General features: G+C 66.1%; 41 protein-coding genes and 1 tRNA gene (1 of these 42 only partly in view). 17 read left to right on the top strand and 25 right to left on the bottom strand.

Annotated elements, in window-relative coordinates:
- Together grxD and rlmN are read left to right on the top strand one after the other, a co-directional pair.
- Positions 1 to 207: the 3' portion of a Grx4 family monothiol glutaredoxin gene (gene grxD, locus J4O73_RS19395; RefSeq protein ID WP_378973214.1), read on the top strand. The gene continues 132 nt to the left of window position 1, outside the view; 207 of the gene's 339 nt are visible here — the last part of the coding sequence; its start codon lies off the left edge, out of view; the stop codon is at positions 205 to 207.
- Between the two features lie 227 nt (positions 208 to 434).
- Positions 435 to 1,709 carry a 23S rRNA (adenine(2503)-C(2))-methyltransferase RlmN gene (gene rlmN / locus J4O73_RS19390; RefSeq protein WP_426220015.1) on the top strand — a complete coding sequence of 425 codons (1,275 nt, stop codon included), beginning with the start codon at positions 435 to 437 and terminating at the stop codon, positions 1,707 to 1,709.
- Position 1,710: 1 nt separating this feature from the next.
- On the opposite strand, the gene J4O73_RS19385 is transcribed toward rlmN, so the two are convergent.
- On the bottom strand, positions 1,711 to 2,055 hold the full coding sequence (locus J4O73_RS19385; RefSeq protein ID WP_426220013.1) for a hypothetical protein: 345 nt from the start codon (positions 2,053 to 2,055) through the stop codon (positions 1,711 to 1,713).
- 72 nt (positions 2,056 to 2,127) lie between these two features.
- Positions 2,128 to 4,602 (bottom strand): glycogen/starch/alpha-glucan phosphorylase, encoded by a 2,475-nt coding sequence (locus J4O73_RS19380; RefSeq protein ID WP_426220011.1) that lies wholly within the window; start codon positions 4,600 to 4,602, stop codon positions 2,128 to 2,130.
- A 524-nt stretch (positions 4,603 to 5,126) separates the two neighbouring features.
- On the opposite strand from J4O73_RS19380, the gene glgA reads away from it, so the two are divergent.
- Positions 5,127 to 6,650, top strand: coding sequence for a glycogen synthase GlgA (glgA, locus tag J4O73_RS19375; RefSeq protein WP_426220009.1), 1,524 nt, complete (start codon positions 5,127 to 5,129; stop codon positions 6,648 to 6,650).
- Between the two features lie 65 nt (positions 6,651 to 6,715).
- On the opposite strand, the gene glgB is transcribed toward glgA, so the two are convergent.
- The 7 genes from glgB to J4O73_RS19340 form a co-directional block, all read right to left on the bottom strand.
- Complete coding sequence (glgB, locus tag J4O73_RS19370) at positions 6,716 to 8,992, bottom strand: 1,4-alpha-glucan branching protein GlgB (protein WP_426220007.1); 2,277 nt, start codon at positions 8,990 to 8,992, stop codon at positions 6,716 to 6,718.
- Positions 8,989 to 12,261 (bottom strand): maltose alpha-D-glucosyltransferase, encoded by a 3,273-nt coding sequence (treS, locus tag J4O73_RS19365; protein ID WP_426220005.1) that lies wholly within the window; start codon positions 12,259 to 12,261, stop codon positions 8,989 to 8,991. The genes glgB and treS overlap by 4 nt, the downstream gene beginning before the upstream one ends.
- Before the next feature lie 98 nt (positions 12,262 to 12,359).
- Positions 12,360 to 15,740, bottom strand: coding sequence for a maltotransferase domain-containing protein (locus tag J4O73_RS19360; RefSeq protein WP_426220003.1), 3,381 nt, complete (start codon positions 15,738 to 15,740; stop codon positions 12,360 to 12,362).
- Between the two features lie 257 nt (positions 15,741 to 15,997).
- Positions 15,998 to 20,896 (bottom strand): malto-oligosyltrehalose synthase, encoded by a 4,899-nt coding sequence (locus tag J4O73_RS19355; RefSeq protein ID WP_426220001.1) that lies wholly within the window; start codon positions 20,894 to 20,896, stop codon positions 15,998 to 16,000.
- On the bottom strand, positions 20,893 to 22,698 hold the full coding sequence (gene treZ / locus J4O73_RS19350; protein ID WP_426219999.1) for a malto-oligosyltrehalose trehalohydrolase: 1,806 nt from the start codon (positions 22,696 to 22,698) through the stop codon (positions 20,893 to 20,895). Before treZ ends, J4O73_RS19355 begins: the two co-directional genes overlap by 4 nt.
- A 292-nt stretch (positions 22,699 to 22,990) precedes the next feature.
- A complete protein-coding gene (gene glgX / locus J4O73_RS19345; protein ID WP_426219997.1) occupies positions 22,991 to 25,081 on the bottom strand; it encodes a glycogen debranching protein GlgX in 2,091 nt (696 codons plus the stop codon).
- A gap of 25 nt (positions 25,082 to 25,106) precedes the next feature.
- Positions 25,107 to 26,528 (bottom strand): alpha,alpha-trehalose-phosphate synthase (UDP-forming), encoded by a 1,422-nt coding sequence (locus J4O73_RS19340; RefSeq protein ID WP_426219995.1) that lies wholly within the window; start codon positions 26,526 to 26,528, stop codon positions 25,107 to 25,109.
- Between the two features lie 284 nt (positions 26,529 to 26,812).
- Here J4O73_RS19340 and J4O73_RS19335 point away from each other — a divergent pair, with 284 nt between their 5' ends.
- From J4O73_RS19335 to J4O73_RS19320, 4 genes are read left to right on the top strand one after another with little or no spacing between them, the layout of a single operon-like run.
- On the top strand, positions 26,813 to 27,328 hold the full coding sequence (locus J4O73_RS19335) for a hypothetical protein (protein WP_426219993.1): 516 nt from the start codon (positions 26,813 to 26,815) through the stop codon (positions 27,326 to 27,328).
- Between the two features lie 2 nt (positions 27,329 to 27,330).
- Positions 27,331 to 27,741 carry a phage holin family protein gene (locus tag J4O73_RS19330; RefSeq protein WP_426219991.1) on the top strand — a complete coding sequence of 137 codons (411 nt, stop codon included), beginning with the start codon at positions 27,331 to 27,333 and terminating at the stop codon, positions 27,739 to 27,741.
- A 19-nt stretch (positions 27,742 to 27,760) separates the two neighbouring features.
- Positions 27,761 to 28,132, top strand: a complete 372-nt coding sequence (locus J4O73_RS19325) for a DUF3618 domain-containing protein (protein WP_426220135.1) — start codon at positions 27,761 to 27,763, stop codon at positions 28,130 to 28,132.
- A 52-nt stretch (positions 28,133 to 28,184) separates the two neighbouring features.
- Positions 28,185 to 28,874: a hypothetical protein gene (locus J4O73_RS19320; protein WP_426219989.1), complete on the top strand. Its 690-nt coding sequence runs from the start codon at positions 28,185 to 28,187 to the stop codon at positions 28,872 to 28,874.
- Positions 28,875 to 28,990: 116 nt separating this feature from the next.
- On the opposite strand, the gene J4O73_RS19315 is transcribed toward J4O73_RS19320, so the two are convergent.
- From J4O73_RS19315 to J4O73_RS19305, 3 genes are all read right to left on the bottom strand, one after another.
- Positions 28,991 to 30,505, bottom strand: coding sequence for a malonate--CoA ligase (locus J4O73_RS19315; protein ID WP_426219987.1), 1,515 nt, complete (start codon positions 30,503 to 30,505; stop codon positions 28,991 to 28,993).
- 72 nt (positions 30,506 to 30,577) lie between these two features.
- Positions 30,578 to 32,014: a malonyl-CoA decarboxylase gene (locus J4O73_RS19310; protein ID WP_426219985.1), complete on the bottom strand. Its 1,437-nt coding sequence runs from the start codon at positions 32,012 to 32,014 to the stop codon at positions 30,578 to 30,580.
- A gap of 112 nt (positions 32,015 to 32,126) precedes the next feature.
- Entirely contained in the window at positions 32,127 to 32,318 is a 192-nt protein-coding gene (locus J4O73_RS19305) for a hypothetical protein (RefSeq protein ID WP_378973184.1), read from the bottom strand.
- A gap of 297 nt (positions 32,319 to 32,615) precedes the next feature.
- Here J4O73_RS19305 and J4O73_RS19300 point away from each other — a divergent pair, with 297 nt between their 5' ends.
- Complete coding sequence (locus J4O73_RS19300) at positions 32,616 to 33,767, top strand: MFS transporter (RefSeq protein WP_426219983.1); 1,152 nt, start codon at positions 32,616 to 32,618, stop codon at positions 33,765 to 33,767.
- Between the two features lie 58 nt (positions 33,768 to 33,825).
- Here the strand turns inward: J4O73_RS19300 and cobD are convergent, their stop codons facing one another.
- Entirely contained in the window at positions 33,826 to 34,845 is a 1,020-nt protein-coding gene (cobD, locus tag J4O73_RS19295) for a threonine-phosphate decarboxylase CobD (protein WP_426219981.1), read from the bottom strand.
- Between cobD and cbiB the strand changes: the two genes are divergently transcribed.
- On the top strand, positions 34,837 to 35,820 hold the full coding sequence (cbiB, locus tag J4O73_RS19290; protein ID WP_426219979.1) for an adenosylcobinamide-phosphate synthase CbiB: 984 nt from the start codon (positions 34,837 to 34,839) through the stop codon (positions 35,818 to 35,820). The two genes, cobD and cbiB, sit on opposite strands and share 9 nt — an antisense overlap.
- Before the next feature lie 37 nt (positions 35,821 to 35,857).
- Positions 35,858 to 36,775, top strand: coding sequence for an NAD(P)-dependent oxidoreductase (locus tag J4O73_RS19285; protein ID WP_426219977.1), 918 nt, complete (start codon positions 35,858 to 35,860; stop codon positions 36,773 to 36,775).
- Position 36,776: 1 nt separating this feature from the next.
- On the opposite strand, the gene J4O73_RS19280 is transcribed toward J4O73_RS19285, so the two are convergent.
- The 5 genes from J4O73_RS19280 to cobU form a co-directional block, all read right to left on the bottom strand.
- Entirely contained in the window at positions 36,777 to 36,953 is a 177-nt protein-coding gene (locus J4O73_RS19280) for a hypothetical protein (protein WP_378973174.1), read from the bottom strand.
- Between the two features lie 172 nt (positions 36,954 to 37,125).
- Positions 37,126 to 38,475 carry an MFS transporter gene (locus tag J4O73_RS19275; RefSeq protein WP_426219975.1) on the bottom strand — a complete coding sequence of 450 codons (1,350 nt, stop codon included), beginning with the start codon at positions 38,473 to 38,475 and terminating at the stop codon, positions 37,126 to 37,128.
- Between the two features lie 56 nt (positions 38,476 to 38,531).
- Positions 38,532 to 39,992, bottom strand: coding sequence for a cobyric acid synthase (locus J4O73_RS19270; protein ID WP_426219973.1), 1,461 nt, complete (start codon positions 39,990 to 39,992; stop codon positions 38,532 to 38,534).
- A 29-nt stretch (positions 39,993 to 40,021) separates the two neighbouring features.
- The gene (gene cobO / locus J4O73_RS19265; protein WP_426219971.1) at positions 40,022 to 40,624 is read right to left on the bottom strand and encodes a cob(I)yrinic acid a,c-diamide adenosyltransferase; all 603 of its coding nucleotides are present in this window, start codon (positions 40,622 to 40,624) and stop codon (positions 40,022 to 40,024) included.
- Complete coding sequence (gene cobU / locus J4O73_RS19260; RefSeq protein WP_426219969.1) at positions 40,621 to 41,148, bottom strand: bifunctional adenosylcobinamide kinase/adenosylcobinamide-phosphate guanylyltransferase; 528 nt, start codon at positions 41,146 to 41,148, stop codon at positions 40,621 to 40,623. Before cobU ends, cobO begins: the two co-directional genes overlap by 4 nt.
- An 89-nt stretch (positions 41,149 to 41,237) precedes the next feature.
- Between cobU and J4O73_RS19255 the strand changes: the two genes are divergently transcribed.
- Both J4O73_RS19255 and J4O73_RS19250 read left to right on the top strand, forming a co-directional pair.
- Positions 41,238 to 41,313: transfer RNA gene (locus J4O73_RS19255), tRNA-Glu, on the top strand.
- Positions 41,314 to 41,417: 104 nt separating this feature from the next.
- Positions 41,418 to 43,199: a DUF6538 domain-containing protein gene (locus tag J4O73_RS19250; protein WP_426219967.1), complete on the top strand. Its 1,782-nt coding sequence runs from the start codon at positions 41,418 to 41,420 to the stop codon at positions 43,197 to 43,199.
- A gap of 447 nt (positions 43,200 to 43,646) precedes the next feature.
- Here J4O73_RS19250 and J4O73_RS19245 read toward each other — a convergent pair whose 3' ends face one another.
- The 4 genes from J4O73_RS19245 to J4O73_RS19230 all read right to left on the bottom strand — a co-directional run bounded on the left by J4O73_RS19245 (position 43,647) and on the right by J4O73_RS19230 (position 48,595).
- Entirely contained in the window at positions 43,647 to 45,167 is a 1,521-nt protein-coding gene (locus J4O73_RS19245) for a DUF927 domain-containing protein (protein WP_426219965.1), read from the bottom strand.
- A gap of 430 nt (positions 45,168 to 45,597) precedes the next feature.
- The gene (locus tag J4O73_RS19240; protein WP_426219963.1) at positions 45,598 to 46,059 is read right to left on the bottom strand and encodes a hypothetical protein; all 462 of its coding nucleotides are present in this window, start codon (positions 46,057 to 46,059) and stop codon (positions 45,598 to 45,600) included.
- A 575-nt stretch (positions 46,060 to 46,634) separates the two neighbouring features.
- The gene (locus J4O73_RS19235) at positions 46,635 to 47,552 is read right to left on the bottom strand and encodes a hypothetical protein (RefSeq protein ID WP_426219961.1); all 918 of its coding nucleotides are present in this window, start codon (positions 47,550 to 47,552) and stop codon (positions 46,635 to 46,637) included.
- A 230-nt stretch (positions 47,553 to 47,782) separates the two neighbouring features.
- Complete coding sequence (locus J4O73_RS19230; RefSeq protein WP_426219959.1) at positions 47,783 to 48,595, bottom strand: hypothetical protein; 813 nt, start codon at positions 48,593 to 48,595, stop codon at positions 47,783 to 47,785.
- Between the two features lie 131 nt (positions 48,596 to 48,726).
- On the opposite strand from J4O73_RS19230, the gene J4O73_RS19225 reads away from it, so the two are divergent.
- Positions 48,727 to 48,990, top strand: a complete 264-nt coding sequence (locus J4O73_RS19225; RefSeq protein WP_426219958.1) for a helix-turn-helix domain-containing protein — start codon at positions 48,727 to 48,729, stop codon at positions 48,988 to 48,990.
- 1 nt (position 48,991) lies between these two features.
- Here J4O73_RS19225 and J4O73_RS19220 read toward each other — a convergent pair whose 3' ends face one another.
- The 3 genes from J4O73_RS19220 to J4O73_RS19210 all read right to left on the bottom strand — a co-directional run bounded on the left by J4O73_RS19220 (position 48,992) and on the right by J4O73_RS19210 (position 50,848).
- Positions 48,992 to 49,591, bottom strand: coding sequence for a hypothetical protein (locus J4O73_RS19220; RefSeq protein WP_426219956.1), 600 nt, complete (start codon positions 49,589 to 49,591; stop codon positions 48,992 to 48,994).
- 73 nt (positions 49,592 to 49,664) lie between these two features.
- On the bottom strand, positions 49,665 to 50,000 hold the full coding sequence (locus tag J4O73_RS19215) for a DUF3768 domain-containing protein (RefSeq protein ID WP_426219954.1): 336 nt from the start codon (positions 49,998 to 50,000) through the stop codon (positions 49,665 to 49,667).
- A gap of 104 nt (positions 50,001 to 50,104) precedes the next feature.
- A complete protein-coding gene (locus J4O73_RS19210; RefSeq protein ID WP_426219952.1) occupies positions 50,105 to 50,848 on the bottom strand; it encodes a hypothetical protein in 744 nt (247 codons plus the stop codon).
- 923 nt (positions 50,849 to 51,771) lie between these two features.
- Between J4O73_RS19210 and glmS the strand changes: the two genes are divergently transcribed.
- Genes glmS through J4O73_RS19190 form a run of 4 tightly spaced genes read left to right on the top strand, consistent with a single transcriptional unit; the run spans position 51,772 to position 57,329 of the window.
- Positions 51,772 to 53,598, top strand: coding sequence for a glutamine--fructose-6-phosphate transaminase (isomerizing) (glmS, locus tag J4O73_RS19205; RefSeq protein ID WP_426219950.1), 1,827 nt, complete (start codon positions 51,772 to 51,774; stop codon positions 53,596 to 53,598).
- 18 nt (positions 53,599 to 53,616) lie between these two features.
- Positions 53,617 to 54,594: a UDP-glucose 4-epimerase GalE gene (gene galE / locus J4O73_RS19200; RefSeq protein WP_426219948.1), complete on the top strand. Its 978-nt coding sequence runs from the start codon at positions 53,617 to 53,619 to the stop codon at positions 54,592 to 54,594.
- Positions 54,595 to 54,647: 53 nt separating this feature from the next.
- Positions 54,648 to 56,576: a glycosyltransferase family 4 protein gene (locus tag J4O73_RS19195; RefSeq protein ID WP_426219946.1), complete on the top strand. Its 1,929-nt coding sequence runs from the start codon at positions 54,648 to 54,650 to the stop codon at positions 56,574 to 56,576.
- A gap of 51 nt (positions 56,577 to 56,627) precedes the next feature.
- Positions 56,628 to 57,329: a glycosyltransferase gene (locus J4O73_RS19190; RefSeq protein WP_426219944.1), complete on the top strand. Its 702-nt coding sequence runs from the start codon at positions 56,628 to 56,630 to the stop codon at positions 57,327 to 57,329.
- Positions 57,330 to 57,671 lie beyond the last annotated feature (342 nt).

Raw genomic sequence — 57,671 nt, 5'->3', positions numbered from 1 at the left:
GTGCCGTTCAAGGGCGTCAACGTCCTGGCTGACCAGGGCATCCGCGAGGGCATCAAGTCCTTCTCGAACTGGCCGACCATTCCCCAGATCTACGTGAAGGGCGAGTTCGTCGGTGGCTGCGACATCACCCGCGAGATGTTCCAGTCGGGCGAGCTGCAGACCTTCCTCGCCGAGAAGGGCGTGCCGGTGAAGACCGCCGCCGCGTAAGGCCGGCTTCCCCCCCCTCCCTCCTCATCCTGAGGTGCGGCGAAGCCGCCTCGAAGGAGGGCTCCAGACACCGCTCTGCGTTCTGGAAGGCTCCTTCGAGGCCCGCCAAGGCGGGCACCTCAGGATGAGGGCGAGGATGGAAAAGCCTGCCATGCGACTGGCAAGGTCGCATCCTGTGTTGGGATCGACTATATGAGACCCCTTCAACCGAAGGGATCCGCATCATCATGGCGACGCCGTCGCTCGACAGCGGCCGTGTGGCTGCTCTCTCTGCAATCGAGAAGACCCCCGAGTTCCGGCCCGAGGCCCTGCCCGGCCGGAAGCTCTCCCTCGTCGGCCTGACCCGCGAGGAACTGAAGGCCCAGCTCATCGGGGCCGGTGTGCCCGAGCGCGAGAGCCGGATGCGCTCCGGCCAGATCTGGCACTGGGTCAACCTGCGCGGGGCGCAGGACTTCTCCGAGATGACGAATGTCGGCAAGGCGCTGAAGGCCGACCTGGCCCAGAAATTTACCCTGGAGCGCCCGGAGGTCGTCAGCCGCCAAGTTTCCCGCGACGGGACCCGCAAGTGGCTCCTGCGCATGGCGCCGACCAACCCGCACGAGCACAATCGCGGCGCCGAGATCGAGTGCGTCTACATTCCCGGCCCGGATCGCGGCACGCTCTGCGTGTCGAGCCAAGTCGGCTGCACCCTCACCTGCTCGTTCTGCCATACCGGCACGCAGCGCCTCGTGCGCAACCTCTCCTCCGCCGAGATCGTGCAGCAACTCGTGGTCGCCCGCGACGAACTCGGGGACTGGACCGGCCAGATGCCGAGCCGCGACGCCAATGGCGGCGAGGTCGGGCGGCTCGTCACCAACATCGTGTTCATGGGGATGGGCGAGCCCCTCTACAATTTCGACGCGGTGGTCGATGCGGTCGGCGTGATGTCCGATCAGGAGGGCCTCGGCCTGTCCCGGCGGCGGATCACCGTCTCGACTTCCGGCGTCGTGCCGCAGATTCCCCGCCTCGGGGCGGAGGCGAACGCGATGCTCGCCATCTCGCTTCATGCCGTGCGCGACGATCTGCGCAACGAGCTGGTGCCGCTGAATCGCAAGTATCCGATCCGCGACCTCCTCGACGCCTGCCGCGCCTATCCGGGCCTGAACAACGCCCGGCGCATCACCTTCGAGTATGTGATGCTGAAAGGGGTCAACGATTCCGATGGGGATGCGCGGGAACTGGTGCGGCTGCTCAAGGGCATCCCGGCCAAGATCAACCTGATCCCGTTCAACCCCTGGCCGGGCAGCCGCTACGAATGCTCCGACTGGGAGCGGATCGAGCAGTTCTCGGAGATCATCTTCAACGCGGGCTATGCCTCGCCGGTGCGCACGCCGCGCGGTCGCGACATCCTCGCCGCCTGCGGCCAGCTCAAGAGCGAGACCGAGAAGCTGCGCGCCCGCGCCCGGATGATGCTGGAGGACGGCATCGCCGAGGGGCTCTACATCGGCTCCGACGAGGACTGACTCAGCCCGCCCTCGGCCGCGCCATGGCGACGACGAGGGCGCTGGCTGCGAGCCAGCCGGCCGCACCGCTCCCGGCCTTGACCAGGAAATCGTTCAGGCGCCCGTGGCGGCTCGCCGCCAACCCCTGCCCGAGTTCGAGGAGCCCGGCGACGGCGACGACCATCAGCAGGATCGCGAGGCGGTGGCGGGGGAAGGCCAGTGCCGCCACGATTCCGAACAGGGCATAGGCGGCGGCCCGCTCCATGTTGGCAGGGCCCATCTCCGGCCGCAGGCCGATGGGCGACAGGGTCACGAAGACCAGAACCGCCAGGATTGCCCAGAAGGCGAGGCGAAAGAGGGTGCTCATACCCATCCCGTTACGCGATCCGGGTGAACGGCGCGACAACGCGCCCGCCGGAGCGGGCGCATCGATGGCCGGTCAGTCGAGGCGGACGCGCCAGATCTCGTCCGCGTATTCCCGCATCGAGCGGTCCGAGGAGAACCACGCCATCCGGGCGGTGTTATGGATCGCCTTGGCCCACCACGTCGTGGAGTCGCGCCACGCGGCGTCGATGGCCCGCTGAGTCCGCCAGTAATCGTCGAAATCAGCGGTCAGCAGATAGGGGTCGCGATGACGAAGATCGTCGGTGAGCGGGCGGAAGCGGCCCGGCTCCTCCGGCGAGAACCGGCCGGACGCGATCATATCGAGGGCCGCCGCGAGGCGCGGAGATGCCTCGATCGCCGCCCGCGCATAGCCCGGCACCGCCTTGCGGGCGATGACGCCCGCCGCGTCGAGGCCGAAGATGAAGATGTTGTCCGCGCCGACGTGATCGCGGATCTCGATATTGGCGCCGTCGAGGGTGCCCACCGTGAGCGCGCCGTTCAGGGCGAACTTCATGTTGCCGGTGCCTGAGGCCTCAAGGCCCGCCGTCGAGATCTGCTCCGAGAGGTCGGCCGCGGGAATGATCGCCTCGGCGAGGCTCACCGAGTAATTCGGCAGGAACACCACCTTGAGGCGGCCCGCCACCTCGGGATCATCGTTCACGGCACGGGCCACGTCGGCGGCGAGCTTAATGATCAGCTTGGCCTGGACGTAGCTCGGCGCCGCCTTGCCGCCGAAGATCTTGACGCGGGGCGTCCAGTTCCGGTGCGGCTCGGCCTTGATCGCTTGATACAGCGCCACCGTCTCGATGACGTTGAGCAGTTGGCGCTTGTACTCGTGGATACGCTTCACCTGCACATCGAAGAGCGCGTCCGGATCGAGGTCGATCCCCGTCCGGTCCGCAACGATGGCGGCCAGCGCCTCCTTACGCTCGCGCCGCACGGCCCGGTAGCGCGCCACGAATCCCGAATCCTGCGCGAACGTGTCGAGGCCCGTGAGCAGTTCGGGATTGTCGAGCACACCCTCGCCCACCGCCTCGACGGCGAGCTTGGTGAGGCCGGGATTGGCCGTGTGCAGCCAGCGGCGGAAGGTGATGCCGTTGGTCTTGTTGACGATCTTGTCGGAATCGAGCGCGTGCAGGTCCGAGAACACGGTCGAGCGCATCAGGTCCGTGTGCAGGGCCGACACGCCGTTCACCCGGCGCGCGCCGTGGAAGGCGAGATGGCCCATGCGCACCCGGCGCCCATGGGATTCATCGATGAGCGAGACCGAGGCGAGGTGGGCGGCATCGCCCTTGCCCGACTTGCCCTGCTCTTCGAGATGCATCCAGTTGATCAGGTAGATGATCTGCATGTGGCGCGGCAGCAGCCGCTCCATCAGCTCCACCGGCCACGTCTCCAGCGCCTCCGGCAGGAGGGTGTGGTTCGTGTAGTGCAGGGTGTTGGTGGTGACGTGCCACGCATCCTCCCAGGAGAGGCCGTGGTCGTCGGTGAGGATGCGCATCAGCTCCGGCACGGCGATGGCCGGGTGCGTGTCGTTGAGCTGGATCGCGGCGTGGTCGGGCAGCGAACGCAGGTCGCCGCGCTCGTTCCGGTGCCGGGCCACGAGGTCCTGCAGCGAGGCCGACGTGAAGAAGTATTCCTGGCGCAGGCGCAGCTCCTGGCCCTCGGCCGAGGCGTCGCTCGGGTAGAGAACGCGGGAGATCGCTTCGGCGCGCATCCGCTCGGACACGGCGCCGACATGGTCGCCGCCGTTGAAGCGGGCGAGATCCACCGGGGCCTCGGACTCCGCCTTCCATAGACGCAGGCGGTTCACCTGCTTTCCACGCCAGCCGACCACCGGCACGTCGTGGGCGACAGCCAGCACCGTCTCGGCGGGGTGCCAGTGCCGGGCGATCCCGTCGCCGGAAGCGGACATGGTCACGCCGCCGCCGAAGCCGATCTTGTAGGTGGCTTCCCGGCGGGCGAACTCCCAGGGGTTACCCTCGGCGAGCCACGTCTCCGGTGCCTCCTGCTGCCAGCCCTCCTTGAAGGACTGGCGGAACAGGCCGTGATCGTAGCGGATGCCGTAACCGATGGCCGGGATCGACAGGCTCGCCATGCTCTCCATGAAGCAGGCGGCGAGACGGCCCAGGCCGCCATTGCCGAGGGCCGCGTCGGGCTCGGCCTCCTGCACGGCGTCGAGGTCGATGCCGAGTTCGTTGAGCGCCTCGCGCACGGTTTCGGTGAGACCGAGGTTGTTGAGCGCGTCCGACATCAGTCGGCCGATCAGGAACTCGAGGGAGAGGTAATAGACACGCTTGTGCGGGATCTGGGCCGCCTTCGACAGGCCGGTTTCCGCGATCCGGTCACGCAGGGCGAGCGCGGTCGCCACGAACCAGTCGCGCGGACGGGCGGTCTCCGGCGTCATCCCGAGCACGATCCCGAGCTTGCCGCGAATCGCCTCGCGCAGGTCGACGACAGGATCGCCGGACACGGTCAGCGGCCGTTGTGCCGGTGCCCTCGCCGGGGCGACGGCCGCTTTCGCATGCACCTGTCCGCTATCGGACGGGGAGGCGGATGAAGCGGCGCGCGTCTGAACTTCGGTAAGCACAGTCGATCCCCCAATAGAGCCGGATGATTATGATTTGTCTCAGATTGCTGCCGAGTGAACGGCCCTGCAGTCTGACCCCGACCACGACAAGTCTGTGGACGCTCTCGGGCAAAGTCGAGGCAACGCCTTGCGGCTACGTTTATTTTGCAGCAGGCAGGCGGGCACTGTGTCATGATAAGCACAGTAGCCTGGAGTTCAACCCCACCCCTCTGGACGGCCCTGCACAAAACCCTAGCGATCGGAAAATCGCTACCGAAGACAGATTTTACGAGCACCGATCAAAATAGACTCGCCGCGGTGCAGCAGCGGATAATCGAAACTTAACAAAAAACATGGCCCCATTTGTGCGTCGCAGCGGAACCGTCGCGCACAAGGGAGCGTTAGGCGTGGTTGAGATCGCGGCAAGTTCGTTCGACCCGGTCTTTGCGCATCCGGGGCATCTCTCCCGGCCTGGGACCTCCAAGATGCTTCACGTGCACCGTTCTGGACTGACTGCACGGAAGTCCGAATCGAGTGCCTACAGGCCGCTTTCGGCCTCAGTCCCGATGGGTCGGCGCATCCTCTACGCCACGCCCGAGATGGCGGATTTCGTGAAGACCGGCGGACTCGGCGAGGTCTCGGCCGCCCTCCCCCGGGCGCTGCGGGCCCATTACGATGTTCGCGTCCTCATTCCCGGCTACCCGCAGGTGCGGGCGGCCTTCCCGGATATGCCGGTGGTGGCGCGGCTCGAAGGGCTCGCTGGCATTCCCGCCTGCGATCTCGGCCTTGCAGAGACAGCGGACGGCCTGCGCGTCTACGTTCTGATCGCGCCCGAGCTCTACGAGCGGAGCGGCACCCCTTACGGCGATTCGTCGGGTGACTTCGCGGACAACGACGTGCGCTTCGCCCGCCTGAGCCTCGCGGCGGCGGATCTGGCGCTCGGCGTCGATCCGGCCTGGTCGGCGGATCTGCTGCATCTGCATGATTGGCAAGCGGCCCTGGCGCCGGCCTATCTCGCATGGCGCGGTGTGCGCCTTCCGAGCGTGCTCACCGTGCACAACCTCGCCTATCAGGGCCTCTTCCCGCGCGACGGGATGCACCGCATCGGCGTGCCGGAATCGGCCTTCCAGGTGGATGGCTGCGAATTCTATGGGCAGCTCTCCTTCCTCAAGGCGGGCCTCTATTACGCGTCGCAGGTCACGACGGTGAGCGAGACCTACGCCCGCGAGATCCAGACCCCCGAAATGGGCTGCGGCCTCGATGGGTTGCTGCGCGTGCGCGCGAGCCAGGGGCGGCTGGCAGGCATCCTCAACGGCATCGATGAATCCTGGGATCCGAGCAGCGATCCCCATCTCGCCCTGACCTTCGAGGCGGATGACTGGAAGGGTAAGCGCGCCAATGCCGATTGCGTGCGCAAGGATTTCGGCATGGCGGTCTCGCGCGGGCCGCTCTTCGCCATCGTCTCGCGGCTGGTGCACCAGAAGGGCATCGATCTGAGCCTGGAGGCGGCCCAGACCATCGTCGCCGAGGGCGGCCAGCTCGTGGTGATCGGCCAGGGAGAAGGCCGGTTCGAGGGGGCGCTCCGCGGCCTCGCCAAGCGGCACCCGGATTCGGTCGGCGTCCATGTCGGGTTCGACGAGGGGCAGGCACGACGGATCTTCGCGGGCAGCGACTTCCTGCTGATGCCCTCGCGCTTCGAGCCCTGCGGCCTCGCGCAGATGTACGCCCAGCGGTACGGCTCGCTACCGATCGTCCGCCAGACCGGCGGCCTCGCCGACACGGTCGAGGATGGGGGGACCGGCTTCTCCTTCGCGGAGCCCTCGCCCACCGGCCTCACGAGCGCGGTGCGCCGGGCGCTCGACGCCTTCGGCCAGAAGAAGCGGTTGAATGCCATGCGCCGCAAGGCCATGGGCACGCGCTTCGGCTGGGATCTGGCGGCCGAGAGCTACGCGGACCTCTACGCCCGCGCGATCGGCAACAACGTCGCCCTGCGCTGGAACGCGGTGTAGCGCGGCGCTCGTCGCATAAAACGCAAGTCCCCCTCTCCCCGCAGGCGGGAAGAGGGGGAATTCACTCATCCCTCCCGCAGGAAGATCACCGTCGAGAGCGGCGGCAGGGTCAGGCTGAGGGAATGCTGCTGAGCGTGGCTCGCCTGAGCCTCCGCATCGCGACCGCCGCCATTGCCGACATTCGAGCCACCGTATTGCGCGGCGTCGGAGTTGAACGCCTCCCGGTAGAAGCCCCCCGCCGGCACGCCGATGCGGTAGCCCTCGCGCGGGATCGGCGTGAAGTTCGACACGACGACGGCGATCTCGCCGCCCGCGCCCTTGCGTGCCCAGGCGATGACGCTGTTGTCGGAATCGTCGGCCACGAGCCACTGGAAGCCCGCCGCCTCGGCGTCGCGGCTATGGAGGGCAGGCGAGGAGACGTAGAGCCGGTTGAGGTCGCGGACCACATCCTTGACGCCCCGGTGCAGGGGATCGTCGAGCAGATGCCAGTCGAGGCTGGCATCGTGGTTCCACTCGCGCTCCTGGCCGAACTCACCGCCCATGAACAGCAGCTTCTTGCCGGGATGCCCCCACATGAAGCCGAAATAGGCGCGCAGGTTCGCGAATTTCTGCCAGCGGTCGCCCGGCATCCGCCCCAGCAACGAGCCCTTCCCGTGCACGACCTCGTCGTGGGACAGAGGCAGGATGAAGTTCTCGGAGAAGGCGTAGAGCAGCCCGAACGTCAGGTTGTGGTGATGGTACCGGCGATGGATCGGGTCTTCCTGCATGTAATGCAGGGTGTCGTGCATCCAGCCCATGTTCCATTTGAAGCCGAAGCCGAGGCCGCCCGTATAGGTCGGGTGCGAGACACCGGGCCACGAGGTCGATTCCTCGGCCACCGTGATCGTGCCCGGGGCGTGGCTGTAGGTCGCCTCGTTCGTCTTGCGCAGGAAGTCGATGGCGTCGAGGTTCTCGTTCCCGCCGTAGCGGTTCGGGATCCACTCGCCCGCCCGGCGCGAATAGTCGAGGTAGAGCATCGACGCGACGGCATCCACGCGCAAACCGTCGAGGTGGTAATGCTCCAGCCAGAACCGGGCGTTGGCGGTGAGGAAGCTCGCGACCTCGGTCCGCCCGAAATTGTAGATGTAGGTGCCCCAATCCTGGTGGAAGCCCTGACGCGGGTCGGCATGCTCGTAGAGATGCGTGCCGTCGAACTGGCCGAGCCCGTGGGCGTCCAGCGGGAAGTGGCCCGGCACCCAGTCCAGCATCACGCCGATGCCCGCCTCGTGAGCGGTATCGACGAAGGCCGCAAACTCGTCGGGCGTGCCGAAGCGGCTGGTCGGGGCGAACAGCGAGACCGGCTGGTAGCCCCATGACCCGTCGAACGGGAACTCGGTGATCGGCAGCATCTCGATATGGGTGAAGCCCATATCCTTGACGTAGGGGATCAGCCGCTCGCCCAGCTCCTTGTAGGTCAGGTAGCGGTTGCCCTCCTCCGGCACCCGCATCCACGAGCCGAGATGGACCTCGTAGACCGAGATCGCGGCGTGGCGCGGATCCTTGGCGCCGCGGCTGCCCATCCAGCCGTCATCGCGCCAATCGAACGAGCCGAGCCCGTGCAGGATCGAGCCCGTGGCGGGCGGATGCTCGGCCGCGAAGGCGACCGGGTCGGCCTTGAGCGGCACGAGGGAGCCGTCCGGCCCCCTGATCTCGAACTTGTAGCGTCCGCCGGGTTCGAGGCCGGGGACGAACAATTCCCAGACTCCCCCATCCTGCCACAGGCGCATCGGGTGGCGGCGGCCGTCCCATTCGTTGAAGTCGCCGACGACGCTGACCTTCTTGGCGTTCGGGGCCCAGACGGCGAAGCGGAACCCATCGATCCCGTCGAGGCGACCGGCCTGGGCACCGAGGATGCGGTAGACGAGGTTGGTGCCGACCTCGCGCAGGCCCGCCACGTCGTATTGCTCGATGGACGAGCCGAAGCCGTAGGGGTCGAAGCGGCGGCGCGTCGAGCCGTCCCACAATTCGGTCTCGATCTCGTAGAGCGGCCGTCCCTCGCCCTCGACGCGGGCGACGAAGAAGCCGTCGGCGTGGCGCTTTTCGAAGGGCACCGTCCGCTCATCGAGGATCAGGTTCGCGGCCCGGGCCTCCGGCAGCACGGCGCGCACCTCCCAGGTGTTCGCGCCGACCTTGTGCGGCCCCAGCACCGAGAAGGGATCGCCGTGGCTCGCGCCCATGATCGCGGCGATCGCATCCTGATGGACCGTGGGAATCGTCGGGGACGCGGCGCGCTGGGTCTCCGCGACGGAGCCTGCAGCTCCCTCCTCGGCCCGGGGCGCGAAGGTCTCGTCGATTACCGTCATTCGGAACGCTCTCCGTCCTCATCCAGAATGGACAGAACCCCACGTGCGGGAATTTCGATCCAGTCGGGGCGGTTGTTGGCCTCGTAGTCCACCTCGTAGAGCGCCTTGGTCAGCAAGCAGAGCTTCAGCAGGCGCTCGCGGGTCTCGGTGTCGGTCACGGCGGCGCGGGAACCGTCGACGGCGCCCTGGTAGCCGGCGAGGAACGCCGCATCGATCATGCCACGCCATGCCGAGGCCGCCGCCCGCGCCCGGTCCTGCGAATCCGCGAAGCGGCTCGCAATCTCGCGGATCACCGTTTCGGCGCCGTAGGCGAAGGAGCGCATCATCCCGGCGACATCGCGCAGCGGCATCGACTTGGCGCGGCGCTCGTCCGCCGGCCGCGAGGGCTCGCCCTCGAAGTCGACAATGATGAGGTCGCTCTCGGCGACCAGCACCTGCCCGAGATGGTAATCGCCGTGGATGCGGATCTTGTGCGCGCCCTTGAGCGTGCCCCCGGCGAGACGTTCGATCAGCGCCTCGACCTCGGCCCGGCGGCCGAGAAGGTCGGCGCAGGCATCCTTGCCCGTGTCGAGGCCACGCTCGGCGAGGCCCTTCAGGCCCCGGAAGGCGCGGTCCGCCTGATGGCGGGCGTCCCTGACCAGGATGGCGAGGTCATCCTCCTCGAAGGCTTCCGCCGCGAAGGCCGGGTCGTCGGTCTCCATGGCGAAGGCGACATGCATCTGCGCCGTGCGCTGGCCGAGCAGGTCGGCCCAGCGCATGTGGTCGCGGAACGCCTCCTCGGGGCTCAGGGCCTCGCTCTCGGGGGCGAGCACCACGGTCTCGAAATCGCGGCGCAGGCCCTCCAGCATCAGGGTCCAGGCATCGCCCTGATTGAGGACGAATTTTTGCAGGACCGCCAGCGCCGTGCGGGTGCCATCCTCCGCGACATGCTCCAGCGTGCCGAGCAGCGCGGGGGTGTGCGGAAAGCCCGCCGTCTCGGTGAGGAAGCGCCCGACCTCGATCTCGGGGTGGGTGCCCGGCTGGAGGCGGCGCAGGAGCTTCAGCATCAGCTTCGAGCCCACCGCGATCGAGGTGTTGCTCTGCTCGGCCTTGAGGCGGCGGATATCGGCCACATCCACCGTGACGCTCGGGTCGAAGGCCGAGGTGGTGGCGAAGACGAGCTTGCCACCCTCGGTCGGGATCTCCCGGTGCTGACGCATGTCCTCGATGAGGCAGGCGGTGAAGTCGTTGGAACCCGCCGCTCCGAAGAGCAGGCCGGTGCGCGGCCCCCGGCGCACCCGCGCCACGGCGAATTCCATCAGGTCCGCATCCTCGCGGCCTTCATCGACCCCCACCGGCACGAAGTACTGGTGGGTCTCGCCGTTGGCGAGCGTCACCGCGAGACGCGGCAGCAGGAAGCGTGGCTCGCCGCCCTCGCGGGGGCCGAAGGCGGCGCAATCCACCACCTTCACGCCTTTGATCCGCGAGCCCTTGGCGCCGAACCAGCGACGGCTCATCAAGAAGGGCGGCACCACGGTGCGCTCGAAGGCGACGCGCTCACGCCCCGCCATCAGGCTCTCGATGCCCCCGGTGAGGACCATCGTGAACAGCTCCGGCGGCTCCTGCTGCGGGCCGACCACGCCCGACTGAGCCGCAGACAGGGAGAACCAGTAGAAGCCGTAGGCCGGCAGGGTCAGCAGATAGGGCAGGTCGCCGATCGGCGGGAACTCGGTGCCGCCGGTCAATTCGATCGGCACTGCCGTACGGAACTCGGACAGGTCGAGCTGCACGGCCTGCGGCGCCCGCGACAGGTTCGCGACGCACAGGATGCGCTCGCTCTCGTGCTCGCGGATCCAGGCCAGGACCTTGCGATTCGACGGGTACAGGAACTGGATCGAACCCCGCCCCAGGGCGACGCTGTTGTTGCGGATGGCGATCATCCGCCGGGTCCAGTTGAGCAGGCTGGTCTGGGCCTGCGTCTGCGCCTCGACGTTGATCGCGTCGAAACCGTAGATCGGGTCCTGGATCGCGGGCAGGAACAGCTTCTGCGGGTTGGCGCGCGAGAAGCCGCCGTTGCGGTCCGGGCTCCACTGCATCGGCGTGCGCACGCCGTCGCGGTCGCCGAGATAGATGTTGTCGCCCATGCCGATCTCGTCGCCGTAGTAGAGCACCGGCGTGCCGGGCATCGACAGGACGAGGGACTTCATCAATTCGATCTTGCGCCGGTCGTTTTCGAGCAGCGGCGCGAGGCGGCGGCGGATGCCGAGGTTGATGCGGGCGCGGCGCTCGGCGGCGTAGAACGACCAAAGGTAGTCACGCTCCTCGGCCGTGACCATTTCCAGCGTCAGCTCGTCGTGGTTGCGCAGGAAGATCGCCCATTGGCAGCCCTCCGGGATCTCCGGGGTCTGGCGCATGATGTCGGTGATCGGGTGCCGGTCCTCGCGGGCGATCGCCATGTACATGCGCGGCATCAGCGGGAAGTGGAATGCCATGTGGCATTCGTCGCCATCGCCGAAATACTGCGCGGTCTCCTCCGGCCACTGGTTGGCCTCGGCCAGCAACATCCGGTCGGGATAGCTCTCATCGAGGGCCGCACGGATCGCCTTGATGACGTCGTGGGTCTCCTTGAGGTTCTCGCAATTCGTGCCGTCGCGCTCGATCAGATAGGGGATCGCGTCGAGGCGCAGGCCGTCGACGCCCATGTCGAGCCAGTAGCGCATGGTCGCGATGACCGCTTCCAGCACCTTCGGGTTGTCGAAGTTCAGGTCGGGCTGGTGGCTGTAGAAGCGGTGCCAGAAATACTGCTTGGCGACCGGGTCCCAGGTCCAGTTCGACGCCTCGGTGTCGAGGAAGATGATGCGCGTGTCCTTGTACGGCTCATCGGTGTCCGACCAGACGTAGAACTCGCGCTCCGGCGAGCCGGGGGGCGCCTCGCGGGCGGCCTGGAACCAGGGGTGCTGGTCCGAGGTGTGGTTGATGACGAGCTCGGTGATGACCCGCAGGCCCCGCTCGTGTGCCGCCTCCACGAAGGCGCGGAACTGCTCCATCGTCCCGTAGGAGGGATTGATGCCCTCGTAATCGGCGATGTCGTAGCCGTCGTCGCGGAGCGGCGAGGGGTAGAACGGCATCAGCCAGATCGCCGTGACGCCGAGGTCGCGGACGTAATCGAGGCGCTGGGTCAGCCCCTCGAAGTCGCCGATCCCGTCATTATTCGAGTCGAAGAACGACTTGACGTGGATCTGGTAGATGATGGCGTCCCGGTACCATTGCGGATCGCTGCGATCGATCATCGCGTCGCTGCCTCATCGAGAAAGTCGAAGGAGCCGGTCGAGAACGCGACCGGCGGCCGGGCGGCCGTCATGGACAGCCGCAGGTGCCACGGGCAGCCTCAGCCCGCAACCCGGCGTGGTGGAGTGAGACGCCAGATGACGCAGGAGCGTTCCGCCGGATCGAGCGCGATCCGGTGTCCCTTGCCCCGGAGCGAGAACGTGTAACCCTGCAACAGGTCCTCGACCTCGACCGCGCCGTCATCGGGCAAGCCGAACAGCCAGAGCGGCACCTCGTAGCTGCATTCCTGGCGGTTCTTGGGATCGAGGTTGACCATCACGAACACGCAATTGTCACCCTCCGGCGAGGTCTTGGCATAGGCGATGATGTTGTCGTTCCAGGCGGGCGTGAAGGTGACGTTGCGGAAGTCCCAAAGCGCCGGGTTGTTCCGCCGGATATGGTTGAGCTTCACGATGTGCTCGCGGATGTTGCCCGGCCGGTCGTAGTCCCAGGCCTTCAGCTCGTACTTCTCCGAGTTCAGGTATTCCTCCTTGCCGGGATAGGGCGCGGCCTCGCACAGTTCGAAACCGTTATAGATCCCGTAGACGGAGGAGAGCGTGGCGGCGAGCGTCGCCCGCACGATGAACCCGGCGCGTCCGCTGGTTTGCAGGTAGTACGGGTTGATATCCGGCGTATTCGCGAAAAAGTTCGGCCGGTAATACTCGCCCATCTCGCCGGCCAGTTCGGTGCTGTACTCGATCAGCTCCGCCTTGGTGTTGCGCCACGTGAAGTAGGTGTAGCTCTGCTGGTAGCCCGCCTTGGCGAGCTTCTTCATCATCTTCGGCCGGGTGAACGCCTCCGCGAGGAAGATCGCATCGGGGAACTGGCCGTTCACCTCGCCGATCACCCATTCCCAGAACGGGATCGGCTTGGTGTGCGGGTTGTCGACCCGGAAGATGCGCACGCCCCTCTGGCACCAGCCGAGCAGGATGTCGCGCAGTTCGATCCAGAGGGAGGGCAGGGCCCCGCCGTAGAAGTGGACGTTCGAGATGTCCTCGTACTTCTTCGGCGGGTTCTCGGCGAATTTCAGCGTCCCGTCCGGGCGCCACTCGAACCATTCCGGGTGGTTCTTGATCCACGGATGGTCGGGCGAGCACTGGATCGCGAAATCGAGCGCGATCTCCATGCCGTAGGCGTGGCTGGCCGCCACCAGCCGCTCGAAATCCTCCAGCGTGCCGAGGTCCGGGTGGACGGCCTCGTGGCCGCCCTCCTCCGCGCCGACCGCGTAGACCGAGCCGACATCGCCGGGCAGGGCCTTGAGCGTGTTGTTCTTGCCCTTGCGGTTGGTGCGCCCGACCGGGTGGATCGGCGTGAAGTAGAGGACGTCGAAGCCGAGTTCTCGGATCTCCGGCAGGCGCGCGATCACATCGTTGAACGTGCCGTGGCGGTTCACGTCCATGGATTGCGAGCGCGGGAAGATCTCATACCAAGCCGAGTACCGGGCCGCGAGACGGTCGGCGATGACGGGAAGCGCCACCGGATAGCGCGAGCGGTTCACCCGCTCGGCATGGGGCCGCACCAGCGCGACGGAATCCGGCTGCAGGATTTTTTCGAGTTGGGCGGCCGACCCGCTCTGTTCGGCGCCGAGCGCCGCGACCAGGGCGGCAAGGCGGTCCTTGTCCCGGCCGGTGGCCAGCGACGCGGCAGTGCCCACGAGGGTGACACCCTCGATGGTCTCCAGACGCACGTCGACGCCCGCATCGCGCTTCTTGATCGTATCGCGCATCCACGAGGCGAAGGGGTCGCGCCACGCCTCGATGGTGAACTCGTAGCGGGCATTGCGCTCCAGGGGGAAGCGGCCCGCCCAGCGGTCGTTGTCCACGAAGACCATCGGGTCCTCGCGCCATTCCGTCGTCCCGACGACGCGCGAGAGGATCGCGGCGGCGATGATCTCGTGCCCGTCGGAGAAGATGTCGGCCTCGACGCGCACATCCTCGCCGACGATGCGCTTCACGGCGGAGCGGCCCCCGTCGAGTTCGGGGCTCACCGCCTCGATGACGACCCGGCCCTCGCCGGCCGGCTCGCCCTGCGTGGGCTGGCGGGCGACATTCGCGCGGCTGGCGGCGAGGATGCGCAACTCACCCGGCGCCAGCGTCACGTGGCTTCCGGCGTGGAAGGCGATGGGCTCGACCTCGGGCGTGCGGTCCACGAAGGGACCGAGCATCCCGCCCGTACGGGCGATCAGGGGCCCGGCCTCGACCGTGACCGGCGCCCCGGTCGGATTGTAAAGCACCAGCACCGCGTGCCCGGCGGAGGCGTGGTGGCCGGTGTCGTAGCGAGCGAGGGCGACGAAGCCCGCATCCGGCGCGGACAGGCGCTGCTGCGCGCCCTCGACATTGGCGGCGGGCAACTCGGCCTTGAGGGCGTTGATGGCGCGGATCGCATCCGAGATGTCGATGCCGGTGTCGTGCTCGCGGTCGCCCGGATGGGTCTCGACCACATGGAGCGCCCGGCGATAGCCCCATTCGTAGCCGATGGGCATCAGCACGCCCGCCGAGAAGAAGGACGCGAGCGCGTAGCGGGTGCGCAGATGCGCGGCGACCGCCCCTTGTCCTCCGCCGATCCCGGCGGCGAGGCGCTTCATGTCGTGGTTCTCAGGGAAGGCGATGGAGGGGGCAAGCACCCGCAGGCGCTCGTACTGATCGAGCGCCCAGGGGGCCTTGAGGTCCCACCACGCGAAGGAGTTGAACAGGTAGTCGAAGCCGGCGCCCGCCGTGGCGCGGGCCTCCTCGAAGGTGCAGCCCAGCGTCTCAGCGGCGAAAAGGCAGGCGGGGTCCTTCTCCTTGGCGGCGGCGATCAGCACGCGCCACACCTCGGGCGGCACCTTGTAGGCGGCATCGCACCGGAAGCCGCCGACGCCGAGATCCTGCATCCGCGCGACGTAGGCGGTGAAGATCTCCGTCAGCGCCTGCCGGGCGGCGGGGCTGTGATAGTCGAGTTCGGCGAGGTCGCCCCAGACCGTGCGGATCGACGGGTCGTCCGGGTCCACGGCGGCGGGGTGCATGATCGAGCCGTCGGGCTCACGCATGAATAGGTCGGGGCGGTCCTGCACGAGGCGGGCATTGTCGGCGGTGTGGTTGATGACGAGGTCGGTCATCACCGCGATTCCTGCCGCGCGGGCGGCGGCGCAGAAGCGGCGGATCTGCTCGTCGTCGGGCGTGCCGTCCTGGTCGCGCAGGCGCTCGTCCAGGCGGTCCATATCGGCCACCGCGTAGAGGCTCTTCGAGCCGCCGGTCTGGTGGAACGGGTTCAGGTAGATCCAGTCGAAGCCGAGATCGGCGATGCGCGGGAGTTCCCGCGTCCAGTCCGCGACGCGCCCCACGAGGAGGGGGAACAGGTTGTAGATCCGCGGCCCCTCCGCCCGGGGTGCGAGGGAAGCCGGCAGCGCGCCAGGGGTTCCGGTCGCCTGCGTCGGCGATGCGGCCTTGGTCGGTGCGTTCATGCGGATCGTGTCTCCTGCCTGCTCGCTAACGCGTCAACACGGCTGCCGTGCCGCGTTCGACACATGGCGTCCTACCCCGGATCCCGTGACGGTCTCGGGTCGGCCGCCCTCTCTCTCCTCCCATCCTCGAACCTCATCCTGAGGTGCGGCGAAAGCCGCCTCAAGGGAGGGGTCCAGGGGCCGCAGCACTGTCTGGAGCCCTCCCTCGCGTCCCGCCAAGGCGGGCACCTCAGGATGAGGTCGGGGAAGGAGGCGTGTTACTCCACTCGCCGCAACACCGCGTAGGGCAGGTCGCGGAACAGGGTGCCGCCGTCGGCGCCCTCCCCGTCGATCTCCCGTCCGGTGGCGATGTCCCGCCAGCGCGTCCCCGCCCCGAGGGCGAGTGTCGTACCGGCGAAGGCCTCGCCCGACCACGTCCTCTCCCCGATCAGCCCGGAGAACAGGCGCGGCACGGCGACGATGAGATCGCCTGCCCCGGCCGGATCGAGATCGGTGCGGCGGAAGGCGAGGATGTGCTCCGCCCGCTCGCCCGTCGCCTCCACCGCCTCATAGCCAGCACGGGCGAAGAATTCCGGCCGGGCGGCCCGTTCGGAGAGCATCCGGTGGAGCGTCGCCTGCTTCACCCGACCGTCCGTCCAATGGGCGAGGAGCGGAGCGACCTCTCCCTCCCCGTCGATCATCCGCGTCAGGGCGGCGTAATCGACCGGGCGGCGGTTGTCCGGATCGACGAAGGAGAAATCCCAGATCTCCGTGCCCTGGTAGGTATCGGGCAGGCCCGGCAGGGTCGATTTCAGCACCGTACGACCGAGGCCGGACAGCATGCCGAGATGGGCGAGACGCTGCGCGAAGGGGCGCAGCTCCCGCAGGAACGCCGAGCCCGGTGCGATGATCGCCTCGAACAGCTTGCGGACGGTGCCCTCGTAGGTCTCGTCCACGTTGACCCAGCTCGACCGGCGCTTACCCTCGCGCATCGCCTTCTCGGCATAGGCGTTGAGACGCTCGCGGAAGGCCGTGACGGCACCCTCCTCCTCGCCGTCGAGGAGTTCGAGCGGCCACGCGCCGAGGATGGCCTGAAAGAACATCCACTGGTCGTTGGCGTCGGGGGCGGGCTCGCCGTCGATGCGGGAGAGATGGGGGCTGGCGGTCTTCTGCCAGAGATCCCAGGCCCCGGCCCAGTTCTCCGGCATTTCGGAGAGGGCCAGAAGCCGCGAGCGGGCATCCTCGCCGCGCTTGGTGTCGTGGGTCGCGGTGGCGATCATGGCGTTCGGCCAGTCGCGGGCGCGGGCGGCCTGCAGGTCGTGGAAATGCTCCACGTCGATGCCGTACTCGCCCGGATCACCGCCGACTTCGTTGAGGCCGAGCAGCGCCGTGTAGCGGTAGAACAGCGTGTCTTCCAGGCTCTTGGCCATGACCGGGCCGGTCAATTGCTGGAACCGGCGGCGGAAGCGCAGCACCACATGCGGATCGGGCCGACCGGGACCGGAGGTCTCGATCCGGCCGAGGAGCACGTCGCGGGCGAAATCGTGGACCGAGCGGTCGGGCAGGCTCGACCAGCGCTTGGCCTTGGCCACCGCGCCCTCGATGAGCCGCACGTCCTCCGGCTCGACCTCGCCCTCCTCCAGATCGGCAGGCAGGTAGCTGCGGTAAGTGGGAAAGCGCGCGATGACCTCGATCAGCGCCCGGCGGAGCGCGTTGACGGTGAAGTCGCGGGTGCGCCGGTCCGCGTCGGCCACCTCCTTGAGGTCGCTCGTCAGCACTTCGAGTTCGCTGGCGAAGCTGATCTCGAGGATCTCGGCCTTGGCGGCGCGCAGTTGCGCGCCGTAGCGCTCGTCCATGCCGCTGGCCCATTCGTAGAGGCGGCGAACCTTGGCCTGCTTGCCCTTGTCGACCAGCACACCGTCGAGCTGGTTCAGCACGTCGTAGCCGGTGGTGCCCGCGACCGGCCAGGGCCGTAGCCGCTCGCCGGGTTCGAGGATCTTTTCGACCACAACGTAGAAGCCGGGCCCTACCGCCGCCTGCAGGGCACGGGCATAGCCCGCCGGGTCGGCGAGGCCGTCGATATGGTCGATGCGCAGCCCGTCGATCCGGCCCTCGCGGATGTGACGGAACACGGTCTCATGCGAGCGGTGGAAGATGTCGGACTTCTCGACCCGCAGGCCCGCCAGCGAGTTCACATCGAAGAACCGACGGTAGTTGATGTCGCTCGACGCCACCCGCCAATGGGCGAGGCGGTAGGCCTGCGCCTCGAGCAGCCGGTGCAGGGTGCCGAAGCTGTCGGGACGTCCCTTGAACCCGTTGAGGAGCGCCAAGGTCCGCTCGGTCGCCTGCTGGATCGAGGGCGACATGGCGTAGACGGCCGCAAGCCTTCGCTTCAGATCCTCCGCCTCCTCGGGGAAGCCCCGGCGGCGGGCCTCGTCGGTGTCAAGCGACATGGCCCGCAGGCGCTCGGAGATGGCGAGCAGTTCGGCGGTCGTGTCGTCATCGACGGCGCCGATGGCGGCGAGCACCCGGCTGAGGATCGTCGGGTAGCTGAAGGGCCGCACCGGAAACTGGTGCTCGTAGTGCCAGATGCTGAAGGCGCCCTTCTCGGGGTCGAACTTCAGTTCGAGGTGGCCGTTCTCCAGCGCCTCGCCGTAGCGCTCGCCGAGGAACGGGATCACGAGGTTGCGCCCCGCGCCGAGGCGCTGCCAATCGATGTCGAAGGCATGGGCGAAGGGCGAGAGCGCCCCCCATTCCAGCACCGAGAGCCACCACGGATTGTCCGACCCGCCGACGCCCATGTGGTTGGGCACGATGTCGAGGAGGAGCTTCAGCCCCTGGCCATGCAGGGCGTCGGCGAGACGCACGAACCCCTCCTCGCCGCCCAGTTCCGGGTTGATCTGCCCGTGGTCCACGATGTCGTAGCCATGGGTCGAGCCGGGCCGCGCCTTCTGCAGGGGCGAGGCGTAGACGTGGCTGATGCCGAGCTTGGCGAGATACGGAACGATCCTCTCGGCGTCCGCAAAGGTGAAGTCCTTGTGGAATTGCAGCCGGTAGGTCGCCCGCGGCGGCGGCGCGGCCAGGCGGGAGGCGCTGCGCGCGCCCCGGTCCTCGGCGGAGAGGGCGGCGGCGAGCTTGGCGAGCGGTCCGCCGGGGGCGGCGATCTCGGACAGGTCGCGGTCGAGTTTCCGCCGCCAGTTCGGATAGCCCTCCGTCGAGCCCGGCACGTTGGCCTGCGCCAGTTCGGACACCACGTCCTCGTATTGCACGGCCGTCAGGATCGACGGGGCGCGGGCGAGGTAACGCGCGGCGCCCTCGAACGGCGCGGCCTCCGGCGGCTCGGATTCGGGCAGCAACTGCTCCCCGGCCAGGGCTTCAGCGAGACGACGGCGCTCCACGACACGCTCGCCACGCTCGGCCTCCGCCCGCTCCTGATCGTAGAGGCCGAGCGACTGGCGGGTGTCGGTATCGACCCCGCGCCACCAGCCGACGAAGGTCGGCAGGTCGTGCGTGGTGATGGCGGTGAGTGCATCGCGCGGGTAGGCGCCCGGCGCCTTGAACCGTCCGTCGCCCTCGCGCTCGAAGGCCAGGATGCGGTAGCTGAGCACACCGGCCTTCATCAGCGCGTCGGAGAAGCCCTCCGGCGCGGTGCCGAGATCCTCGGCGATGACGAGGCATTTCGCCCGGTGACTTTCCAGCCGCAACACCGCGAGCATCGGCTCGAACGGCATGGCGACATAGGCGCCCGCATGCGCGCCCTCCCCCAACGGGATCAGGAACAGGCGGGCCAGCTGGAAGGCGTGGTCGATCCGGATCGCGCCCGCATGGCGCATGTTCGCCTGCACGAGCGCGCGGAAGGCCGCGAGGCCGTCACGCTCCATTTCCAGCGGGTCGAAGGCGGGCAGGCCCCAGTTCTGCCCCTTGGGGGCGAGCAAGTCCGGCGGCGCGCCAATGGACACCCGGTCGGCGAACCGCTCGGGATGGGACCAGATCTCGGACCCGCCCCGGTCGGCGCCGACCGCGAGATCGCGATAGAGGCCGAGCCGCATGCCCGCATCCTGCGCGCCCTGCGAGGCGGCCGCGAGTTGCGTATCCGCGAGATATTGCAGCCACGCGAAATAGCCGACCTCCTCCGCGTGGTCGGCGGCGAAGGCGCGTACGGCCTCGGTCCCGGCGCGGCGGTACTCCTCCGGCCAGTCGCCCAGCCAATGGGCACCCCGTGCCTTGAAGTGGGCGGACAGGGCTTCGAAGATCGCGTGCGAGGCCAGATCCTCACCGCCCTCGACGCGAAAGCGGTCGAAGGCTTCGTCCGTCCCGGACTTGGCCGGGGATTCCGCCCAGAGCGCCCGCAGAACCGGATCGAGCACGGCGGCGACGCCGGCATGATCGACGAGCGCCGCCTCCCGCAAGGCCGCGATGGCGGGAGCCGCCTCCGCGAGCAGGGTCTCGGCGCGGGAGCCCTCGAGGCCCGGCAGATCGCGCGGCGCGATGAACAGGGTTTCGAGGAAGAGCCGCGAGGACGGCGAGTAGGGCGAGATCTTGGTCCGGTCCGAGCCGAACAGGGCGTGGACCGGGCTCAGGCCCAGGAAGGCCGCGCCGCGCAAGGCTGCCTCTCGGGCCGCCTCGCCCGCATCCGCATAGGTGCCGATGCCGATATTGCCGGAGGAGCGCAGGCCATAGAGCTGCGCGGCGAGCCCCCAATCGGAGGCCCCTTCCTCCCCATAGGCACGGGGACGCCAGCAACGCTGCGGCGCGGAGATGACGAAGGATTCGGCGCGTGTGTCGCCGACCGCCACCGTCAGGCGGTGATAGCCCGGAGTCAGGGGCGGCAGGTCGAAGGCCGGATCGGAGGCGGAGATCGCGGCACGCCCCTCGCGGGCGGCTCCGCGCTCATCGACGAGCCGCCAGACCAGCGTGCTCGCACCGCCGGGGAGGCGCAGGGGGATGCGGGTGGCGCGGCGCGCCTCGATCGGCAGAAGCGGCGGAACGAGATTGCGGCGGAGCGCCTGCACCGTCGCGAGGCTCTCGGCCAGTTCCGTGTCGTCGCCCACGGGAAAACCCAGAGCGGCCAGGAGGCCGACGCGGGCATCGAGGGAGGTCTCGACGGGCTTGCCGAAGGCGTCCGTGTAGCCCGCCGCGACGCCGACGAGGTCGGCGAGGTCTTCCCTCAGGCTCACGAGCGGGACTCCGTCAGAAACAGGCCGGTCCAGGCCGGCAGGGTGTGGCCCGTGCCATCGGGCGCGTTGGTCCAGACGAGACGCCCGGTGCCGGGCTCGACCGTCTGCTCGCCCTCCCCGACATTGGCGACGAAGCGCAGGTCGCCCGCCTCGAAGCTCCACGTGCAATCGACCACGCCGGGGCTCGGCAAATGCGCCCGCGCGCCGCGATAGCCGGACTTCGCCAGCGGCACGATCACGTCCCGGCGGAGCGCCAGGAGGTGCGTCGTATCGGCCAGCACCTCCCTATGGGGAGAGCGATCCCGCTCCGACCAGTCGAGCTTCGAGCGCAGGAAGGTCTCCTCCTCCGTCGGATCGGGGATCTTGGATGTGTCGTCCGCGAAGGCGGCGAAGCTCTTGAACTCCCGGCGGCGGCCCTCGCGGACCGCCTTGTTCAGTTCCTCGTCCGGCGCGAAGTCGACGAAGAACAGGAACGGGGCCGAGGCCGCCCATTCCTCGCCCATCCAGAGCATCGGGATCTGCGGTGCCAGGAGGAAGCCCGCGCGAGCGAGTGCCAGCTTGTCCGGATCGGCGAGGTGGTTCAGCCGCTCGCCGAGCGCCCGGTTGCCGACCTGATCGTGGTTCTGGAGGAAAGTGACGAAGGCCGAAGGCGGCAGGTGGCCCGAGGGCTCGCCGCGCGGGTGGTTGTCCAGCGTCTTGAACGGCTCGCCCTGATAGGCAAACCCCTCCGCGAGGCAGCGGGCCAGACGCTCGACCGGTTTGTCGGCAAAGCTTTCATAATAGCCGGCGTTCTCGCCCGTCAGGAGGACATGCCAGCAATGGTGGAGATCGTCCGCCCATTGGGCATCGTGCATCCGGGCACGCCCACCCGCGTCGCGTTCCAGCCAACGGGCCTGGTTCTTCTCGTTCTCCAGCATCAGATGGATCTGCCGCTGGGGGAGGAGCTTGCGGACGGTCTCGCCGAGCTCGGCCAGGAAGTGACGCGGGGAATCGTCGAGGATGGCATGGACCGCGTCGAAGCGCAGGCCGTCGAACCGGAATTCCTCCAGCCAGTACAAGGTGTTCTGGAGAAAGAACTGGCGCACGGTGGCGCCGCTGTCCTTGCCGTCGAAATTGATGCCCGCGCCCCAGGGCGTCTGGTGGCGGTCGGTGAAGAAGGATTCCGCGTAGGCGTGGAGGTAATTCCCGGCCGGTCCGAAGTGGTTGTAGACCACGTCGAGATAGACCATCAGCCCGAGCCCGTGAGCCGTATCGATCAGGCGCTTGAGATCATCGGGACGGCCATAGGCCCCGTCCGGCGCGTAAGGCAGCACGCCGTCGTAACCCCAGTTCCGGGTGCCCTTGAAGTCGGCGATGGGCAGGAGTTCGATGGCGGTGACGCCGAGCGCCTTCAGGTCGGGCAGGCGCTTTTCCAGCCCCGCATAGGTGCCCTCCGGCGTCGCCGCGCCGACATGGCACTCGTAGATCACCGCCTCCTCGAAGGGACGGCCCGTCCAGCCCTCGTCGGTCCATTCGAAGGCGCGGGCGTCGATCACCTCCGACAGGCCTGACACGTCCTCGGGCTGGAAGCGCGAGGCGGGGTCCGGCACCACGAGGTCGCCGCCGATGCGGAAGCCGTAGCGGGCCCCGGGCTTGATGCCCGGAAGAGCGGTGCGCCGCCAGCCGCCGCCGGATTCGGGGAGGGGATGCTCGGCCCCGTCGACCACGACGGTGACGGTTTCGGCGCTCGGCGCCCAGAGGGCGAAGCGCACGCCGCCCTCGACGATCTCGGCCCCGAAATCCATGCTGTGGGCATGCCGCATGTCAGGCCGCCATCCTTTTGCGTGCGCGCGTCCAATTCCGCCGACAAGCGGAGCCGCTGCGTGTCATCGGAGAAGGCCCCGGAGATGATCCGGTTCCCAACCGATGCACGTAGAGCGCCACAGAGCGAAAGGGATGCCGGTGGTTGCAGGTCAGGGCCGCCGTCATCGCGGGCGATGCTGTCTTCGGGGTCCGGCCGACACACCCTCGTTCCCACACCCCCTCATCCTGAGGTGCGGCGATAGCCGCCTCGAAGGAGGATGAGGGTTGGGGAAATGGGTTCTCGGTCCGCTCTCAGGGCGCTCCCGAAGCGGTGAGAACCAGCACCGAGCGGCCCGGCAGGGGGACGGCGGCGGCGGCCGGGTAGGAGGGTGCGTCGGCGGAGGGCGCGCCCGTGGGCTCCGTCGTGTCGAGCGCGGGGGTCCAGGGACCACCGACGATGGGTGCGAGGCGGAAGGCCACCTCCCCCTCCTCACCATTGAACAGGATCAGCAGACGGTCGGCCTCGACCCGGTCGTTGCCGATCTGCATGCCGAAGACGCGCAATCCGTCGTCGCCCCAGTGACATCCCTCCATTTCCCCACCCTCGGGGGAGAGCCAATGCACGTCGCGCAGGGGCTCCTCGGGATCGATCAGTTCGCCCGTGAAGAAGGCTCGCCGCCGCAGGGCCGGTTGCGCGCGCCGGAAGGCGAGGCAGTGGGCGACGAAGGCGGTCAGGTCCGGGTCGGGATCGGACGTCCAGTCCATCCAACTCGTCGGGTTGTCCTGGGCGTAGGCGTTGTTGTTGCCCCCCTGGGAGCGGGATCGCTCGTCGCCCATGAGCAGCATCGGCACACCCTGCGCGAGCAGGATCGTGGCGAGCATGTTGCGCTTCTGGCGGGCGCGGACGCCCAAGATCGCCAGATCGTCCGTATCGCCCTCGACGCCGTAATTGCGGCTGACGTTGTGGCCGTGGCCGTCGCGGTTCTCCTCGCCGTTGGCGTGGTTGTGCTTCTCCTCGTAGGCCACGACGTCGGCGAGGGTGAAGCCGTCATGGCTCGCGATGAAGTTGATGCTCGCGAGCGGCGAGCGTCCCGAGGCGGCGAAAGTCTCGCGCGAGCCGGTCAGCCCCTGGGTCAGCTTGGCGAGGGTGCCCGAATCCCCCCGCCAGAAGCCACGGGCGGCGTCGCGGAACCGGTCGTTCCACTCGCTCCAGCCGCGCGGGTAGCCGCCGAGCTGGTAGCCGCCCATGCCGATGTCCCAGGGCTCGGCCACCATCTTCACGCGCGCCAGCACCGGATCCTGCGCCACGGCCTGGAAGAAGGCGGCGCGGGGGGTGAAGTCCACGGGCGAGCGCCCGAGGCTGGAGGCGAGGTCGAAGCGGAAGCCGGCGATGCCGTAGGCGGTGACCCAGTGCCGGAGGGAATCCAGCACCATCTGCATCACGCGCGGATGGCTGACGTCGAGGGTGTTGCCGCAACCGGTGCAGTCGAGGTCGCGGGACGGATCTCCCGGCTCGGCCTTGTAATAGCTGGCATTGTCGATGCCGCGGAAGCTCAAGGTCGGCCCGGTCAACCCGCCCTCGGCGGTGTGGTTGTAGACCACGTCGAGCCAGGTCTCGATGCCGGCCGCGTTCAATTCGCGGATCGCCGCCTTCAGGCTGCTGACGCCACTCTCCCCGAGGTAGCGCGGATCGGGCGCAAAGTAGTTGTAGGGTTGGTAGCCCCAGAAATTGACGAGACCCTTGTCGACCAGGAACCGGTCGTCGGCGAAGATCTGGATCGGCAGCAGTTCCAGCGCCGTGACGCCGAGCTTCACGAGGTGCTCGATGATCGCCGGATGGGCCATCGCCGCGTAGGTGCCGCGCTCCTGCTCCGGGATGTCGGGATGGGTCCGGGTCAGCGCCTTCACATGCGCCTCGTAGATCACCGTCTCCGAGAGCGGACGCCGCACGGGGGTGAGGGCGAGGTCGGGCACGTCCGGTGCCGTAACGACGCCGCGCGGCATGTAGACCGCGCTGTCGCGGCGGTCGATCCGGTCGGCCCGGGTCCCGCTGCGGCGGTGGCTGTAGAGGGCGTCGTGCCAGCGGATGCGGCCCCGGATCTCCCGCGCATAGGGGTCGAGGACGAGCTTCGAGGCGTTGAAGCGGTGGCCCTGGGCCGGATCCCACGGTCCGTGCACCCGGTAGCCGTAGAGCTGGCCCGGCAGCAGCCCGCGCAGGTAGCCGTGCCACACATCGTCGGTCCGGCAGGGGAGCCGCACGGTGCGGGTCTCGTGCCGCTCGCCCGGCTCGAACAGGCAGAGATCGACCGCCGTCGCATGTTCGGAAAACAGGGCGAAGTTCACCCCGCGGCCGTCGAAATGCGCGCCGAGCGGTGCCGACACCCCGTCATCGACGGCGATCATGGGCGTGGTCCGGAGAGGATGGGGGCTATTCCGCCGCAGCGGCGGTGGTCGGAGGCTCGCGTTCCGTCGTGCGGAAGGCTTCGAGCTCGGCCAGGAAGTTGCGCGCCCACCAATCCACGTCCTCGCGCGCCATGCGCTCCGCCATTGGGCGCCAGCGCGCCACGCGCTCCGCCTTCGGCATGTACAGCGCCATCCGGATCGCCTCCGCGACCTCGAACCGGTCGTAGGGGTTCACCAGCAGCGCCTCAGGCAATTGCCTCGCCGCGCCCGCGAACTTCGACAGCACCAGCACACCCGGATCGTCCTCGCCCTGCGCGACGACATACTCCTTGGCGACGAGGTTCATGCCGTCGCGCATCGGCGTGACGAGGCCGACGCGCGCCGCCCGGTAGAGGCCTGCGAGCACGGGCCTCGGATAGGCCTTGGTGATGTACTGGATCGGCGTCCAGGCCGGGTCGCCGAGCGAGCCGTTGATCTCGCCGACCTTCTCGTTCACGTCGCGGGCGAGCTGCTCGTATTCCGGCACCTCGCTGCGGGATTTCGGGGTGATCTGGATGTAGGTGACGTTGCCGCGCTGGTCGGGGTTCGAGGCGAAGAAGCTCTCCACCGCCTCCATCCGCTCGGGCACGCCCTTGGAATAATCCAGCCGGTCGACGCCGATGAGCAGCTTGCGGGTGCGCAGGCCCGCCATGGTCTCGCGCACCACCTTGTTGGACGACGCCTTGTCGGCGGCCTCCTGGAAGCCCGCCACATCGATCCCGATGGGGAAGCTCTTGATCCGGGTGCGGCGCCCATCGACCATCAGCGAGCCGCCGCCGAGCGGGATCGCCCGCAGCGTGTCGATAAGATTGCGCTGGAGGTTCTGCACGTCCGGATCGGTCTGCAGGCCGATCAGGTCGTAATCGACGATGGCGCGCAGCAGCTCGCCGCTGGCGGGCAGGGAATTGAACACGTCCGCCGCAGGCCACGGGATGTGGTGGAAATAGCCGATGGGGTTGTCGAGGCCGAGGCCGCGCAACTCGGCCGCCAGCGGCAGCAGATGGTAATCGTGGACCCAGATGATGTCGTCGGGCTCGACCAGCTTGGCGAGCGCCCGCGCGAAGGTGCGATTCACCCGGCTGTAGCCGGAATAATCCGAGCGCGAGAAGGCACCGAGACCCAGCCGGTAATGCATGATCGGCCAGAGGGCGCGGTTGGCGAACCCGGCGTAATATTCGGCGTGGTCGCGGGGGGAGAGATCCACCACCGCATATTGGACACGGCCCCGGTCGATGAGCGTCGGCTCCTCGGAAGGTTCGTCGGTGATCCGCCCGCTCCAGCCGAACCACAGCCCCTCATAGGCGCTGAACGCCTCCTTGACCGCAACCGCGAGACCGCCAGCCGCAACGGCCTTGCCGCCCTCCTCTGGGACGGCAACGCGGTTCGATACGATCACAAGGCGTGCCACTCGGGTGGGCTCCCGTTTGAGGCGCGAATAGCCCGCGCCGACGCACAGATACCGTGTGTAGAACGCATCTCGTTGAGACGCGATCCTTAACGTCGGCAACCCAAGCGCGAAGCCGGGTGCAGGTCAAGCATGGCCGGGGTCCCGAGGGTGACGCCGGGTCATGGCATCCTTTGCCTGAACGCAAGCTGAGCCGTGCGGGTTTCGGCTCGAATCGAGGAACTGTCACAGGCTCAGCCGGTTACACAGCCGTCGCGGGACACCGCGACAAAAGGAGTCTGAGCGCGATGGCCGAACCCGAATTTCCGCACGATGTGCCGCATGGCGCCGCTCAGGGCGCGACCTCCGGGCCGGCTGGGGCCGAAGGGGCTCGGGCGAAGGCCGAATGGCGCGGCCTGCAGGGTGACGTGGAGAACCTCGCCGGCGTCGCCGCCGAGCAGGGCCGCGGCCTCATCGACGCGGCGCGCCTCCAGGCCCAGGATTACGTCGAGCGCCGCAAGGGCGAGGCGGCGCAATCGGTGCAGGATCTGGCGCGCTCCCTGCGCGGCTCCGGCAAGGACATGGCCGACAAGCCGCATGTGCGCGCCTTCTTCGACAGCGCGGCGGACGGATTGGAGCAGCTCGGCACCTCCATCGAGCGCCGCAGCCTCAGCGACTTCTATGGCGAGGCCGAGGCGATCGCCCGGCGCGCCCCGGTGGCGGTGGCGGTGGGCACCTTCATGGTTGGCCTGCTGGCCGCGCGCTTCATCAAGTCCTCGAACGTTCCGCCGGACGAGGACGTCCGAGACAGCTTCCGGGCCTGATCATGAGCCAAGGTTCCGACCCCCGCCAAGGCGCGACCTCGATCCAGGGCTTGATCGGTGACGCCCTGCGCGAGACCAACGAGCTCGCCCGCAAGGAAATCGCCCTGTTCCGGGCCGAGATGGCGGGCAATGTCCGCCAGCTCATCGCGGGCCTCGCCTGCATGATCGGCGCGGCGGTCTTCGCCGTCGTCGCCCTGCTGGTTCTGATCGATGCCTTCGTGAAGTGGCTCGCCACCATCGTCGGCTCGGAATGGCTCGCGGCGCTGATCGTCGGCGGCACGCTGTTCGTGCTCGCCATCGGGATGGCCCTATGGGCACGGAGCGTGCTGTCGCTATCGACCCTCGCGCCCACCCGCACCACCCGTCAGGTTCGGCAGGATGCCCAGGCCCTGTCGGAACGCGTCTCAGGATGAGAAGGACGCCATGAGTTCGATGAACGACCTCGAGCGCGAGATCGAGGAGAGCCGCGCCCGCCTCGATGACACGATCGACCAGATCCAGGGCCGCCTCTCGGTGCCCAACCTCGTCGATGAGATGCTGGGCAATGCCCGGCGCGTGCCCCAACTCGCGACCGTCTACGACGGTGCGCTGGACGCCGTGCGCCGCAATCCCGTTCCCGTGCTGCTGATCGCGGCGGGGGTAGGCATGCTGTTCAGCCGCATGGCTAAGGAGACCGAACGCCGCCGCACGCAGGTCTCCGCCGCGCGGGTGGACACCATCGCGACGGACGCGGTGCGGGACTACGACCCGGACGGACCCGCCGCCCGCCCGGTCCAGGATCCCCTGGAAAAGACCGAGATCTGACCGTCCCGAGGGACGGACCTTTCCCCTACGCGTGACCGCCGAGGATACGAGCATGACCGACAAGCCGGGCTTCCCAGCGGGCGAGCCGTTCAACCCCGCCGCTGCCCCGGGCACGGCCGGAGACCACACCCTACGTCCCGACCCGACCGGCCGACATGATCCCCTCCCCGGCGCGGCCTCGGCCAGCGTCGACCGCGCAGCGGATGCGGCGAACGATCTTGGGGATCGCGCCTCCGATCTCGCCGACCGGGCGCGGGACAAGATCACCGGCCTCGCCGACGACATCCACGACCGGCTCGGCGGCTCGGCCGACCGGGTGCGGGACCGGGCCGAGGCAGCCTATGACGAGGCGCGCGGCCGGGCGGGCGATCTTCACCGCCGCAACATGCGCCGTTTGGACGACCTCACCGTGCAGGGCCTCGACGGCCTGCGCCGCAGCCGCACCCAGGTCGAACGGTTCGTGGAGGACAACCCGCTGCTGGTTGGCGTGGTCGGCGTCGCCGCCGGTCTGCTTCTGGGGGCACTGCTGCCGCGCACTCGCCAGGAGGATCGCAGCCTGGGACCGTATGCCGACGAGGTTCGCGGCGAGGGTCTGCGCTACGCCCGCGAGATGACTCATCGCGGCCGGGAATTCGTCCAGTCCGCCCTCGATCCGGACAATCTGAACGAGGCGGTTCGCAAGGCGACCGGCGCCGACGATGAGACACCGCCCGCCGGGGAGCGGACGCAGCACAACCTCTGACGCCGACGTCTCCCGTCATTGCGAGCGACAGCGAAGCGATCCAGAGCAGCTCGCCGCCTTCGAGCGGAGCGAATCCCTGGATTCCTCCGCTCCGCTCGCAATGATGGTACCGAGAGTCAGGACGCCCCGAACAGTCCCTTGTACTGCTCGCGCAGCACGTTCTTCTGCACCTTGCCCATGGTGTTGCGCGGCAGTTCGTCCACGAACAGCACGCGCTTGGGGCATTTGAACTTGGCCAACCGGCCTTCCAGATCGGCCACGATGGCGGCCTCGGCCGGGGCGTTTTGGCCGCCCACCACCACCGCCGTCACCGCCTCCCCGAAATCGGCATGGGGCAGGCCGATCACCGCCGATTCCACCACGCCCGGAAGGGCGTCGATCTCGGTCTCGACCTCCTTCGGGTAGACGTTGAACCCGCCCGAGATGATCAGATCCTTGCCGCGTCCGACGATGTGGACATAGCCGCGCGGATCGACCTTGCCGAGATCGCCGGTGATGAAGAACCCGTCCGCCTTGAACTCGGCGGCGGTCTTTTCCGGCATGCGCCAGTAGCCCTTGAACACGTTGGGGCCCTTCACCTCGATCATTCCGACCTTGTCGGACCCGAGCGCCGTACCGGTTTCGGGATCGACCACCCGCAGGTCCACGCCCGGCAGGGGGAAGCCGACCGTGCCCGCCACGCGGTCCCCCTCGTAGGGGTTGGACGTGCTCATGTTGGTCTCGGTCATGCCGTAGCGTTCGAGGATGGCGTGGCCGGTGCGGGCCTGCCACTCCCGGTGCGTCTCCGCGAGCAATGGCGCCGAGCCCGAGACGAACAGGCGGATCGAGGACGACGCCTCGCGGGTGAGGCCCGGTTCCTTGAGGAGCCGGGTGTAGAAGGTCGGCACGCCCATCATCGCGGTGGCGCGGGGCATCAGTTCGAGAATCTTCTTCGGGTCGAGCCGGGGCAGGAACAGCATCGAGCCGCCGCTCGCCAGCACCGTGTTCGTCGCCACGAACAGGCCGTGGGTGTGGAAGACCGGCAAGGCGTGGATCAGCACGTCCCGGGCCGTGAAGCGCCAATGCTGCACCAGCACGCGGGCATTGGACGCGAGGTTGTCGTGGCTCAGCATGGCGCCCTTGGAGCGCCCGGTCGTGCCGGATGTGTAGAGGATCGCCGCGAGATCCTCCGGGCCACGGGCCACGTCTGCGAAGGCGGCCCCGTCCTGCGCGTCCGCGGCTTCGGCGGCGCTCCCCTGACCGGCCGCGTCGAGGGTCCAGATCTGCCGCACCCCGGCGGCGGCCTCGGACAGCGCCTCGCGCTTGCCCGGATCGCAGACGAACAGGGCAGGCTCGGCATCGCCCAGGAAGTAGCCGATCTCGGCCGGGGTGTAGGCGGTGTTGAGCGGCAGGAACACCGCGCCGGCCCGCACCACGCCGAGATATAGGAAGATGACCTCCGCGCTCTTCTCGACCTGCACGGCCACCCGGTCCCCCGGCGCGACACCCGCCGCCTTCAGGGAGGCGGCATAGGCGCCCGCGCGGTCGATCAGGTCGCCGTAGGAGTAGAGCGTGCCCTCATGCGTCTCGATGACGGTCTTGGCGAGGTCGGGGGCACCGTCCCGCACGAGGGAAAAGAGGTGGTTCGTCATCGGAAGGCCGGGTTTGGGGCTGACGTCTTATCCTGTCTCTCTAACCGCCCCGCCCGCCGCCCGCGAGCCCTTTCAGGCCTCCGCGAGTGCCACGGCCCGGGGTGGCGGCAGCTTGCTCGCGCGCAACTCGCGGCTGACGGAGGACGAGGCCGCCACCGTGCCGAGATTGGCGTAGGTCTCGTGGTTCTTCTCGATGGCACCGAGATCGTAGAGGTAATTGACCATGAGCCCGTGCGATTGCCCGATCCCCTTGTCGGAGACGTCGCCCAGGAAATTGATCCGTTCCAGCCTCGCGCCGTTGCCGAGGTGGAACCGCGCGACGGGATCGAGGGGCCGCCCGCGCTCGTTCTTGGCGCGGAGGAAATAGGCCGCCGCCGCCGGAATCATCGCCTTGCGGATGGTCTCGGACAGGGTCTTGTCCTCGTGCCAGCCGGGAATGTCGAGGCCGCGCAGGGCCTCCACATCCTCGGGCAGGAAGCTCTGCGGGCTGTCCGCCCGGCGCTCGCGGGTGAGCCATGTGGCGAAGCCCGGAACCGGCGAGAGGGTGACGAAGGTCTTGAGGCTCGGGATCTCTCGGGCGAGATCCTCCACGACCTGCTTGATCAGGAAGTTGCCGAAGGTGACGCCCGCAAGGCCCTTCTGGCAATTCGAGATCGAATAGAAGATTGCCGTGGTGGCCGAGCGCGGCGGCAGGGGCTTGCGCTCCCGCGACAGGATCGGTGCGATAGCGGGGGCGATCGTGTCGGTGAGCGCCACCTCCACGAAGATCAGCGGCTCGTCGGCGAGCGCCGGGTGGAAGAAGGCGAAGCAGCGCCGGTCCGGCGGCTCGATCCGGGCGCGCAGATCGTCCCAATCCGCGATGGCGTGGACCGCCTCGTAGCGGATGATCTTTTCGAGGATATGCGCCGGGGTCGTCCAGTCGATGTGGCGCAGCACCAGAAAGCCCCGGTTGAACCAGGAGGCGAACAGGTGCTCGAAATCCGAGTCGAGGCTGTCTGCGGCATCGAGCAGGGCCGCCTCCGCCTTGTCTCCGCTGCCCTTGGTCCCCCTGCTTTCCTTGCGCAGGTCGCGGCGCAGATCGAACAGATCCTCACGCATGCGCACGAGGCTCAGCGTGCCGCCGCGCGCGAGGTTGAGGCGGCGGATCAGTTCCTGGCTGCGCGGCTCGGCCGCCTCGTGCAGGGTGCCGAGGCGGGCGCGGCTCGGGTTGGCGAGATAGGCGGTGATCGCCGCATCGACCGCGCGGTGATCCGCTCCGAAATCCAGGGCGATGGCCCGCAGGAACTCGTGCCGCTCGGCGGCCGACAGGTGGGCATAACGGTCGAGGATGGCGCGGGCCAGGGCCACGCCCGAAGCCTCACCGCGCCGGGAGATGAGGTCGTCGCAGAGACGGGCGAGGTCGGCGGCGCCGGCGCGGGCGGCGATATCGCCTCGCCCGAGGCCGACGAGGTCGCGGCCCCGATCGCTGATCGTCTGCAGCAGGTCGCCGAAGAAGGAGATCGCCGCCATCGCCCCCGTGACCTCATCCCTGGCGCCGGCCTCATTCGGGGCCGCCCGCGCGTTCAGCCTAGTTTAGGGCGGCCACCGTGGTTCGGCCAAGGAGAAAGCGACGCGAGGTCGCTCAGACCCGCGAGGCGAGCATGGCGAGATCCGCCCGCTCGCGCCAATCCCCGACGCCGTGCTGGCGGGCGAAGCGCAGTTCCGCGGCCCGCCGGGCGCGCTCGGGATCGCGCGCCCGGCTGATCTCCACGGATCCCACCGTAAACGGCACCCCGAAGATCTCCTTAGCGAAATCGACCCGGTAGTTCAGCATCCCGTACTCCTTGCTGGAGGCCCTCCTGCGGCTTTCGCCGGGAACGGATCGGCTCCCCGATCGTAGAATGACGGCTGGTCGGAACCTGCGGCGGCGTGAGCCGTGCGAGGTCCGGTCAGTCGCGGGCTGGCTGCCCGCATTCTGTGCATATGGGGTGCCACCGGCCGGATTGCAGGGGCGTCCGGCGGGGCGCGGCCATGCGGCGCGCCGGGTTGCCGGGGCGGAGAATCAGCGCCTATCCGCTCGGAACCCGTCCACCCCCGACCTCGCGAGGGCGCCCTGTCCGCCTCATCTCCCGTGCACGTCCCCTTCGACGGCAAGGCCCGGCTCGGCCTGACGCTCATCGCAGGCGGAGCCGTGGCCAATATCTACTACAATCAGCCGCTGCTCGGGCTGATCGTCGCCGAGTTCGGCGAGCGCGCCGCTCTCTGGGTGCCGACGACGGCGCTCGTCGGCTACGGCCTCGGCATCGTCGGGCTCGTTCCGCTGGGTGATGCTCTGCCGCGGCGGCGGCTGATCGTGCTGCAATGCCTCGCCATGGCCGTCGCACTGCTCGGCGTGGGGCTGTCCGGCAACCTGCTCTCCCTCGCCATCGCCCACCTGCTCGTGGGCATGCTCGCCTCGGCGGCGCAGCAGGCGGTGCCCTTCGCCGCCGAACTCGCCCCGGATGCGAGCCGGGGACGGGTGGTCGGACAGGTGATGACGGGGCTCCTCTCCGGCATCCTGCTCGCGCGGACGGCGAGCGGCTTCATCGGCGCCCATCTCGGCTGGCGGCCGGTCTTCCTCATCGCCTCGGCCGTCGCGTTGGCCATGGCGGGCATCGCCGCCGCGACGCTGCCGCATACACCCCAGACCCAGCGCCTGCGCTACCGCGCGCTGATGACCTCGATCGTCGGCCTCGCCAAGACGCAGCCGGTCCTACGCACCGCCGCCCTGTCGCAGGGGCTGCTCTTCGCCGGGTTCAACGCCTTCTGGGCGACGCTCGCCCTTCTGGTCGAGGCGCCGCCCTTCGGGCTCACCGCCGCCGGGGCGGGGCTGTTCGGGGTGATCGGCGTCTGCGGCGCCTTCGTCGCGCCCCTGTCGGGCCGCTTCGCCGATCGCAGCGGCGCCAAGCCGGTGGTGCTCGGCGGGAGCCTGATGGTCGCCCTGTCCTTCGTGATCCTCTGGGCGGCGGGGACATGGTCCCTCGTCGCGATCACGATCGGCGTGTTGCTCATCGATATCGGCATGAACGGCGCGCTCATCGCCAATCAGACCCGCGCCTATGCCCTGGTGCCGGGCGCGCGGGGCCGGATCAACACCGTCCTGTTCACGACGATCTTCGTGTTCGCGGCGCTCGGCGCCTATGCGGGCTCGCAGGCCTTCCTGCTGGTCGGCTGGCCCGGTGTCTGCGCGGTCGGCCTCACCTGCTCCGCCCTGGCCGTCCTGGTCGCGCTACGCGACCGCTGAGTCCGGGATCCCAAGGGACCTGCGGTGGGGTCCGGGGGCAAGGCCCCTGGGCTCTCCCTTACTTGAGCACCCGCGACAACCGGCACCACGCGTCCTTGTCCGGCGGCAAGCCGAAGCGAAGGCGTTCCGGGCGTTCGGCGAAGCGACGCACGGCGATGCCCGCTTCCGCGAGGCGCCGGTAGAGGCCGGCCCCGTCGGGAAAGTCGGCCGTGCGGAACAGACGCGTTCCGCCGACGAGGCACCCGCCACCGCGCAGGATCATCCGGTCGAGGCGGTCGGCATCTGCCCCCCGCGCGCGCGAGGCCTCCTCGCGCCATGCGGCATCCGACAGGGCGGCGGTTCCGATGGCCAGTGCCGGGCCCGACACCGCCCAGGGGCCGAGCGCCGCGGCGATCCGCGCCGCCGTGTCGGGATCGGCCACGGCGAAACCGAGACGCAATCCGGCAAGCCCGTAGGTCTTGCCGAAGGAGCGCAGCACCACGAGTCCCGGCCCGGCATGGGGGCACAGGCTCTCCACGGGCTCCAGGTCGGCGAAGGCCTCGTCGGCCAGGAGTAGCCCGCCCCGGGCGCGCATCACCCCGGCGAGGTCGCGCCGTTCGGCGAGCGGCAGGGTGCGGCCGTCCGGGTTGTTGGGATCGACGATCACCGCGACCCGCGCCGTGCCGATGCCGTCCGGGGCCGAAACCTCCCGCACCGCGTGCCCGGCCCGTCGCCAGGCGGCGGCATGTTCGGCATAGGTCGGGCCGAGGATCGCCACCTCGGTCGGCGCCACGAGGCGGGGCAGGGTTTCGATCAGGATCTGCGTGCCTGGCGCGGGCACGACATGCCCGGCATCCGGCGCGCCGTAGGCCCCGGCCGCCGCCTCGCGCAACGCCGCGACGCCGGACGCCTCGGGCAGGCGCAGCCAGGCGCTGGCCTCGATCCTCGGCACGGGATAGGGGACCGGGTTGATCCCCGTCGACAGGTCGAGCCACGGCCGCGGCGCGTCGGGGAAGGCCTGTCGCAGCCCGCCGAGTTCGCCGCCATGGGCGATCACGGCGACGTCACGCGCGGAAACGCTCCACACCGAATGGTCCATCCGCCCGACACGCTCGCCCTTCTCGCCATCGCCCTCGGGATCGAGGCGGCTCTGGGCTATCCGGACGCGCTCTACAGGGCCATCGGCCACCCTGTCACCTGGATCGGGCGGCTGATCGCCGCCCTGGAGCGGCGGCTCAACCGGGGCTCGGACAGGCGCCGACGCCTCGGGGGGGTGCTCACGCTGATCCTGCTGCTGGCCGTGGTGGGCGGGGTCGCGGGCCTCCTCTCGGAGGCGGCGGCCTCCGTCGGCCCCCTCCCCGCTCTCCTGATTCTCGGCCTGCTCTGCGCCAGCCTGCCCGCGCAGCGCAGCCTGTCCCAGCATGTGGCGGCGGTGGAGGCGGCGCTGCGTACGGGCGGCATCGAGGCCGGGCGCCGGGCCGTCTCGATGATCGTCGGACGCGATCCCGACCGCCTCGACGAGGCGGCGATCTGCCGGGCGGCGATCGAGAGCCTGTCCGAGAACTTTTCCGACGGGATCGTGGCGCCCGCCTTCTGGATCGGCGCATTCGGACTGCCGGGCGGAGCGCTCTACAAGGCCGCCAACACCGCCGACAGCATGATCGGCCACCGCACCCCGCGCTACGCCGCCTTCGGCTGGGCAGCGGCCCGGTTCGACGATCTCGTGAACCTTCCCGCCTCCCGCCTCGCCGGTTTACTGATTGCGGGGGCGGCGTTCCTGCACGGCGCCGATGGGCGCGGCGCGCTCCGGGCCATGGCGCGGGATGCGCGCCGCCACCGCTCGCCCAATGCTGGCTGGCCCGAATCCGCCATGGCGGGAGCGCTGGGGCTGAAGCTCGCGGGCCCCCGCATCTACGACGGCGCCCTCGTCCCCGACGCGCATATGGGTGACGGAAGGGCCGAGGCCACGCCCGGCGATATCGGCCGGGCGCTCGCACTCTACCACACCGCTTGCCTGATCCAGGGGGGGCTGGTGGTGGGACTGCTGGCGCTCGTCCTGGCGGCGAGACTGTAGGCTGAGCGTGTTACGCCAGCCCCACGAGGAGAGCCCGATGCGCGCCGTGTTCGTGGATGCCAACGAGACCCTGGCGGCGGTGGCGCGGCGATTGCGCCGTCCCGAGGATCCGCCGCTCACGATCCACGCCGATCCGGACACCGTGCCCGAGGATCTGCCCCGCCTTCTCGCGGGAGCGGAGATCGCGCTCATCGACCACACCGCCCTGCCCCTCGCCGTGGCCCGCGCCTGCACGGGGCTGAAGCACGTCGTGTTCCTCGGCACGGGAGCGCGGAGCTACATGGACCCGGAGGCGCTCGGCGCCGAGCTCGGCATCGAGGTCCATCTGATCCGTAGCTACGGCGACACGGCGGTGGCCGAGGGCGCCTTCGCCTTGATGTGGTCGGCCGCCAAGGGTCTCGCCCGGATGGATGTCGGCATGCGCGCCGGGCAATGGCTGCGCACGGGCGGCATCCAGCTCACGGGCAAGACGGTGGGACTCGTCGGCTTCGGCGGGATCGGGGCCGAGATGGCCCGGCTCTGCGGCGGCATCGGGATGCGGGTCATCGCCTGGAACCGGACACCGCGGCCTCAGTCGGGCGTGGAGTTCGTGGATCTCGACACGCTGCTCTCAGACAGCGATGTCGTCTCGTTGCACCTGCTCCTGACCGACGAGACGCGCGGCTTCCTGTCGGCCGCGCGGATCGCCGCGATGAGACCGGGCGCGATCCTCGTCAACACGGCGCGGGGCGCCCTGGTGGACGAGGAGGCGCTGGCGGAGGCCCTACGCGCCGGTCACCTCGCCGGGGCGGGGCTCGACGTGTTCGGCGTGGAGCCACTGCCCGTGGGCCACCCGTTCACGTCGTTGCCGAACGTGACCCTGTCGGCCCACTCGGCCTTCCGCACGCCGGAGGCGGCGGACAACCTGATGGGCGCCGCCCTCGAGCATTGCCGCCGGATCGCCGCCGGCTTGTGAGCTAGTGCTCCGTGCCGGGCATGTTCGGCCGCGGCGGGCCGCCATGGTCGCGAATGATGTTGGAACGGCCCGGATGGCCCTTCAGGTCCGCGACCTGCTTGCGCGCCGCCGCGCCCAGGAACCACAGGGCCCCGATCGTGCCGAAAGCCAGAAACAGCAGGGGGTAACCGTTGCTCATCGCCCGCGTCCTCCCGGTGCCTCCCGCCGGTGGTGAGAGCACCCTCGCTCACGATGCGGCATCTCGGGCGCGATCCGCCCGGGCCGTCGTGCTGTGACGGAGGAGGCGCGCCTCGCGAGGCCGCCGGAGCCGTCGTGCCGGTCTGAGATCAACGCGCCATCGCTCATTCCGTTCAGCGCGCCGTGGCCGCACCGTCCGGCGCACTTCGCCGCGCCGCGTCCCGGCGCAGCGCCGAGAGAACGAGGACCATCAGCCCCGCCCCCGCCGCGAGGCAGGCCGAGAGGAACAGCATCGGCACGAGGTCGCTGCTCGTGGCGTCGCGAATCATCGGCACCGCGTTCTGGGCCACGAACCCGCCGAGATTGCCCACCGAGTTGATCGCCGCGATCCCCGCCGCCGCCGAGGCGCCGCGCAAGAAGGTGCCGGGCATGGTCCAGAAGACCGGCTGCGCCGAGAACGTGCCCGCCGCCGCGATGCACAGGCAGGCGAACTTCACCGCGTTGCCCGGTAGCACGACGCTGAGCGCCAGCGCGGCGGCGGCCACGAGCGCCGGGCCGACGACATGCCACGTCAGCGCCTGCCCCGTCGCGCCCGTCCGGGCCGCGTGGCGGGGCACCCACCACAGGGCGAACGCGGTCGCCAACCAGGGAATGACGTTGATGAAGCCATTGGCGAGGCTCGACACCCCGAACCCCTTCACTACCGTCGGGAGCCAGTAGCTCAGGCCGTAGGCCGCCAAGGGGAAGGCGATGTAGACGCAGGCCAGCATCTGGACCCGCCGGTCGAGGAGCGCGGCGAAGGGGTTGCCGTGCTCGGTGAGGCCGCCGTCCTGCCGCTCGGCTTCGAGGGTGCGCACGAGCCAGTCCCGCTGCGCCGGGGCGAGCCAGCGCGCCGCGGCGGGCCCGTCCGGCAGCACGATGAGGACCACGACGGCCAGCAGCAGGGCAGGCAGTCCGGTGGCCAGGAACACCCATTGCCAGCCCGCGAAGCCGAGCACCCCGTCGAGGTTGAGGAGCGCCCCGCCCACCACCGCGCCGATGGCGTTGGCGAAGGCCGAGGCGATCATGAACCAGCCGATCATCCGCCCGCGGTGCGCCTGCGGGAACCACAGGGTGAGCACGAACAGGACGCCGGGGAAGAACCCCGCCTCCGCCACCCCGAGCAGGAAGCGCAGCCCATAGAACATGGCCGTGCCGTGGGTGAACCCGAGCAGCACCGTCACCAGCCCCCAGGTGAACATGATCCGCGCGAACCAGATTCGCGCCCCGACCCGCTCCAGGAAGACGTTGGCGGGCACCTCGAACAGGAAATAGCCCAGGAAGAACAGGGAGGCGCCGAGGCCGTAGGCGGTCTCGCTGAGGCCGAGCGCGCCCACCATCTCCAGCTTGGCGTAGGAGATGTTCTGCCGGTCGATATAGGCCACGAGGTACATGAGCCCGAGCAGCGGCATCAGCCGCAGGGTCACGGTACGGATCGTGTCCCCGCCGAGGTCCGATTCCGGATTCTGGATCCCGCTCGCCATGGCCGCCTCCTCCGAGCGAGCCCGTCGCCGGACAGGTGCGGGCTCATTACTCTGAGTTATAGACCGGGCTCGGTCTCCCGTGCGAGGGCGAGCAGCCGGTCGCAATCGACATGCGCCTCGATGTGACGGGCGAGCCGGTCGAGGGCCGCCTCGACGCCGGCCTCGTAAGAGGCGCCCGCGCTCCGCGCGCCCAGACGGGCGAGCCACGCGCCGCGCTGCGCGTCGTCGGCGAAGACCCCGTGGACATAGGTGCCGTGGACCCGGCCATCGGCCGAGACTGCCCCGTCCGGCCGCCCATCGGCGAAGCGCAGGAGGGGACGGGCGGCATCCGGCCCCCGCGTCTGCCCGACATGCATCTCATACCCGGCGAAGGGCAGGCCATCGGCCACGCTGGTGCCGGTGACGGAGACGAGGCTCTTGTCGTCCGTCAGCACGGTCTCGACGTCGAGCAGGCCGAGGCCCGGCACCTCGCGCGGCGGGCCCTCGATCCCATGGGGATCGGCGATGCGGCGCCCGAGCATCTGGTAGCCGCCGCACAGGCCGAGCACGTGCCCGCCCCGGCGCCAATGGGCGCGGATGTCGATGTCCCAGCCCTCGCTCCGGAGAACATCGAGATCGTCGATGGTGGTCTTCGAGCCGGGCAACAGCACCAGGGCGGCTTCCGGCGGAATCGTCTGGCCCGGCCGCACCAGCACCACCCGCACCCCCGGCTCTGCGCGCAGGGGATCGAGATCGTCGAAATTGCTGATGCGCGGCATGACCGGCACCGCCACGGTGACGGCCCCCTCCCCCCGTGCCTCGGAGCCCGCGAGGCCGAGCACATCCTCCGCCGGCAGGCGCGCCGCCTCGGGCAGGTGCGGAACGAGGCCGAGCGCCTCCCAGCCGGTACGCTCGGCGATGAGGCGCATTCCGTCCGCGAACAGGCTCGGATCGCCCCGGAAGCGGTTGACGAGGAAGCCCCGGATCATCGCCGCATCCTCGGGATCGATCACCACCCTGGTGCCGACGAGGCTGGCGATGACCCCGCCCCGGTCGATATCGCCGACGAGGATCACGGGCGTGCCGGTGGCGCGGGCGAAGCCCATATTGGCGATGTCGCCCGCACGCAGGTTCACCTCCGAGGCCGAGCCCGCCCCCTCCACGAGGACGAGATCGGCCTGCGCCTTCAGATGGGCGAAGCTGTCGAGGACGGAGGCCAGGAGACGTGGCTTCCAGGCTTGGTAGTCGCGGGCCTTCACCGTGGCGACCATGCGGCCCTGGACGACCACCTGCGAGCCCACCTCGCTCTGCGGCTTCAGAAGCACGGGGTTCATGTGGACCGAGAGCGGCACCCGCGCCGCCCGCGCCTGGAGCGCCTGGGCGCGACCGATCTCGCCCCCGTCGGCGGTGACGGCGGCATTGTTCGACATGTTCTGCGGCTTGAACGGCCGGACGCGCAGGCCCCGGTCCGCGAAGACGCGGGCGAGACCGGCGACGAACAGCGACTTGCCGACATCCGAGCCGGTGCCCTGGATCATCAGGGCGCGGGGGGAGCGGGGCGGCGTGCTCAGAACTCGATCCCCTCCTGCGCCTTCACTCCGGCCGCGAAATGGTGCTTCACGCTGCCCATCTCGGTGACGAGGTCGGCGGCCTCGACGAGCGGCGCCTTGGCGTTGCGGCCGGTGACGACCACGTGCAGGTCCGGCCGCCGCGCCTGCAACGCCGCCACGACCTCGGCGAGGTCGAGATATTCGTAGCGGAGCGCGATGTTGAGCTCATCGAGGACGAGGAGGCGGATCGCGGGATCGGCCATCAGCCCGGTCGCCACGTCCCAGGCATGGCGGCAGGCGGCGATGTCGCGGGCCTTGTCCTGCGTCTCCCAGGTGAAGCCCTCGCCGAGCGTGTGCCACGTGACCCGATCACCGAAGGCCGCGAAGGCGTGCCGCTCGCCCGTGTCCCAGCCGCCCTTGATGAACTGGACCATGCCGACCGTCCAGCCGCGCCCCAGCGCCCGGACCATCAGGCCAAGGGCCGCCGTGGTCTTGCCCTTGCCGGGGCCGGTGTGGACGATGAGCAGGCCCTTCTCGATGGTCTTGGCGGCGACCTCGGCATCCTGAACGGCCTTGCGCTTCTCCATCTTCTCGCGATGGCGGTCGGCCTCGTCGGTCATGCGGGGGCTCCTGGCTTCACGGTGAGGGGCAGGCCGGCGACGGTGAGCACGACCCGGTCGGCGAGCGCCGCCATGCGCTGGTGCAGGCGCCCCGCCTCGTCGCGGAACCGCCGGGCGAGGGCATTGTCGGGCACGATGCCGAGGCCGACCTCGTTCGAGACCAGCACGACGGGCCCCGGCGCGGCGGCGCAGGCGGCTTCGAGGGAAGCGGCGGCGGCAGCGATGTCGGCTTCCGCGAGGATGAGGTTCGTGAGCCACAGGGTCAGGCAATCGACGAGCACCGGCCCCGGTGCGGTGGCGACGGCCTCCGGCAGGGCGAGGGGCGCGTCGCGGGTGATCCATCCCTCCCCCCGCCGCGCCCGGTGCTGGCCGACGCGCTCGGCCATCTCGTCGTCCCAGATCTCCGCGGTGGCGAGATAGAGCCACGGCGCGGGGCAGGCCGTGACCAGCGCCTCGGCATAGGCGCTCTTGCCGGAACGAGCGCCCCCCAGGACGAGGGTCAGACGGGGAGGAGGCGACGACATGGCCTCTCTTCGCCCGAACTGCACCGTGGGTCAAAACCGGCGGTTGCCGTCTGCGATTCATCCGACTATAGGAAGCCCAGCCCGCGCGAGCGCCCTTCGTCTAGCGGTCCAGGACGTCGCCCTTTCACGGCGAAAACACGGGTTCGATTCCCGTAGGGCGCGCCACTCAACGCGTAAGGCGTTGTGTGCTCAGAAAATGTTGTTTTCCAGGTGTTTGGCTCCCGCCACGTGCTACATTCGCGTGCTACGGGATCAACATGATGGGTCGCATGAAGTTCGTTCAGCGCCGCGCCGGTCGCTACGAGTTCCGCTTCCCCCTGCCCGACGATCTCGCGGGCCTGCCCACCCCTCATTTCTGGCCGGCGCCGCTGGCATGCTTGATCAATGCGCGCGCCGGACGCCTCAAGACCGAACTCATCCGCTCTCTCCAGACCAACGATCGCCTTACGGCCGAACGTCGGGTCCTCCTCCATATTGCGGAAGCGCATCGGCTCGTTGATCAAGCGCGCCGCGTGCTGTGCGACGGTCCGACAGCTAGCATCAGCCCCAATCAAATCGCGGCTATAGCTCGTGATCACGAAATCGAGCTTCTCGCCGCGGACGTAGCGATTCGCGCGAAAGGCCTCGGGCTCGATTTATCGCGAGACGAGAACCAATATCACGACGGTCTCGGCATGACGGACGATGACCTGTCCGCCTACCGGATGTTGGTCGGGGAACTGGACCGACAAACCCGGGACCAAGCTGCACGGATGCGGCCAGGCGAGGCGATCAGTGACTTTGTCAACCGCGCGGTAGAGCAGCGCGGCGCCCTCTTGCATCCGGACGACCCAGCATGGCGTCAGCTGGAACTCGCTTTTGTGAAGGCCCAGCGCAGCGCCTTCGCCGGCATCCGGGCGCGGCTTGATGGCGATGAGGTAGCGACGCCGGAACGGCAAAGTGAGATAAAAGGAATGCCTCTAACAGCGGCGCTTGAATTGTGGTCGGAAGCTCGGAACACCGGCGCCAGGAAACCCCAGCCCTCCTCCATCGCAGAGGCTCGGCGCGCGACGCGTCGCTTCGTCGAGTTGCATGGCGATCTTCCGATCACCGAAATTACAAAGGCGCATGCCCGCGCCTTTCGCGATGCCCTGGCACGGGTGCCCAAGGCGCTGCCCGCCCGACTGGCGAAACTGCCTCTCCCCGAGATTCTGAAGCAGGATCTAAGTAAGTATTCCAGGCGAAACGCGCAGACGATCAATAAGACACTGGCCCTACTCAGCGGCATGCTCACCCGTGCCGAGCGCGATGGGTTATTCGAGTCGCTGCCAACCTGGACGAACCCGTTCCACGTTGGGTTCGATGTCGCCCCCGCTGAGCGCGAGCCCTATGAGCCCTTCAGCACCGCCGAACTGCAGCGCCTGTTCGCGTCACCAGTTTACGCACGGCACGAGCGTCCCCTCGGCGGACAGGGGGAGGCCGCGTATTGGTTCCCGCTGATCGCACTCTTCAGCGGCGCGCGGCGCACTGAGATCGCACAGCTCAAAATTGGGGACGTGCGGCAGGGCGAGGGGGGGATCTGGTACCTCGACATCACGAACGAGGGCGCTGACCAGAACTTGAAGACAGCATCATCAGCGCGCTCGGTGCCGGTCCATCGCGAATTGATCCGGCTTGGCCTGCTAAACGTGGTCGCTGCGCGCGCGCGCAAAGACGCAGCAAGTGCACCGCTGTGGCCTACGTTCGCTCCGCCCATCGACCCAAAGGCGAAAGCTTGGACGAAGTGGTTCGCCCGCTATCTCGGCGTGCACGTTGTTGACCATTCGGCCAAGACATTTCACTCGTTCCGGCACACCTTTAAGCGGGCATGCCGCGAGGCGGGGTTGAGCGAAGAAGTGCATAATGCACTGACCGGCCATGCTGGCGGCGGAGTGGGACGTGGCTACGGACGCGAACGGCGGGCCGATGGGACGCTCGACCGCGGTATCTCGCTCACACGGCTGCAAACCGAGATCGACAAAGTAATGTACCTAGGCGTGACGCTTCCCTCAGTAGAGCAGCTGACTCCGTAAGATATTGAATTCAAGCTGCCGCGAGGAGCGTAAGAGGTGCTGCAGTTAGAGTTGTGGCGCGTTTGCGTATTAAGGCTCGCTCAAAGGCCATCGGAAACCTGGTCAAACTCGACCTCTTTCGGTCCTTCGTCCTGCCTGCTCAGATGTCCGCATTGATGACACAAGCAGAGCGAAAGCGGCGGCTATGTCAACTTCGCCGCGATGAACACGTTTAAGCATCTCCGCGATGCGCTTGGAGCCGATATGCGGCCAACGATTCGTAGTGTCCTTCTGGATGACCGAGATCTCGTCGCCGACCGCGACGCCTGCCGGCCGAGCGTAGCCTTAAGACAGAAGTGCATCGAAAATTATGACTGTGATTTAGCCAACAAACTCTTGGCTTCCATTGGGGGAAGGCCCCGCAGTCTCGTGACCGCGGGGGTTGTCTCCGTGTTGTCTGACCCCTTATCAGGTCACAACGATGGCGTCCTCGCCGCTGCGGCGCCCCCGCCCGGCCGCCTCAAGGAATGCCGTCAGCGTCGTCAGCTTCATCACCAAGCAACGCGGCTTCGCTACGACGCGGCCGTTCTCGCGATTTATCAGCCGAACGTGGACCTGCTTGCCGCGCCGGTTACCATGGCCCGCCTCGATCACGCCGGCCTCCTCGAGCGCGCCGATCAGCACCGCCGGCTCCGTCGTCTCTCCAAGCACGGCGCCGAGGCATTCCTGACGGATCGCGACGAAGTCGTCGCCTGCCTTGCTGAAGCGAAAGCCGGCCGTTCGGTCGTTGAGGACAAGTTCAGTCGCCGTACCGATGATGGGGAACACAGCCACGTCGTCGAGAGCGTCGCGCAGCACCACGATCGCCTCGACCGGACAGCCCTCCTGGAGAGCTGCTAGGGCTCGGCGATAAAGGCGTCGCACGACACGCCCGGGCAGGTTCGCTTTCCAAGGCAAAAACCCAGTTTCCACCGCGATCTTGCCAGTCGCATAGATCAAGCCGAACTTGGCGGCGATACGTCTCTCGTGAGCGTCCGCAGGCGTCACATCGGCGACAAACTTCTCAATTAAACTGTTGACGCGGTCACGGTTCGCCCAGACATAGGGGACCCAGCGGCCTAGCACGCGGCCATGGTGGCGTTTCATCCCCTCCTCCAGCCGCTTGATGAGGTCGGCCGAGTAGCCCGGGTCGTTGACCTTCGGCCGGTCAACGAGGCCACCCGCTTCGCGCGGAGGCACGGGGATAGTGATGAAGCGGGCCGCCTCTTGCTCATCCCAGGTCAGTCCCGCCATCTGAGCCATCTCCGCACCGGACCGGTTGCCATTGCTCAGAATAGGCGAGCGGATACGCAAGTTCGGCAGGGTCGCCTTAACCGCGGCTGAGTATTTCTTGCTACTGCCTTCCACGAGGCCGTGTGTGATCCCCGGGAGGATCTCACGCATATCTGCGCGCTTGGCCTTCTCCGCCGCGTTGAACATTACGACGCGATCGCGACGCGATGCAGCTGTCTCGGCGAAGCTGTGGTCGCTTTGTCGCCAATCCGAGTGGCTGCCGGGTGGGCCGTCGATGGTGGCGCAGACACGGATAGTCGTAGCCTTCCCGGTCGAACACTTGTCGACAAAGTGAAACGCGGCTCCCTCGGGCAGACCGGCCCAGGCGAAGACCGGGCCGGAGAGCGCCACTAGCACCGCGAAAGTGAGATAGCTCGACTCAGCACAAAGCGCCGCGACCTCCCAGCGCCAGCCACAAAAGGTACCCGCTTTCAGAAGAGCGCCTGGGGCAGTGGTGCCAGTCCAGATGTATCGGTTCCAGCCGCGCCCGCGGCGCAGCCCGGGGCCGATGTAAGCCTCGCGCCCCTTCCAGCCGCCATAATCGACGGCCGTCAGGGTACCCTCAGGGGCGGCGGCGATGAGCTCGGCAACCTGTTTCTTGGCGATGTCAGGATCGCTGGAGAGGTGCTCTGAGACGCTGCCAATCTCCTTGGCCATCTGGCCAAGTGAGCTCGTCCTGCTAATCATCAATGTCCCGGTGCGCCCCCGGCGGATTCTGACGGTAACGAGGTAATGTAGAGTGTCGTCAGCCTCCTTGCGGATTCGAATTATACTGATCGGCATGTCGGGGGTGCGAGAGATTGCGCGCCGCGTAAGACGGGCGGCTTTGACGGTCGCAGCGTCGCGCGTGATCACGCGAGGAGCGTGAGCCTGGTGAGACAAGCCCGTCTCACCGTCTCGCCGCCTCACGCGGTCGGCACGACCGGTTAAGGGAGAGGAAGTTTTGGGATGACATTTCCGAATTCTCACAGCGTAATCCTTTTGCAGCTTTAGCTATTTATCTGTCATTATCTAGCAACAACATTGTTATTTGCTCCAAAATTGGGAGATTATGGGGGCTTCAGTCGCACTTTCGTGAGTACACGGCTCATGGCAGCAAGCTTACGAGCTGCCCATTGAGTCGCTTGCACCCGACAAGGATCACGCGCTCTCCAAGGCTCAGCCCGCAGAGCCAGCGGTCGAAAATGCGCTGATCACTGCTGTCGAGCGGGAGATGCCTTCGCGCTTGACGGCCGTTCTTGCCGAGGTAGGCGATGCGCTGCTCGGCGTACCGCTTCAGAGCGTAGGCCTGCTGGCGGGCCGTGTTGCTAACTTCCTGAATGACGAGGGGCTTGGCGTAAGGCGGGAGGTAATAACGAGTCCCGACCCCGAGCGCCGCGTGAAGCTCATCCCGCGTCGCACCCGCGACGATGAGGTGAACCTGCCCGGCCCAAGTTTTCGTGCCATTGAGATCGCGGTTCAGACAGACCTCGAAAGCACCGACCGCCTTTGGGCGCTTGCCGGTTCGCTTCGTCAGCCGCATGAAGCCGCGCTTTACGTGCTGCTTCACCGCCGGGATGGAGATCGTCCCCGGCCCGGCCTCGTGGGGTACCTCCCACCGGGGATGAACAAGGGTCGGGGCAAGGAGGGGCCCGGGCTGGGCGCGCAACAACGTGTCGGACTGTGGGGTGAGGGTGATACGCTGGCCGTACTGCCCGTGGTGGCAGCCATCTCGGCAGCGGCGCAGGCCGCACTTCTCAGGAGTGCACCGCTCGAGGCCCCGGAGTAGGCCACATGGCGTGTCGGTTCGGCCTAGCGCCCGAACCATATTTTGTTGCCGCCGGGTCGCGTCACTAGGGGTTTCGAAGTTAGGAAGACCGAGCGCCGCGAGACGCTCCAGTGGATCAGGCGGGTAAATCGGGGACACAGAAGGCCTCGCTCACTGTTGCGAAGCCCTTCCATTTACTAGGTCCGTTTCACGACAACAGGCAGCACTGGTTTCCCATGCAATCTGGTTTTTGCGTTTGGTTTTCTCAGCCTAAAACATTGATATCATTCCATTTTCAAAAACGTCAAAAATCCCTTTTGCTTGTTGCCCGCGGCATCAGCTGATTTGACGAGGCTGATCTCACGATCTCACGTGCCTCACAGCCCTGACGGTATCGCCTGGTCGCTCGTCCAAGCGGCTCGGATCAGCGCGAGCAAGTTGTCACGGTGGTTGTCGACGCCTGCCTTTGCCGCGTTTTCTGGCCGACCACCCTGGCTCGTCGGGATCTCGCCCCACACCTCCATGAAAACGACCTTCGGTTGAAGCGCCTCTTTGCCTAGGGCGCTCTCCAAGAGCTCCAGCACATTTTTTTTCGTGAGGCGGATGCCAGTCTTTTCCATGAAATCGCGGATTGCCCTTCCAATGCGCCGCCGCGCTTCAGCCTGCTTCTTCTTAGTTCCCTTTTCGTCCTGCTTTCGGCCCCAACGGCCGAGGTCGTCATGCTTAACAAGCACGCGAGCCGTCACCGGTTTGCCGAACTGGCCAGGCACGACTATCAACCCGGCATAGAAGGCCCATTCGCTTTGAACGGCCCAGATGCCAGGCGTCGTAATTTCCTCAACATTGCCCCAAGGGCGGTGAAGTGCATAGGCTACGAGCCTGCCGGCTTCGAATTCCGCAATGACTCGGTCACACACAGTGCGATAAAGCCGAGCGCAGGCACGCAGATCAGTGCGCTTGACTTCAGTTGCGACGGGACTGCTGCGCAGAATCGGTGCATCCTTGACGAGGCGCAGTCCCCACTTTGCCCGATAGACTTTTCGCCGGCTGTCATAACGGAACGGCAGCAGGTCCCACCCGGGCAACCGACCCCATTCTACAGGGCTCATGCGGCGCCCGACTTCGTCTAGAACGAGATGAAGGCCAAGAAAGCCCGGAGGCGTGTGCTTGCCACTTTGAGCAGGCAGCTTAAGCGGTGTGAATACGGATGTTGTTGCAGTTGGAACGGAGCCCAAATCCCTTTCATTCAATGTATCGGAATGAGAGAGCGCAGCCGCCATGGATTTCATATTCACCCCAACTGCTTCTGCTTAAGTAGGCTCCTCTGATGCTAAAACTGCTAAAACGAGAGACGGTTCGATTACAAGCCTGCATCTACGCGCTATCCGGATTGACTGACGATGAAGGCGACACGCCTCGCCAATATCATCGGCGGGAGTATGTTGCTGAACGACGCCATAGACCTACATGGCTTTCGATCACACCACGAACAGCCACCATCGCTTTGACGATAACTGATACTCTATCAAAAACCGGATACGGACGCGAGGATCTGATCACCCCGTCGATACAGCCGCCATACGACGAATCGTTCGCCGGAGTTCAGCATCGCCGAACCTGAACAGGCTCGGTCCTGCGCCGCAGCATCGAAGCCAAGTTCCTGGATTCGATCGAGCGTCAGCAAGCGGCGATTCACAAGCCGATTGTCATCCGCCCCCTCGATGGCACGACGCACCAGATCGCGTGAGGCGCTGCTATCGCACATCGGCACACCCGCAACGCTTCCGCGCTGCCAGACGAGCCAGAGCAGAAGGAGGACGAGCGGCAACATCCACCACCACCCCGCCCATAGGCTGGTCGGCCGGCGGGGTACCTTCAGACGGCGAACCTGATCGGCATAGTCATCATCTGAGATTCGCCCCTGGCGTCGCAATGCATCGAGCCCCTCGACGCGCTCCCACACACCATCGAAGCGATCGCCGGCCGACCAGCGCGCTTCGAGGTCGCCAATAATCAAGGGGATGGCGTCCTTGGTCTGTACATCGGCATAAGCCAGTCGGAATTGGTCGATCGCGGAGGGCCCCAGTTTGCCGAGCCGCTCCACCGCCGCGCGAACATCGGGGTCATAAACGCTCAGTGTCGTCCATCGCCCTCGGAAGGCGGGCGTATCACCGGCTCGCTGGCGAGCTTTGACGACGATCAGGGCAATGAGTGCGCGAAAGAACAGGAAGCACACCACCGACCAGCGGTAGGGGTTGCGGCCTTTGTGACGTGCAACATTCCAAGCGACGAGGGCGGCGATCAGGCCGAGGGGGAGGAATAGACCTGTGAAGGACATAGCGATGCCGTCGGTGACGGTCCTCTGTGGGTAGGATGAAGTGAGGGGTGGCGTCGGCGGCTGACGTGGCCGCCGAATGAGGGACTGTCAGTCCATCGATTTTCAAGGCGCGCTTTGGCCTTGCTGTCGCGATGGACGCACGCGGCATCATCGGCTGGAATCTGCGGCGGCTGCGCGTCGAGCGCGGCCTCTCCCAGGAACGCTTGGCGTTCGCCGCCGGCATCGACCGGGCCTATGCCGGTCGTGTCGAGCGCGGCAGTGAAAACGTTACGGTCACGACCTTGGAGGCGATGGCGAAAGCACTGGCGGTGCCGATCGCGGACCTGTTCGTCGTGCCCGAGCCCGATGCCACGCGGCCGGCCCCGCTAAAGGCAGGTCGCAAGCCCATGGGCTAGCTCACGAGCGCAAGGGCGCATAGCCGGCGAGCCATCCGAGGTCCGTCAGGATGAGACGCAACTCGCGCCAGGGAGTAGCGTCGTCCAACGTAGGTCCGGGCGCGCGCACGCTGAGCAGGATGACCAGCTTCAGCGCGATGGCCTCGTAGGTCCAGGCGGGCATGGCCAACAGCGTGTCGGCGGCTGCGAAGACAGCCTCATCAAAGCTCGCCCCAAGCAGTTCGGCCTTGAGCAGGCCGCTTCCCTCGCCCGCGGCGTCCCAGCGGCGTTGCCGATGCCGCAGCAGTTCTTCGAGCCGGTGGCGGCGTCGACACGGCGGCATGGCCCGCGCGAGGCTTTGAACGTCGGCTACGTAGCGACACCCCCCATCCGGGCCGCGGGGGAGCGCCACACGCGGCAAGCCCACTCTGACCTGCAATTCGGCTTCGATTTGGTCGCACGCCGCGAGGGCGGTCGCATGGCGGTCGAGCAGGCTTTGAAACTCGGCAAACAGCCGCGGCATCGGATCGGTGGAGGGGCCGGTCCAAGCGGAAGCGAGATGGCGCGGCTCGTTACGGGCGAGCTTCATATTGAGGAACGGCAGGCTGCCGAGGAAAGCCATCAGGCACCGGCGCGAGGGCGGTCCCTGGCCAACTGAATTGAGGTCGCCGACGGAGGCCGTGGGGGCTACCATCTCAATATTCCCTCGCGAGCATGACGGTGAGCAAGCGGGTGGTGACGCTGGCGTCAGTCGGATCGGGCGAGGCGAAGCGGCCGGAGCGGCCGAAACAGTCGACTTTGAAGAAGACGCACTCGCCTGCTGCCTCTAGCGCGCCGAAATTGCGCTCCCCGTATGGGTCGCTGTCGAGGTCGAAGCGATCGAGAGCGGCAATCGCGTCGAGGATGATCTGCTGGCGTTCGCGGCCAAGCGCAATGATACCGGCGGTGAGCACGAGGGTTCCGCCGCTGAGGGAACGCCGCAGGATGTCATTGAGCGCGGCGATGCGGCCCACATCGATGATGTCGGTCATGGGATGCCTCGAAGGATGGGGGAATGATCACGGCGACGGCGCTCAGCGCAGTCGCAGGGCCGCCCGGGCTGCGACAATGCCCGGGCGCGTCGATGCCAGGCGGCTCAGGCCTCGCCGGGGGGCAGCAGCGCGAGTTCGCCAGCTTTGCGCAGGATCGTCGGCTCCGTGGGGTAGTCGTGCCAGCGCAGGGAAAAGACGCTGCCGTTGATGCCGATCACCTCGGCCTCCCACCAGCCATCATCGACCCCCTCATGCGCGAGCACGAGACTCCCGAGCCCGATCTCATCGCGGTCCCGCGGGCGGGGCTGACCGACGAAGGTACGATCGCCCGGCCGCGGCTTCACCGGTGGCGCTGCGGGGGCGCCCGTCTGCACGGCATCGCCCTCACCTCTTGGCCGACCGGGTCCTGCCTGGTTCTGGAGATCAATCACGCAAGGGGGCACCGCTTGCTCGGCCGGCATGATCGCTTTGCCGCTCGATCGCCCCGGGTCCGCGAAAGGCGCCTCCTGTCCTACCCCTGCGATGTGAAGCCCAGCTTCCTCCCCGGCCATAGCGACCAAGCGCGCAAAAAGGTCGTGTTTGGCAAAGGGTACTAGGGCTCTGCCGCTCGGCAACAGGCGGCCGCGCGCGAGCTTGGCGGCGAACGTACGCTGCTCGTCAGCGATGAGCGGAAGCGTACGCAATTGCATCGTCTTGGCCGCCGCGGCGGCTGCTTCGTCATCAGCTGCATCGAACCAGGCGGCGCGCGGCTTGCCGTCGGCGCCGCGCCCGAACAGCACGATGGTGGGGAGTTGCTGCGAGAGCGGGGTCTCGGCGACGAGTGCGGACGGAATGATTTGGTTCGTCATGCGCAGGCTCCAGAAATGACAAAGGCCCCCGAAACGGGGGCCTTTTGGAAGGTTCGGCTTTGGAGGAGGGCGCGCCGGTATCGGTATGCGGGCGGCGTCTGCCACTGTCGTGATGCTTGTCGAAGCATAGGGTCAGTTCTCCCAACATTTCGGCATTGTCGCGTCACACGGCAAAACCAAAAAACGGAAGTAATATAGCGATCATATACCGAAATGTCAAAATATAAATCCAATAATAGCCTGTTCAAAAAAGATTTAAGATATAAACCCGTCAAATTTACTCAGCCATGGGAATAATTCTGCCGCCTGGTCAAATGCTTTGTTCTTCAATTAAGCCTGGCAGCGACTTTGTGACGACCTTGCCTAACCGTGTCTTTTGATCAAAAAACGTACCTACCGCTTTGCACCCGTAGCAGCCGTCGTTGATCAATCAGGCAGCTGCCATTAGCGGACACGCTAAGTGTCATGTGGCAGGCTGCAGTCGCTTGATGGGATCTGCTTTAAGGGTATCTCAAAAACAAACGTTAAGCGGGCAGCGGGCCCTTGATGGCGCTACGCCGCTTGATGAGTCAGAGCGTCGAACCAACGCGCCGAAAAAAATGCCTTTCATAGTCCCGCTGTCGCTGACTATGGCCGGAAAGCAACAGGCACCGCGCGCCTGATGGCCTAGAAGCCCACAAATACAACCATGGATTGCAGGCCATGAACGCAGCACCAGAACCGAACAGCAAAACGGAGGCAAAGGGCGCCTTACAAAGGGAGCGACTGAATCTCTATGATCCGCATTTTCCGGTTCGGCGGCCCGCGAAAGACCCCTCAGAGCGTCCTCGCGTTGAAATCTACGCCCCCCACTTTCCACCGCGCAAGCGCTACTGATTGCGTCCAGACTTACGATAGACGCCAGGCGTCAGAATGAGAGAAGAATGTGCGGCATCGTCGGCATCGTCGGGCGCGACGCGGTAGCGGGGCAGGTGATCGAGGCGCTGCGGCGGCTCGAATACCGCGGCTACGACTCCGCCGGCATCGCCACCCTGGAGCATGGCAGCCTCCAGCGTCGGCGCGCCTCGGGCAAGCTCGCAAACCTCGAAGCCAAGCTCGCCGAGCAGCCGCTCACCGGCACGATCGGCATCGGGCACACCCGCTGGGCGACCCACGGCCGCCCCACGGAGGTGAACGCCCACCCTCATGCCACGGCGCGTCTCGCCGTCGTGCATAACGGTATCATCGAGAATTTTCGCGAGTTGAAGAAGGAGCTTGAGGCGGACGGCATCCGCTTCGAGAGCGACACCGACACCGAGGTCGTCGTCCAACTCGTCAGCCGCCTGATGGATCACGGGAAGGGGCCGGTCGAGGCCGTGGCCGCCGCCCTGCCGCGCCTGCGCGGCGCCTTCGCGCTGGGCTTCATCTTCTCCGGCGAAGAAAACCTGCTGATCGGCGCCCGGCACGGCGCGCCGCTGGCGGTCGGCTACGGGCAGGGCGCGAATTATCTCGGCTCCGACGCCCTGGCGCTCGCCCCCTTCACCGATGCCATCGCCTATCTCGATGAGGGCGACTGGGCGATCCTGACCCGCGACAGCGTCGAGTTCCGCGACGCCTCCGGCGCCGTGGTCGAGCGCGCACGCCAGACCATCGCCACCCAGGCGTTCCGGGTCGACAAGGGCGAGTACCGCCACTTCATGGCGAAGGAGATCCACGAGCAGCCGGAGGTCGTCGGCCGGACACTCGCCCATTACGTCGACATGGCCGAGGGCCGTGTGATCCTGCCGGAGGCCTTGCCCTTCGATTTCGCCAAGCTCAGCCGCGTCTACATCACCGCCTGTGGCACGGCCTTCTATGCCGGGCTCGTCGCCCGCTACTGGTTCGAGCAGATCGCCCGCCTGCCGGTGGAGATCGATGTCGCCTCGGAGGCGCGCTACCGCGAGGCGCCGTTGGAGAAGGACGGGCTGACCCTCGTCATCTCGCAATCGGGCGAGACCGCCGACACCCTGGCCTCCCTGCGCTACGCCAAGTCGAAGGGCCAGCACACGCTCTGCGTGGTGAACGTGCCGACCTCGACCATTGCACGGGAATCCTCCGTCGTGATGCCGACGCTCGCCGGGCCGGAGATCGGCGTCGCCTCCACCAAGGCGTTCTCCTGCCAGCTGACCGTGCTGCTCTGCCTCGCCATCGCGGCGGGCCGGGCGCGGGGCACCCTCGATGCCGAGGGCGAGCGGCGGCTGATCGACGGCCTCATCAAGGCGCCGGGCCTGATGGCCGACGCGCTGGCGCACGAGCCGGCCATCGAAGGCCTCGCCCGCGAGGTCGCGAAGGCGCGGGACGTGCTCTATCTCGGGCGCGGCACGAGCTACCCGATGGCGCTGGAAGGCGCCCTCAAGCTGAAGGAGATCAGCTACATCCACGCCGAGGGCTACGCGGCGGGCGAGCTGAAGCACGGGCCGATCGCGCTGATCGACGAGAGCGTTCCTGTCATCGTCATCGCGCCGCATGACGCGGTGTTCGAAAAGACGGTCTCGAACATGCAGGAGGTCGCGGCGCGCGGCGGGCGCATCGTGCTGATCGGCGATGCCAAGGGAGCGGCCGAGCACGGGCTCGAGACGATGGCGACCATTATGATGCCAGAAATGGACACTATGCTGGCGCCCATCATATATACAATCCCGATCCAATTATTAGCGTACTATACTGCAGTACACATGGGGAAAGACGCCGATCAACCAAGAAATCTTGCCAAATCAGTGACTGTTGAGTAAATAAAATAAGGAAATACAATGGGAATTCTGGTCACGGGCGGCGCTGGATACATTGGCAGCCATTTCACACTCGCACTTGCACGCAATAGCGAGAATGAAATTATTGTATTAGATGATCTTTCAACCGGTAACGCCAATTTTGTAACCAGTGGCGCAAAATTTTACCGCGGAGATATAAGCGACAGAAACCTGGTGAATGAAATTATAAAGCTACATAAAATAGACACGCTCGTCCACTTTGCGGCAAAAATTTCTGTACCTGAGTCGATCAGTCGTCCGCTTTACTATTATGACGAGAACACCACCAAGACTCGAGCCTTGATCGAAAGCTGCCTGATTAATGGAGTAAAATCCATAATATTTTCTTCGACTGCGGCGGTGTACGGGGAGCCAAAAGCCATACCTGTCAAAGAAAGTTCTGATCTTATTCCAATGAATCCATATGGACGCTCAAAACTCATGTCTGAATGGATCGTTCAGGATGCTTGTCACGCCCACAATGCAAGATTCGTTATTTTACGATACTTCAATGTGGCAGGCGCAGATCCTGAAATGAGAACAGGCCAAATTAACAAAAGCGCACGTCATTTGATAAAGATGGGGATCGATGCGGCCATTAATAGTACGACCCATCTAGTTGTGAACGGAGACGATTACGATACAGCAGATGGATCGTGCATTAGAGATTTCATACATGTCTCAGACCTGGCTGAAGCGCATTTAAATGCTTTGGAGTATCTAAATACTGGAGGATCTAGCAGGATATTAAACTGCGGATACGGCAACGGCTATTCTGTATTCGATGTAATCTCTACGATCAATCAGGTAAGTAGATCAAATATCAATGTCAAAATTGGCCCGCGCCGCGCTGGAGACCCGTCAATAGTCGTTGCTGAAACGAGATTGATTCGGGAAATACTGGGCTGGAAACCAAAATATGACAATCTTCAAACAATAATAGAGCATGCCTTCGCCTGGCAGCGGATCCATTCTTAGTCTTCACGTCCTAAGCTGTTCTGACCATCGAATTAAATTTCCAGGACAACAAAATGAAAAAATGGCAGATCTCATCGATATTGCTTCACCCAAAAATTCCTTTTGGAACAATCCGTCGCCGTATTAAGCGACAGATCGACTTACTGGAAAAATCAAAAGCCTTTGATAAATCGTACTACATAGACCAAGCACGTCAGGTGGGCATTACAGTGTCGCCTCATCGGGCGACATGGCACTATGTAGTAGTTGGTGACAAAATAAGATTGAAGCCGCATAGACTGTTCGACACACATTTCTATCACGATGTTTATCGAGATATCGAAAGCTCGGGAGTAAGCGCGCTTTATCACTTTATTACACACGGCTGGCAAGAAAATCGCAACCCACATCCGGCGTTCGATACTGCTTACGTCAAATCGCAGATTTCTAGCGATAGCAATCCGTTGCTATATTACTTTATATCTGAGCCGGGAACTATAAACCCTCACAGAATGTTTGATGAAAGATCAGTCTTAAGTCAAATAGGTAAAGAGAAAATTGTAAATCAGACGCTGTTAGAATTTTACTTTGATGAAGATTTGTCCCTCGATCCATCGGATCATTTTAATTCGAAGCAGTATTTAAAGCGATATCCAGACATAAAAGATCTTCATCCATTTTATCATTATGTGAGATGGGGCGCGAAGGAAGGAAGGATTAGCACGGGAAATTACAATTCAATCGACGCCGTAAAGCAGCACATTGCTGAAATCGACCAAGTCGATTTCGATGTACTGCAGCCATGGCAAGACATTGATAGCATTGGCAGACTCAGTAGAGTCCTTATTGAAACAGCCGAGGAGATTTCATTAAGAAAACTCCTTGAAGCTGTGAACGATTCGCGGAGCACTTTTGTATTCATTACAAACAGCTTAACAACTGGCGGGGCGGAAAAAGTCTTAGCGAATATAAATAACGCGCTTTTAAACTCGGATGCCGTTGATACTTCGCTAATTATCGTCACAGGTCATGGGTCGAAAGACGCGCTTAAATGGATTGATACTAGTAAGCACGTGGTTTGCGATGTATCTGAAGAATTCGATCGTATGTCAGATCAGACGGCGGCACTCGCGCTCGCGAATTTCCTACAGTTAATACATGTCCAAGGCCTACTAGTCGTTAATTCGCGGCAGGGATGGGCGCTTGCCGAAAGGCACGGTCGAGCGCTATCTCGAATATTTCCCGTAAGCGTTTGCTGCTTCTGCTATGATTACGACGTATATGGTCGGCGTGCGGGGTATGCTCGAACACACCTGCCCTACGCCTTATCAGCAGTCACAAACATAATTACAGATAACTCAAGCTTTAAAAGGACGTTGATCGATGACCTTCGCCTGACAAATGATCTTGCAGACAAAGTTAAGGTCTTATATCAGCCCGTGGAGATTGCAAAACGCGAAAATTTATCCAGAATTAGGCCTACGTCAGCGGTGAAAAGAGTTATATGGGCGGGGCGCTTTTCAACGCAAAAGCGCTTAACGTTAGCATTTGAGATTGCACGGCTTATGCCGGACATACAATTTGTTTTTGCCGGAGGAGATCTCCCGGATATCGACATGCTATCATCCGCACTTGCTCCAAACATTTCAGTTTATGGCAAGTATGACAACTTAGAAGAATTAAAGTTGGAGCAATATGACCTGTTCTTGTACACCTCGGGTTGGGACGGTTTGCCAAACATATTGCTAGAAATTGCAGCAGCCGAGTTGCCAATCGTCGCTCCTAACGTCGGTGGCATATCTGAACTCGTGAGTTCACGCACTGGCTGGATTGTTGATGAGCATAACGAACCTAGCGCCTATGTATCTGCGATAATGGCGGCACTAGAAGATGCAAATGAATCGGGTATTCGTACAGCTCAGATGAAAGATCTTCTTATTCGACGGCATGGTAAAGGCGCGTTTGAACGCGTCGCGTCAGATTTACTCATTCGGGGAGATTAAAAATTGACTATAGAAATATCATTCATTATCAATCTTCATCGCGAGGGTCGTGTGTGCATACCGACATTAGACACTGCAGTAAAAGCAGTGAATTTTGCTAATGAGAAGAAGATCCGAACTGAATTGATTTTGGTGGCTGACAACCCGGATAGTGTAACTCTGCACTTTGCCGAACAGGTGGGCTCTTTGGCTCGGATTGAAATAACAAACGTGCGCGACCTCGGTGATGCGAGGAATCACGGCGTCAAAGTAGCAAAGGGTAAATTCATAGCCTTTATGGATGGCGATGACCTATGTTGTAAGGACTGGCTTGTTCGGGCGTATGAGGAGGCCTCCGCGTATAAAAACAAGTGTATAGTCCACCCTAAATTCAATCTTTTCTTTGGCAGAGACTATGATCGTTACTTCTGGGTTCACCCCGATTGCCGAAAAGATAAGGTGAAGCTGACGAAACTATTAGCTGAAAACCTCTGGACTTCCTCTGTGTTTGCAAGTCGAGATATTTTTTTGAAATTCCCCTACTGGCGCAATAAGCTTGGCGATGGCACCGGCTATGAAGATTGGGTTTTTAATATCGAAACCGCGCTAGCGGATATCCGCCACATCGTTGCCCCCGATACAATTCTATTCATTCGGAAAAACAAAACAGCAAGCCTTTTGGTTGCGTCGAACACAGTGGCGGTACTACCAGATATATCGAGAATATTCTCTGGAAAATGCACAGCAAAGGACTTATTAGATCGATTATTGTAGGTGGTAATTTTTTTTCGGTCTCGATGTTGTTGTTGTGGCTACGTCCTTTGTCAACTCAAGGTATATTACGGCAGACATCGGCTGCTGTGATCCCTCGTCATCTAAGCTGCAACAAACTGAAGCGCTCTTCTCGTTGTTCCTCTCAAATCCTAAGCGATGGGCGCCGCTATGTGAACAGATGGACACCTTCTGTCATCGGGGGTTCGGGTTCAAGGTATGGCGACGGTGTGGCCTGGCGGTCGGGGGTCATGCTTCTGTCCGTGATCGGCGCTTCGCGCCGTCACATGATGCGGTCGGATGGGAGCAGGGTAGCCGATCTCCAAAACGGCGTCGCAGCGCCAC

This window comes from Methylobacterium sp. NFXW15, from assembly GCF_049887755.1.
Lineage (GTDB): Bacteria > Pseudomonadota > Alphaproteobacteria > Rhizobiales > Beijerinckiaceae > Methylobacterium.
Note: the sequence above shows the minus strand (reverse complement) of the source record. Positions and strands in the feature narration are given on the sequence as shown.

What these genes read in the sequence shown, in the direction of transcription:
- rlmN (WP_426220015.1), top strand. Translation starts at nt 435, where the DNA reads ATGGCGACGCCGTCGCTCGACAGCGGCCGTGTGGCTGCTCTCTCTGCA.
- J4O73_RS19385 (WP_426220013.1), bottom strand. Translation starts at nt 2,055, where the DNA reads ATGAGCACCCTCTTTCGCCTCGCCTTCTGGGCAATCCTGGCGGTTCTG.
- glgA (WP_426220009.1), top strand. Translation starts at nt 5,127, where the DNA reads ATGCTTCACGTGCACCGTTCTGGACTGACTGCACGGAAGTCCGAATCG.
- glgB (WP_426220007.1), bottom strand. Translation starts at nt 8,992, where the DNA reads ATGACGGTAATCGACGAGACCTTCGCGCCCCGGGCCGAGGAGGGAGCT.
- treS (WP_426220005.1), bottom strand. Translation starts at nt 12,261, where the DNA reads ATGATCGATCGCAGCGATCCGCAATGGTACCGGGACGCCATCATCTAC.
- J4O73_RS19360 (WP_426220003.1), bottom strand. Translation starts at nt 15,740, where the DNA reads ATGAACGCACCGACCAAGGCCGCATCGCCGACGCAGGCGACCGGAACC.
- treZ (WP_426219999.1), bottom strand. Translation starts at nt 22,698, where the DNA reads ATGCGGCATGCCCACAGCATGGATTTCGGGGCCGAGATCGTCGAGGGC.
- glgX (WP_426219997.1), bottom strand. Translation starts at nt 25,081, where the DNA reads ATGATCGCCGTCGATGACGGGGTGTCGGCACCGCTCGGCGCGCATTTC.
- J4O73_RS19335 (WP_426219993.1), top strand. Translation starts at nt 26,813, where the DNA reads ATGGCCGAACCCGAATTTCCGCACGATGTGCCGCATGGCGCCGCTCAG.
- J4O73_RS19330 (WP_426219991.1), top strand. Translation starts at nt 27,331, where the DNA reads ATGAGCCAAGGTTCCGACCCCCGCCAAGGCGCGACCTCGATCCAGGGC.
- J4O73_RS19325 (WP_426220135.1), top strand. Translation starts at nt 27,761, where the DNA reads ATGAACGACCTCGAGCGCGAGATCGAGGAGAGCCGCGCCCGCCTCGAT.
- J4O73_RS19320 (WP_426219989.1), top strand. Translation starts at nt 28,185, where the DNA reads ATGACCGACAAGCCGGGCTTCCCAGCGGGCGAGCCGTTCAACCCCGCC.
- J4O73_RS19315 (WP_426219987.1), bottom strand. Translation starts at nt 30,505, where the DNA reads ATGACGAACCACCTCTTTTCCCTCGTGCGGGACGGTGCCCCCGACCTC.
- J4O73_RS19310 (WP_426219985.1), bottom strand. Translation starts at nt 32,014, where the DNA reads ATGGCGGCGATCTCCTTCTTCGGCGACCTGCTGCAGACGATCAGCGAT.
- J4O73_RS19305 (WP_378973184.1), bottom strand. Translation starts at nt 32,318, where the DNA reads ATGCTGAACTACCGGGTCGATTTCGCTAAGGAGATCTTCGGGGTGCCG.
- cbiB (WP_426219979.1), top strand. Translation starts at nt 34,837, where the DNA reads ATGGTCCATCCGCCCGACACGCTCGCCCTTCTCGCCATCGCCCTCGGG.
- cobD (WP_426219981.1), bottom strand. Translation starts at nt 34,845, where the DNA reads ATGGACCATTCGGTGTGGAGCGTTTCCGCGCGTGACGTCGCCGTGATC.
- J4O73_RS19285 (WP_426219977.1), top strand. Translation starts at nt 35,858, where the DNA reads ATGCGCGCCGTGTTCGTGGATGCCAACGAGACCCTGGCGGCGGTGGCG.
- J4O73_RS19280 (WP_378973174.1), bottom strand. Translation starts at nt 36,953, where the DNA reads ATGAGCAACGGTTACCCCCTGCTGTTTCTGGCTTTCGGCACGATCGGG.
- J4O73_RS19275 (WP_426219975.1), bottom strand. Translation starts at nt 38,475, where the DNA reads ATGGCGAGCGGGATCCAGAATCCGGAATCGGACCTCGGCGGGGACACG.
- J4O73_RS19270 (WP_426219973.1), bottom strand. Translation starts at nt 39,992, where the DNA reads ATGATCCAGGGCACCGGCTCGGATGTCGGCAAGTCGCTGTTCGTCGCC.
- cobO (WP_426219971.1), bottom strand. Translation starts at nt 40,624, where the DNA reads ATGACCGACGAGGCCGACCGCCATCGCGAGAAGATGGAGAAGCGCAAG.
- cobU (WP_426219969.1), bottom strand. Translation starts at nt 41,148, where the DNA reads ATGTCGTCGCCTCCTCCCCGTCTGACCCTCGTCCTGGGGGGCGCTCGT.
- J4O73_RS19250 (WP_426219967.1), top strand. Translation starts at nt 41,418, where the DNA reads ATGAAGTTCGTTCAGCGCCGCGCCGGTCGCTACGAGTTCCGCTTCCCC.
- J4O73_RS19245 (WP_426219965.1), bottom strand. Translation starts at nt 45,167, where the DNA reads ATGGCCAAGGAGATTGGCAGCGTCTCAGAGCACCTCTCCAGCGATCCT.
- J4O73_RS19230 (WP_426219959.1), bottom strand. Translation starts at nt 48,595, where the DNA reads ATGTCCTTCACAGGTCTATTCCTCCCCCTCGGCCTGATCGCCGCCCTC.
- J4O73_RS19225 (WP_426219958.1), top strand. Translation starts at nt 48,727, where the DNA reads ATGGACGCACGCGGCATCATCGGCTGGAATCTGCGGCGGCTGCGCGTC.
- J4O73_RS19220 (WP_426219956.1), bottom strand. Translation starts at nt 49,591, where the DNA reads ATGGCTTTCCTCGGCAGCCTGCCGTTCCTCAATATGAAGCTCGCCCGT.
- J4O73_RS19215 (WP_426219954.1), bottom strand. Translation starts at nt 50,000, where the DNA reads ATGACCGACATCATCGATGTGGGCCGCATCGCCGCGCTCAATGACATC.
- J4O73_RS19210 (WP_426219952.1), bottom strand. Translation starts at nt 50,848, where the DNA reads ATGACGAACCAAATCATTCCGTCCGCACTCGTCGCCGAGACCCCGCTC.
- glmS (WP_426219950.1), top strand. Translation starts at nt 51,772, where the DNA reads ATGTGCGGCATCGTCGGCATCGTCGGGCGCGACGCGGTAGCGGGGCAG.
- galE (WP_426219948.1), top strand. Translation starts at nt 53,617, where the DNA reads ATGGGAATTCTGGTCACGGGCGGCGCTGGATACATTGGCAGCCATTTC.
- J4O73_RS19195 (WP_426219946.1), top strand. Translation starts at nt 54,648, where the DNA reads ATGAAAAAATGGCAGATCTCATCGATATTGCTTCACCCAAAAATTCCT.